This is a genomic window from Cupriavidus sp. C1SS-2L (assembly GCF_057073735.1).
This window is the reverse complement of the sequence record NZ_CP172710.1, coordinates 1-57671: the sequence shown is the minus strand read 5'-3', so window position 1 is coordinate 57671 and position 57671 is coordinate 1. Positions and strand designations below refer to the sequence as shown.

The 57671-nt window shown below is 62.1% G+C and carries 41 protein-coding genes and 6 pseudogenes (1 of these 47 running past the window's edge); 25 read left to right on the top strand and 22 right to left on the bottom strand.

Annotated features, from left to right (window positions below; genetic code table 11):
• Nucleotides 1-177 carry the beginning of an aromatic ring-hydroxylating dioxygenase subunit alpha gene (locus ACIGJG_RS30920; protein ID WP_483674221.1) on the bottom strand. The gene continues 1140 nt to the left of window position 1, outside the view, so the window shows 177 of its 1317 coding nt (coding positions 1-177); it begins with the start codon at nt 175-177; the stop codon falls past the left edge of the window.
• 433 nt (nt 178-610) lie between these two features.
• A complete protein-coding gene (locus tag ACIGJG_RS30915) occupies nt 611-1219 on the bottom strand; it encodes a nitroreductase (protein ID WP_483674219.1) in 609 nt (202 codons plus the stop codon).
• A gap of 84 nt (nt 1220-1303) precedes the next feature.
• Here ACIGJG_RS30915 and ACIGJG_RS30910 point away from each other — a divergent pair, with 84 nt between their 5' ends.
• Nucleotides 1304-2161: a helix-turn-helix domain-containing protein gene (locus tag ACIGJG_RS30910; RefSeq protein WP_181184574.1), complete on the top strand. Its 858-nt coding sequence runs from the start codon at nt 1304-1306 to the stop codon at nt 2159-2161.
• Nucleotides 2162-2194: 33 nt separating this feature from the next.
• On the opposite strand, the gene ACIGJG_RS30905 is transcribed toward ACIGJG_RS30910, so the two are convergent.
• From ACIGJG_RS30905 to ACIGJG_RS30895, 3 genes and pseudogenes are all read right to left on the bottom strand, one after another.
• Nucleotides 2195-2941, bottom strand: a complete 747-nt coding sequence (locus ACIGJG_RS30905) for an MFS transporter (RefSeq protein WP_483674218.1) — start codon at nt 2939-2941, stop codon at nt 2195-2197.
• Nucleotides 2942-3189: 248 nt separating this feature from the next.
• A pseudogene (locus ACIGJG_RS30900) lies at nt 3190-3816 on the bottom strand (FMN-dependent NADH-azoreductase).
• A gap of 171 nt (nt 3817-3987) precedes the next feature.
• Nucleotides 3988-4629, bottom strand: a complete 642-nt coding sequence (locus ACIGJG_RS30895) for a pyridoxamine 5'-phosphate oxidase family protein (protein WP_483674216.1) — start codon at nt 4627-4629, stop codon at nt 3988-3990.
• On the opposite strand from ACIGJG_RS30895, the pseudogene ACIGJG_RS30890 reads away from it, so the two are divergent.
• The 3 genes and pseudogenes from ACIGJG_RS30890 (at nt 4516) to ACIGJG_RS30880 (ending at nt 7935) form a co-directional block, all read left to right on the top strand.
• Nucleotides 4516-5466: pseudogene (locus ACIGJG_RS30890) on the top strand (porin). The gene ACIGJG_RS30895 and the pseudogene ACIGJG_RS30890 sit on opposite strands and share 114 nt — an antisense overlap.
• Before the next feature lie 216 nt (nt 5467-5682).
• A complete protein-coding gene (locus ACIGJG_RS30885; RefSeq protein WP_483674215.1) occupies nt 5683-6456 on the top strand; it encodes a gamma-glutamyl-gamma-aminobutyrate hydrolase family protein in 774 nt (257 codons plus the stop codon).
• A gap of 96 nt (nt 6457-6552) precedes the next feature.
• Entirely contained in the window at nt 6553-7935 is a 1383-nt protein-coding gene (locus ACIGJG_RS30880; protein WP_220632174.1) for an aromatic acid/H+ symport family MFS transporter, read from the top strand.
• An 11-nt stretch (nt 7936-7946) separates the two neighbouring features.
• On the opposite strand, the pseudogene ACIGJG_RS30875 reads toward ACIGJG_RS30880, so the two are convergent.
• A pseudogene (locus ACIGJG_RS30875) lies at nt 7947-8628 on the bottom strand (IS5 family transposase); the annotation flags it as partial.
• A gap of 81 nt (nt 8629-8709) precedes the next feature.
• Here ACIGJG_RS30875 and ACIGJG_RS30870 point away from each other — a divergent pair.
• Nucleotides 8710-9127 (top strand): annotated as a pseudogene (locus ACIGJG_RS30870) (Tn3 family transposase); the annotation flags it as partial.
• Nucleotides 9128-9234: 107 nt separating this feature from the next.
• Here the strand turns inward: ACIGJG_RS30870 and ACIGJG_RS30865 are convergent.
• On the bottom strand, nt 9235-10215 hold the full coding sequence (locus ACIGJG_RS30865; protein WP_140953236.1) for a LysR family transcriptional regulator: 981 nt from the start codon (nt 10213-10215) through the stop codon (nt 9235-9237).
• A 112-nt stretch (nt 10216-10327) separates the two neighbouring features.
• On the opposite strand from ACIGJG_RS30865, the gene ACIGJG_RS30860 reads away from it, so the two are divergent.
• From ACIGJG_RS30860 to ACIGJG_RS30850, 3 genes are all read left to right on the top strand, one after another.
• Nucleotides 10328-10876, top strand: a complete 549-nt coding sequence (locus ACIGJG_RS30860; RefSeq protein ID WP_140953235.1) for a 4-hydroxylaminobenzoate lyase — start codon at nt 10328-10330, stop codon at nt 10874-10876.
• A gap of 3 nt (nt 10877-10879) precedes the next feature.
• Entirely contained in the window at nt 10880-11590 is a 711-nt protein-coding gene (locus ACIGJG_RS30855) for a nitroreductase (RefSeq protein ID WP_220632175.1), read from the top strand.
• A 231-nt stretch (nt 11591-11821) separates the two neighbouring features.
• Nucleotides 11822-12376: an oxygenase MpaB family protein gene (locus ACIGJG_RS30850; protein ID WP_425333018.1), complete on the top strand. Its 555-nt coding sequence runs from the start codon at nt 11822-11824 to the stop codon at nt 12374-12376.
• 608 nt (nt 12377-12984) lie between these two features.
• Here the strand turns inward: ACIGJG_RS30850 and ACIGJG_RS30845 are convergent.
• The 4 genes from ACIGJG_RS30845 to ACIGJG_RS30830 form a co-directional block, all read right to left on the bottom strand.
• Nucleotides 12985-13494, bottom strand: a complete 510-nt coding sequence (locus ACIGJG_RS30845; RefSeq protein WP_140953319.1) for an acetone carboxylase subunit gamma — start codon at nt 13492-13494, stop codon at nt 12985-12987.
• Nucleotides 13495-13517: 23 nt separating this feature from the next.
• Nucleotides 13518-15842 carry a hydantoinase B/oxoprolinase family protein gene (locus ACIGJG_RS30840; protein WP_140953318.1) on the bottom strand — a complete coding sequence of 775 codons (2325 nt, stop codon included), beginning with the start codon at nt 15840-15842 and terminating at the stop codon, nt 13518-13520.
• Nucleotides 15843-15853: 11 nt separating this feature from the next.
• Nucleotides 15854-17998 carry a hydantoinase/oxoprolinase family protein gene (locus tag ACIGJG_RS30835; RefSeq protein ID WP_011295929.1) on the bottom strand — a complete coding sequence of 715 codons (2145 nt, stop codon included), beginning with the start codon at nt 17996-17998 and terminating at the stop codon, nt 15854-15856.
• Nucleotides 17999-18399: 401 nt separating this feature from the next.
• A complete protein-coding gene (locus tag ACIGJG_RS30830; RefSeq protein WP_373460988.1) occupies nt 18400-18849 on the bottom strand; it encodes a lecithin retinol acyltransferase family protein in 450 nt (149 codons plus the stop codon).
• 342 nt (nt 18850-19191) lie between these two features.
• Between ACIGJG_RS30830 and ACIGJG_RS30825 the strand changes: the two genes are divergently transcribed.
• Nucleotides 19192-21183: a sigma-54-dependent Fis family transcriptional regulator gene (locus ACIGJG_RS30825; protein ID WP_220632176.1), complete on the top strand. Its 1992-nt coding sequence runs from the start codon at nt 19192-19194 to the stop codon at nt 21181-21183.
• A 401-nt stretch (nt 21184-21584) separates the two neighbouring features.
• Here the strand turns inward: ACIGJG_RS30825 and ACIGJG_RS30820 are convergent, their stop codons facing one another.
• The 4 genes from ACIGJG_RS30820 to ACIGJG_RS30805 form a co-directional block, all read right to left on the bottom strand.
• A complete protein-coding gene (locus ACIGJG_RS30820; protein WP_337902986.1) occupies nt 21585-22571 on the bottom strand; it encodes a CapA family protein in 987 nt (328 codons plus the stop codon).
• 26 nt (nt 22572-22597) lie between these two features.
• The gene (locus tag ACIGJG_RS30815) at nt 22598-23041 is read right to left on the bottom strand and encodes a hypothetical protein (RefSeq protein ID WP_483674213.1); all 444 of its coding nucleotides are present in this window, start codon (nt 23039-23041) and stop codon (nt 22598-22600) included.
• A gap of 66 nt (nt 23042-23107) precedes the next feature.
• Nucleotides 23108-23377, bottom strand: coding sequence for a helix-turn-helix domain-containing protein (locus ACIGJG_RS30810; protein WP_011295924.1), 270 nt, complete (start codon nt 23375-23377; stop codon nt 23108-23110).
• 294 nt (nt 23378-23671) lie between these two features.
• Complete coding sequence (locus ACIGJG_RS30805) at nt 23672-27091, bottom strand: adenylate/guanylate cyclase domain-containing protein (protein ID WP_483674211.1); 3420 nt, start codon at nt 27089-27091, stop codon at nt 23672-23674.
• A 709-nt stretch (nt 27092-27800) separates the two neighbouring features.
• Here ACIGJG_RS30805 and ACIGJG_RS30800 point away from each other — a divergent pair.
• On the top strand, nt 27801-29651 hold the full coding sequence (locus ACIGJG_RS30800; RefSeq protein ID WP_220632178.1) for a phage integrase family protein: 1851 nt from the start codon (nt 27801-27803) through the stop codon (nt 29649-29651).
• Between the two features lie 2446 nt (nt 29652-32097).
• Here ACIGJG_RS30800 and ACIGJG_RS30795 read toward each other — a convergent pair.
• Together ACIGJG_RS30795 and ACIGJG_RS30790 are read right to left on the bottom strand one after the other, a co-directional pair.
• The gene (locus tag ACIGJG_RS30795; protein ID WP_220632179.1) at nt 32098-33069 is read right to left on the bottom strand and encodes a ParB/RepB/Spo0J family partition protein; all 972 of its coding nucleotides are present in this window, start codon (nt 33067-33069) and stop codon (nt 32098-32100) included.
• Entirely contained in the window at nt 33066-34277 is a 1212-nt protein-coding gene (locus ACIGJG_RS30790; RefSeq protein WP_011295919.1) for a ParA family protein, read from the bottom strand. The genes ACIGJG_RS30795 and ACIGJG_RS30790 overlap by 4 nt, the downstream gene beginning before the upstream one ends.
• A 1179-nt stretch (nt 34278-35456) precedes the next feature.
• Here ACIGJG_RS30790 and ACIGJG_RS30785 point away from each other — a divergent pair.
• The 7 genes and pseudogenes from ACIGJG_RS30785 to ACIGJG_RS30755 all read left to right on the top strand — a co-directional run bounded on the left by ACIGJG_RS30785 (nt 35457) and on the right by ACIGJG_RS30755 (nt 42624).
• The gene (locus tag ACIGJG_RS30785; RefSeq protein ID WP_483674210.1) at nt 35457-36854 is read left to right on the top strand and encodes a replication initiation protein; all 1398 of its coding nucleotides are present in this window, start codon (nt 35457-35459) and stop codon (nt 36852-36854) included.
• Between the two features lie 475 nt (nt 36855-37329).
• Nucleotides 37330-37859 (top strand): annotated as a pseudogene (gene istA, locus ACIGJG_RS30780) (IS21 family transposase); the annotation flags it as partial.
• 504 nt (nt 37860-38363) lie between these two features.
• Complete coding sequence (locus tag ACIGJG_RS30775; protein WP_483674209.1) at nt 38364-39290, top strand: tyrosine-type recombinase/integrase; 927 nt, start codon at nt 38364-38366, stop codon at nt 39288-39290.
• On the top strand, nt 39287-41314 hold the full coding sequence (locus ACIGJG_RS30770) for an ATPase, T2SS/T4P/T4SS family (RefSeq protein WP_483674207.1): 2028 nt from the start codon (nt 39287-39289) through the stop codon (nt 41312-41314). Before ACIGJG_RS30775 ends, ACIGJG_RS30770 begins: the two co-directional genes overlap by 4 nt.
• A gap of 245 nt (nt 41315-41559) precedes the next feature.
• Nucleotides 41560-41826, top strand: coding sequence for a DEAD/DEAH box helicase family protein (locus tag ACIGJG_RS30765; RefSeq protein WP_483674206.1), 267 nt, complete (start codon nt 41560-41562; stop codon nt 41824-41826).
• 166 nt (nt 41827-41992) lie between these two features.
• The gene (locus tag ACIGJG_RS30760) at nt 41993-42298 is read left to right on the top strand and encodes a hypothetical protein (protein ID WP_483674351.1); all 306 of its coding nucleotides are present in this window, start codon (nt 41993-41995) and stop codon (nt 42296-42298) included.
• The gene (locus ACIGJG_RS30755) at nt 42205-42624 is read left to right on the top strand and encodes a hypothetical protein (protein ID WP_483674375.1); all 420 of its coding nucleotides are present in this window, start codon (nt 42205-42207) and stop codon (nt 42622-42624) included. The genes ACIGJG_RS30760 and ACIGJG_RS30755 overlap by 94 nt, the downstream gene beginning before the upstream one ends.
• A 212-nt stretch (nt 42625-42836) precedes the next feature.
• On the opposite strand, the gene ACIGJG_RS30750 is transcribed toward ACIGJG_RS30755, so the two are convergent.
• Nucleotides 42837-43523 carry a metallophosphoesterase family protein gene (locus ACIGJG_RS30750; protein WP_011295911.1) on the bottom strand — a complete coding sequence of 229 codons (687 nt, stop codon included), beginning with the start codon at nt 43521-43523 and terminating at the stop codon, nt 42837-42839.
• Between the two features lie 657 nt (nt 43524-44180).
• Between ACIGJG_RS30750 and ACIGJG_RS30745 the strand changes: the two genes are divergently transcribed.
• From ACIGJG_RS30745 to ACIGJG_RS30730, 4 genes are all read left to right on the top strand, one after another.
• Complete coding sequence (locus tag ACIGJG_RS30745) at nt 44181-45656, top strand: HNH endonuclease (RefSeq protein ID WP_483674204.1); 1476 nt, start codon at nt 44181-44183, stop codon at nt 45654-45656.
• Nucleotides 45649-47805 (top strand): phage integrase family protein, encoded by a 2157-nt coding sequence (locus ACIGJG_RS30740; RefSeq protein ID WP_483674203.1) that lies wholly within the window; start codon nt 45649-45651, stop codon nt 47803-47805. Before ACIGJG_RS30745 ends, ACIGJG_RS30740 begins: the two co-directional genes overlap by 8 nt.
• Nucleotides 47802-49124, top strand: coding sequence for a hypothetical protein (locus ACIGJG_RS30735; RefSeq protein ID WP_483674201.1), 1323 nt, complete (start codon nt 47802-47804; stop codon nt 49122-49124). The genes ACIGJG_RS30740 and ACIGJG_RS30735 overlap by 4 nt, the downstream gene beginning before the upstream one ends.
• A 99-nt stretch (nt 49125-49223) precedes the next feature.
• Nucleotides 49224-49955, top strand: coding sequence for a DUF5677 domain-containing protein (locus ACIGJG_RS30730; RefSeq protein WP_483674200.1), 732 nt, complete (start codon nt 49224-49226; stop codon nt 49953-49955).
• 45 nt (nt 49956-50000) lie between these two features.
• Here ACIGJG_RS30730 and ACIGJG_RS30725 read toward each other — a convergent pair whose 3' ends face one another.
• Nucleotides 50001-51239 (bottom strand): type II toxin-antitoxin system HipA family toxin, encoded by a 1239-nt coding sequence (locus ACIGJG_RS30725; protein ID WP_483674199.1) that lies wholly within the window; start codon nt 51237-51239, stop codon nt 50001-50003.
• Entirely contained in the window at nt 51236-51583 is a 348-nt protein-coding gene (locus tag ACIGJG_RS30720; protein WP_049796611.1) for a helix-turn-helix domain-containing protein, read from the bottom strand. Before ACIGJG_RS30720 ends, ACIGJG_RS30725 begins: the two co-directional genes overlap by 4 nt.
• A gap of 480 nt (nt 51584-52063) precedes the next feature.
• Between ACIGJG_RS30720 and ACIGJG_RS30715 the strand changes: the two genes are divergently transcribed.
• Both ACIGJG_RS30715 and ACIGJG_RS30710 read left to right on the top strand, forming a co-directional pair.
• The gene (locus ACIGJG_RS30715) at nt 52064-52399 is read left to right on the top strand and encodes a serine hydrolase family protein (RefSeq protein ID WP_258234696.1); all 336 of its coding nucleotides are present in this window, start codon (nt 52064-52066) and stop codon (nt 52397-52399) included.
• Between the two features lie 196 nt (nt 52400-52595).
• Nucleotides 52596-52724, top strand: a pseudogene (locus ACIGJG_RS30710) (IS30 family transposase); the annotation flags it as partial.
• 122 nt (nt 52725-52846) lie between these two features.
• Here ACIGJG_RS30710 and ACIGJG_RS30705 read toward each other — a convergent pair.
• On the bottom strand, nt 52847-53719 hold the full coding sequence (locus tag ACIGJG_RS30705; RefSeq protein ID WP_011295903.1) for a LysR family transcriptional regulator: 873 nt from the start codon (nt 53717-53719) through the stop codon (nt 52847-52849).
• 176 nt (nt 53720-53895) lie between these two features.
• Between ACIGJG_RS30705 and ACIGJG_RS30700 the strand changes: the two genes are divergently transcribed.
• Entirely contained in the window at nt 53896-54882 is a 987-nt protein-coding gene (locus ACIGJG_RS30700) for an NAD(P)H-quinone oxidoreductase (protein WP_011295902.1), read from the top strand.
• A gap of 760 nt (nt 54883-55642) precedes the next feature.
• On the opposite strand, the gene ACIGJG_RS30695 is transcribed toward ACIGJG_RS30700, so the two are convergent.
• The gene (locus ACIGJG_RS30695) at nt 55643-55900 is read right to left on the bottom strand and encodes a hypothetical protein (RefSeq protein ID WP_011295901.1); all 258 of its coding nucleotides are present in this window, start codon (nt 55898-55900) and stop codon (nt 55643-55645) included.
• A 410-nt stretch (nt 55901-56310) separates the two neighbouring features.
• Here ACIGJG_RS30695 and ACIGJG_RS30690 point away from each other — a divergent pair, with 410 nt between their 5' ends.
• Complete coding sequence (locus ACIGJG_RS30690) at nt 56311-57420, top strand: CapA family protein (RefSeq protein ID WP_235679886.1); 1110 nt, start codon at nt 56311-56313, stop codon at nt 57418-57420.
• The last annotated feature ends 251 nt before the right edge of the window (nt 57421-57671 follow it).

The following is a 57671-nucleotide window of genomic DNA, read 5'->3' as shown; positions in this document are numbered from 1 at the left end:
GTGTTCGTCACGGAACACCACGAAGTCTTGGCCCATCAGGCGCACCGCGCGCACCGGGCGCTCGCCCTCGAATTCGTCGACCAGTGCGACGGGCTGCCAGTACTGGCGCAGCAGGCGTCCGGCCGGGGCGTCGGGGCCGACGCGTGTGATGAAGTCGTTCTGTTCCCTGGACATCATGATGGGGCCTCTCCTGTTCTAAGGGCGTTGTGAATCTGGCAGCCTGCGTGGCGCACGCTTCGTTGTATGCAGCGATACTAATCACTGCATACAATAAAAACAAGAACCAGTTTTCATCATGAGGGTTCAGTCGCGTTTCAGGACAGAAAACAGGCTACGAGACTACGAATTAACCATTTGATTTTTAAAGTTTTTAAACGAACAAACGGTACATGAAAACATTGCATAGGTGTTTACCCGATTACAGTAAAGCTTGGCGACATTGCATGCCAATCATAGAATCGATGTACATTGTTGCGTACACATTGCATGCAACGCCTAAGAGCCTCCTCGCAACCGGTGTTGCAGGCGGCTGATGAAACGGGGGAACGGAAATGTCAGAAGCCGGCGAACGTCGCGAAGCGCGATACGTCGATGCGCAGCTGGCGCACCCTCAGCTCCGGCGCATCGGGATCGCTGTAGCCGAGCGCCATGCCGCACACCACCATTTCGGTCGCGGGGATGCGCAATGCCTCGCGAGCACGCGGTGATATCTGGCAATGGACACTTGCGGACAGGTATCGAGCCCGCAGGCTCTGGCGGCCAACATGATGTTTTGGAGGAACATGCCGTAGTCGAGCCAGCTGCCCTGTTCCAGCCGCCTATCGATCGTGAAGACCATGCCGACGGGCGCGTCGAAGAAGCGGCAATTGCGGGCGCTCTGCCGCTGCCGGCCCTGCGCGTCGTCCCGGGTGATGTTCAGGGCCTCGTAAAACAGGGCCCCGAACGCCCGCTTGCGCGCGGCGAAGGGCTCGGCATCCTCGGGCGGGTAGTAGCGGTATTCCTCGGCATGGGCATCCGCCTCATGCCAGAAAGCATGCTCGAGCGCGGCGGCGATTTCCTGTTTCACGGCACCGGCAAGTACGTGGAGGTTCCACGGCTGCAGGTTGGCGCCGCTGGGCGCCGCGCTCGCGCACCGGAGGATTTCACGCACGGTGGCTTCGGGCATCGGCGTCGGCAGGAACCGCCGCACCGCCATGCGGGCCTGCATGGCTTCAAGCACGGCCTTGTGGTCTGAGGAATGCATGGATCTAGCTCAAGAGTCGAAGTTGGAATTGCAGGAATGCAGGAAAGCAGGAGACGGAACATGGTAAAAATCGTCACCAATGCGCATCAGAGCCGTACCGCCACGGTCTGGGCCGGCACTGAGGTCGAGGTGATCGAATATGGCGAGTTGCAGGACGTCGCGCGGCCGATCGGCTCCCAACGCGTGAGCCTGCGCGCCGCGTTGCGCGAGACCGGCGGGCGCATCGAGGCGCGCCACAAGCCGGCGCAGCCGCTGGCCGACGGCTATCGGGGCAACGATCACCTGAGCCTGATCGAACGCGGCGGCGAAGCCTATGGCCATACGCCGTTCATCCGAGGCTTCCGCTGCGTGGCCATCCACTTCGACGACGCGCTGCTGCACGACGCATGCGAAGCCGCCGATTGCACCGACCGCTTCCATTCGCGCCTGATGTTCGAGAACAAGCCGATCTGGGCCATTGCTGACCGCCTTGCATTGGAATGCGTGACGCCGCGCATCGGCCAGCGGCTCTGCTGCGAGAGCCTGGTCGGCATGCTTGCGGTCGAACTTGCCAGGCTGGGCACCCGCGTGCCGCCGCGGGCGCTCAAGGGCGGGCTTGCGCCGTTCCGGCTGCGCCGCATTCTCGAATACATCGAGACGCATCTCGGCGACGACATCGCCATCGCGGAACTCGCCGCGCTGGCCGAAGTCAGCCTGCCGCATTTCATGCGGGCGTTTCGCGTTTCCACCGGGCAGGCGCCGCTGCGCTTCATCATGCAGCGGCGCGTCGTCCGTGCCACCGCGTTGCTGCTTGACACCCATGTGCCGCTGATCAAGATCGCGCACGACTGCGGCTTTGCCGACCAGGCCCATATGACCACCTGCTTCCGCCGAATTGCCAGCAACACGCCCGCGCGCATGCGGCGCGAACACGCCTGAGTCCCACGCAACGCAGTCGTCCGCCGGGCGGCATCAGGCCGGCTCCTGCGCGAGCCGCGCGCCGATCATCCGGGGCCGGTCTGCGCCCATTCCGGTGACGGCCGATGCCGCCCCGATGGCGCCATACAGCCAGAGCACCTCGGTCCAGCCGCCCGAACGCGCGTGCAGCAGCCCGGCAGCGGCGGGGCCGAGCGCGGCGATCGCGTAGCCGATCCCCTGCGACATGCCCGACAGCTGCGCCGCGACTGACGCATTGCCCGAGCGCATGCCGATCGTCGTGAGGCCAAGCGTGAGCAGGCTGCCCTGTATCACCCCCAGCGGGACGATCGCCACAACGAGGGCCGGTTCCGGCACAACCATGCACGCGGCCACCGCAGCGGGGCACAGCAGCGAAGCCGCGGCAATCGCCGCGCGGTGGTCGCTGACGCGCCCGGCCCAGGTCGACACCGCCATGGCAACCGGTGCCTGCACGATGATCGACAGGCCCGCCAGCGCGCCGGCCTGCCCCGGATCGAGGCCGCGCGACTGCAGCATCGACGGCATCCAGCCGAACACGATGTAGCCCATTGACGATTGCAGCCCCATGAACAGCGTCACATGCCACGCCAGCGGCACGCGCCAGATCCCGGCCGGGGCGGCGGTCGTCGCGGCCCACGCCGTTGCGGGATCCTGGATACGGAACACGGCGCGGGACATCGGCACCGCGGCAATCGCAGGCACCGCCCAGGCCGCCAGTGCCATGCGCCAGCCCCCGGACCGGCCAGCAGCGCGGTCAGTCAAGACCCGAGTGCCGCACCGGCGGACAGCGCCATCGAATACACCCCGGTCAGCAGAGCATTGGCCAGCGGCAGGCTGCGCAACAAAATGCCGCACCCAGGCTCGCTGCCGTGCAAACACCCAGGGGGCCATGGCACCCAATACCGAGAAGCAGGCCGATGGCAACGCCGTCAGGAATGCCACCTCCCATGGCGGCATGGCAGCATCGAACTGGACGCGCTGCAGCACCGCCCGCCCCGAGGCGCTCGTCATCACAGCGTGCGCGCGATGGCCGCCGCGTGCGTCAGTGCCTGCTCGCGGGCTGTCGGCATCGCCGGGGCATCGGGATGCGTGGGGCCGAAAGCAATGGTCTGGATGTCGTTGATGCCGATCATGCGCAGCCAGTCCTCGAAATAGGACTTCTGGTGGTCGAAGCTGGCGAGCGGCGAGCCCTGCGCATAGTCGAACGAGCTGGCGTACACCGCGATGGCGCGGCGGCCTGACACCAGCCCTTCGTAACCGCGCTCAGGAGTCCACTTGAACGTCAGGCCCGGCTGGGTAATGACGTCGATGTAGTGCTTGAGCCGGTAGGGCAGGCTCCAGTTCCACATCGGCGTGCTGAAGAGCAGCACGTCGTAGTCGAGCAGGCGCGCGGCTTCGCGCTTCACGGTTTCCCAAGCCGCCGCCTAGGCCGCAGTGTGCTCGCGCCGCGCGAAGATCGCATATTTCGCATTCAGCACGTCCTCTCGCATTTCGGGGAGCTGCAGGTCCCACAGGTCCAGCACATCCACGTGCGCATTGGGGCGGGTGGCCGTATAAGTTTCAAGCAATGCTTCCGCGACCAGCCGGGACTGGCTGTTTTCCCGCGGCGAGCAGGCGATATGGAGAATCCTGGTCACACTGGCTTCCTTTTGTCCATTTGAATGGCCGACGGTTGGCGTCGCCCGCGATGGCATCTATACGGTCACCGTCAGCGAGGTCGAGATGGCCGGCCGCGATATCCGCATTGACGTCCTGCGGCGTGCGGAATCCGGCGCGCGCGGCAAAGTCAGTGACATAGCCGGGCGTGCTCACCGATTATGCAACCGCCGGGCCGGCCGACTCGGCAGCGCCACTGTGGCGAGCGGAATCTCTCCGGCCCAGTAATGCCGCCGGTACAGCGCCTCGCCGCCGAAGATCGCAAGTCCGTCGCCCGGCGGCCCGGCGCGCCGCTTGGCCGAGCCCTCCTCGATGCGCATGCGGACCATGATGATGCTGTGCACTTCACCCTCCGACGGCTGCTTCACCTCGTCCCAGCGCCCGGAAAAGTAGCGTGACAGGAAATACTCGAGCTGCTCCCGGCGCGCCGCGGGCTCGGCAACGGGTTCAGGCCGGCCGAACACCATCGCCGAGCGGTAGTTGAGCGTGTGTGCCGACGCCAGCCGCGACAGCACGTAGCCATCGAGCAGCGTGAAATTGACGCAAACCGGTACGCCCTGCGACACATGCCTGAGCATGCGGCTGCCCGCGGAACCGTGCCAGTAGAGATGGTCGCCATGGCGCCATACCATCGTCGGCGTGGCGAACGGCTGGCCATCGATGTGGTACGACACCGCGCCATGGAGCGTGGCGTCAATGATCTCGTGGATCGCCTGCTTCTCGTTCGAGCCCCGGCCGCCGAACAGGCGAACGCGCGAGCGGTCGGTAATGGGATAGCTGGTGGTCTCGTTCATGTTGATGTCTACCTTTCTGTGGCGCTGGCGCCGTGCTGCTTCCATGCACCCCATGCTCGCCCACGATTGGTCCGGGCTAAAGGCCTGTCGGCCCCATACGGCAAGGTCACGCTCGGGCGCCAGTACACGACACTGTTCGACCTGAATGCCAGCCACTCCCCTACCACCTATGCAACGCAGTGCGAACCGGTGGTCTTCATGCTCGGCACGTCGCTGCGCGAAGACAACATGGTCAAGTACACCGGCAGTTTCGGACCGATCACGACGGAAGCCCACAGGGCATTCGGCGAACAGCCCGGCAGCATCGCCGGCGGTGCCGGCTGGGGTGCCGGCGCGAGCTACCGCAGCCGCAGCCTGGGCTTGCAGGTCGCCTATGATTAGGTCGACGGCACGCGGACTCCCGCCGGATACCCGAAAGCGCAGAAGGTAGCGGTGTCCGGACGCTACGACTTCGGTCCCGCATCGCTCTTCGCCGGCTACCGGTTCGGCAAGAACAATTCCACGGCGGCACGCACCGTCGGCGCCGACAACTTCTGGTGGCTCGGCGGCGTCTACCGCGCTGGCGCCACATCGCTGACGCTCTCGTACTACTACGACGACCAGCGCACCTGCCGGCCGGCTGCCGGTATGCGCGCCGATTCGGCCAATCCGCGCCAATGGCTGTTCGTTGTCGACCATGAGCTGTCGAAGCGAACGGATGTCTACCTGGCCGCGGCCTATGCGCGCCATGTCGCACTGAACTTCGATACCTACAAGGGCCCGGCGGCTTCCCATGTCGCGGCGGAAGGAGCGAGTTCGCAGTTCGGCGCCGCCGTCGGCATCAGGCACCGATTCTGAGCCACAGGCCATGCGTCGAATGCGCACCCGCTGCCGGGCGCTCTTTTTGCCGCCACCACCTCCCGGCGGTTTTTTTTCACTATCGTGTTTTGCATGCAGTTATCAACGATAACTCGGATAAATGTGCCTATAAATCACTTTAGATTGATGTTTCTTGCCATGATTGCATGCAGCCATCTAATATCCGCATGCAATAAACCAGACAACGCCAACAACATGTCGTCACCCCCATCCTCAACGTGTTCTCCTGATGTGCCCGTGGTCGGCATCGTCTGCGACCGGTTTTTCGTGGGTGACCACGATCTGCACAGCGTCAAGGAGAGCTACCGCCGCGCGTTGAGCGAGGTCTCGCTGGTTGCCCCGATCTTCATTCCCGCCACCGAGGACATCACCGATGTGAGCCCGTACCTTGTCGTGTTGTCGGGCCTGCTGTTTCCCGGCGGCGCTTCGAACGTGGCGCCGGCACTGTATGGCGCAGAGGAGCCCGCGAACATTCTTGTCGACCCTGCGCGCGACCACGTGGCCATGCAGCTGCTTCGGGGGGCCGTATCGCGCGGGATGCCGGTCCTTGCCATCTGCCGAGGCTTCCAGGAAATGAATGTGGCTTTCGGCGGCACGCTGCACCCTGACATCTACAAGGCTGGCCACGCCGACGACCATCGCGAGGATCCAGCGGAGGCGCTGGACGCCCGCTACCGCTACAAGCACGCGATCGCGCTGGCGTCCGACGGCCTGCTCAGGGACTGGCTGCGAACCGAAACCGCGGTGGTCAATTCACTGCATACGCAGGGCATCCGCACGATCGGCGAGGGCCTTGCCGTAGAAGCCACGCACGCCGACGGGCTGGTCGAGGCGATCCGCGTGAACAGCGCGGACTTTGCCATCGGCGTCCAGTGGCATCCGGAAGTCTCCGCGCGCAACGACCGCCTGTCGCAGGCGCTGTTTACGCGATTCGGCGACGCCTGCCGGCGCTACGCGCGGCACAGATAAAACAACGCGGCTCGAAAGCCGCGACACCTTGCAGCGGCGCTTCGCGAGTCTAGGCGGAGCGCGCTGCGCATACCCCTGCCTCACCCGGAGAGAGACATGCATTCACCAAGCCCCCAACAGGCCGGCAGCTTCACCGGCACGGTCGACGTCCAGACGCTGATCGACAACCGTCCGCTCAGCGCATACCAATGGTTGATCCTTGTCCTCTGTTTCCTGATCGTTGCCATCGACGGCTTCGACACGGCCGCCATGGGCTATGTAGCGCCGGCGCTCGTGCAGGACTGGGGCATCGACAAGTCCACGCTCGGGCCCGTGATGAGCGCCGCGCTGTTCGGCCTCGCATTCGGCGCGATCTTCGCCGGGCCGATGGCCGACAATGTCGGCCGGAAGAAGGTACTGGTGCTGTCTGTGTTCTTTTTTGGCGCATGCAGCCTTGCGACAGCCTTCGCGCCGACACTGTCCTGGCTGACCGCACTGCGTTTCCTGACCGGCCTAGGCCTTGGTGCAGCGATGCCCAATGCCGTCACGCTGATGTCCGAGTACGCACCGGCAAGGCAGCGTGCCGTGCTGGTGAACACGATGTTCTGCGGCTTTCCCCTCGGATCAGCGGCGGGCGGCTTCTTCGCGGCGGCGATCATTCCGCAGTTCGGCTGGCACAGCGTGCTGGTGGTCGGTGGCGTCGTGCCGCTGGCGCTGGCAGTCGTGCTGACAGGCACCCTGCCTGAATCGATCCGCTACATGGTAGTGCGGCAATACCCGGCGGACGGCATCCGCGCGGTGCTGCGCCGCGTGACCGACGCCGACGTTGCCGGCGCGGACCGCTTCACGATCCACGAAGCCGCACCCGCCACACGTTCGGCCGTTGCGACGGTGCTGGCGCCGGGCTATCGGTTCGGGTCGGTCATGCTGTGGCTGACGTACTTCATGGGACTCGTCATCTTTTACCTGCTCACCAGCTGGATGCCGACGCTGATGAAAGACGCCGGGTTTTCGCTCCAGCGCGCGTCCTTCCTGACGGCACTCTTTCCGCTAGGCGGCGGCATCGGCACGATTGCGGCAGGTTGGCTCATGGACCGCATGAACCCGAACAAGGTGATTGCAGCGATGTACGCACTGGCTGGTGTGCTGATCTACGCCGTGGGGCATGGCAGCCTGGCCGACCAGGTCTTGCTCGGCCTGATGATCTTTCTGGCCGGTACGGTCATGAACGGAGCCCAGGCATCGATGCCGACGCTGGCCGCCGGCTTCTACCCCACGCGGGGCCGCGCCACGGGCGTCGCCTGGATGCTTGGCATCGGCCGTTTCGGTGGCATCAGCGGCGCGCTGCTCGGCGCGGAACTGCTGCACCTCGGTCTAGGTTTGGAAGCCATCTTCACAATACTGACCGTGCCCGCCTTTGTTGCAACCGTAGCGCTCGTGGCGAAACAGCTGAGCACACGACGAGCCACGGCGACGAAGGACATCGTTCCTTCGCATTAGTACATCTCGTCAACGAAATCCATGGCCACCAGGCCATGGCGGTTGTCGCTCAGGGTATGACCCATGTAGCGAAGCTAGCTGGCTGTCTTGCCCTTGCGGTAGAGCTCGGCATCGGGACCGGTCTTGGAGTTGTGCGTCTCGTTGCTGCGCTTGCGCCCCTTGAAATTGCCGCCGTCGTTGTCGTCCTTGTCTCCGCCATCCTTGCGCACGAAGCTCTTGTGGCCTGCCCACGCCTGAATCAGCGTGCCGTCCACGCTGAAGTGCTCACCCGACAGCCAATTCTTCTTCTGCGCGATGGCCAGCACCTCGTTGAAAGAATTGGATCACTGCATCATGCTTCGTCAGCCGTTCGCGGTTCTTGGTGAAAACCGTGGGCACCCAAACTGGATCGTCCATCGACAGCCCGATGCACCAGCGAAACAGCAGGTTGTACTGCGTCTGCTCCATGAGCTGACGTTCGGAGCGAATGCTGTAGAGCACCTGCAGCAGCATGGCTCGCAGCAGCTTGCCGGCGCGATGCTGGGCTGGCCACCCTTGATATCGGGCCCGTACATATGCGCAAACAGCCTGTCCATCTTCAGCAGCGCCTGGTTGGCCATAGTGCGGATCGAACGCAGTGGGTGCGCCTTCGGTACGAAATCATCCAGCCTCCGCATGGTGAACAAGCTCCGTGAAGATGTCTGCGCCGCGCATAAATGTAGGATTCGATGGGATCCAAAGTGCGAGTTCGAAGTGGGACAGACCGCCGCATTGGGAATGGAAATCCCAATGGAAATCCCTCCGCGTACCATCCTCCGCCGGCTGGGCTCTGAGAGCACGAAGAAAAAGCTTTACGGAACTGGGCCGCGTTATCCGCACGCTGATCTTGCAGCAGTTCAATAACTTCTCGCAGTGGTTGATGTTTGGCGGCGACGGCGTCATCGCCGAAAATCTGCGGCACGAACAGCGCAAGGTAATCAAGTACAACCAGCTGGTCGCCAACATGGTCATCCTTCACAACGTTCAGTGGATGTCGCGCAAGCTCAAGGAATTGCACGGGTGCGGGCATCCGGTGACTGCAGAAGTTCTCAAGGCGTTGTCTTCTTACCGGCGCGAGCACATCAACCGATTCGGCGATTAGCTGCTCGACCTGCAACGACGCGTGCCGCCACTCGATCCATCGATCGATTTCATATTCAAACCAGCGGCTTAGCGAAGATGTGGCGGATTTTTTTTTCGAATCCCGACCAACCCTTTAAGACCGCATCTTGGCCGGAGGCGAAGTCGCCCCTCCAGCCAAGGGGGCGCATGCCATGACTACTACTCGAGCGCCTCTTCCACGGCTTGAGCGATCTTCGCGATCATCTCGCGAAGCCAGGAGTGACCGGCGTCGTAGTCGTCGCGTTCATGCCAAACCGCACGCATGGTCTCAATTCCTGCTTGGTACGGCGGATGACGGCAAATCAGGTCGCCGCTCTTGGTGAGAGCCACTGCCAGCGAAGCCGGCACAATCGACATCATGTGCGTATCACGAAGCAGCGCTGGAATGGCGAGCGAGTGCGGAACGGTAACCCTCAACCGCGACATCGCCTTCGACTCAAGCAGCGCCTTCTCTAACGCACGCCGGTCGAACATCTCCGACTGCCGCGCGAGGCCGCGCTCAACGATGAACCCCCCTACCGCGCCTTCTTCCTGCCCGCCGACGGATAGGGTGACAAGGGGGTACTTTGCCAGATCTCGGATGGTGAGCTTCCGTCGGGAAGCAGGATGTCGCTTGCACATCAAGATTGACTCTCGCTGGGACATCAGCGCTCGGGAGTTCAGGCGGGGCGGAACCTGGGAAAAGATACCGATGGCAAGGTCGATGCGTCCCAGGTCGATCTGCTCGGCCAAGTCCAGCCGCGTGGAAGGTCGGATGACGAGGTCCACGCCTGGGGCAGCCTTTTGCAACTCGCGGGACAAAGGCGCAACGATCACTTCCGTGACGTGATCATTCGCCGCGATGACAAAGCGCCGTTTTGATGTCTGCGGGGAAAACAGCTCCACGCCTAGCGCGTCCTCGATGCGACGCAGTGAGTCCAGCAGCGCTGGCGCCATCGCCGTGGCACGGCCGGTCGGCACCATGCCCTTCCCCATGCGCATGAAAAGCTCGTCGCCGACAAGCTCGCGCAGCCTGCGGAGCGCATGGCTAACCGCCGATTGCGTGAGATTGAGGCGCTTGCCCGCCAGTATCAAGTTGCGCTCCTCGTAGACTGCCTCGAACACCTTCAAGAGGTTCAGGTCCGTGCGGCCGATGCTCATGATGTTGCCCCTAGATTGAATAGCATGCATTATGCAATTGCAAAGACATCAATTCCATTCAACTCATGGTTCGCGCATGATGACATCCAGCCGTTTGACAGGAATCGACACCATGACGACCAAAACCCTTATCCAGGATCGAGAAGCGCTGATCGGGCGCTGCATCCCATTCCTTGAGGAAGTGAAGGACCTGACTACCAGCACTGCGGTCGAGCGCTGGTTGAACGAGAAGTACGGCCCTGACAGCGAGCTCTACCAGACCCTGGCCTGCCTGGTCAGGAAGGGCGTGGAGAACGGCTGGGCAGCGAACGTCGAGATCGAAGGCCCAGCGTACCGCCGCAGCCGCATCGCCGAGCCCTGCGAGCGCACGCTTCACTTCAGCATCACAGCTGTGTATATGGATAGCACCGGCAACAGGCAAGGCCACCCTGACCATCGATTCCGCGGGCAATACCATGGGCATCCCTATGGCGAGTTCAACATGGTCATTCCGCTAAATCCCGGCGCCGCGCTGAACGGACCGAATGGCTGGTGCTTCGGTGGCTGGACCGCCCCGGCGCCAGGCAGTCATCACTATCCGGAAGCGAAGGGTGGCGCTGTGATCGCGCTGTTTTTCCTGCCCGCTGGTCGGATTTCGTACCACGACGTCCCGCAGGAGTAAGCCATGGTAGAAGCGCCAATTGAATGGTCGCAGGAAACGGTCACCAGATGCATTGCCGACGTCGTGAGCGCCCGGCGGGCCATCCGTGCCTTCAGGCCTGAGCCGCTGCGCCGGGAAGACGTAGAGGACATTCTGGAAGCAGCCGCGACCGCGCCGAGCGGGGCCAACACCCAGCCGTGGCGGGTATATGTGGTTAGCGGCGCGATCAAGGATGAATTGGCCAATGCCCTGGTCGCTGCCTCCCGCGCCGGAACTGCACCCGCCCCGGCCCATTTCCCTGAGCCATTGCCGGACGTGTTCCGCGCGAGACTGATCGATTTCGGGGCACGCTACTACGCCTCGCTCGGCATTGATCGCAACGACCACCTGGCGCGCGCGCGGCAGACCGAACAGAACTTCTCATTCTTCGGCGCACCCGTGGGCCTCATCATCAGCATCGACCGCAGATTGAAGCCGCACAGCTGGATCGACATCGGCTTGTTCGCTCAGAACCTGATGATCGCCGCGAAAGCGCGCGGCATCGACACATGCCCGCAGGTTTCCTTCGCGCCGTTCCATGACGTGCTTGCCCCGCATCTGCACATGCCACCGGAAGAAGTAACCGCCTTCGGTATGGCCATGGGATACGGGGACCCGGAAGCCAAGGTCAATAAGATGAGAATGCCACGGGAGCGCGTGCAAGACTTCGCGAGGCTCTTCGGATTTCCGGCTTGAAACTCACGGCAAATGCTCCACCGGATGTTGCCGGAGCCGGCAAACCCTTGTGCCAGGCGATCACTTCTTTTTCGTGCCGATCGTTTTGTCACGCGGGCCTCGCAATTCCTCATGCGGCGCCCATGGAATCCATGCTTTCTTGCGAGGCACGGGGATATGGAAGCGATTCTGTCGAGACACTGTTCGCCAATCGAGGCGCTGCGGCGCCGCATCGAGTGAAAGATCTGGTCGGTGACGCGCACGTCCACGGGCCACCCCATCGATCTCTCGACACCTCACGGCGATCCCGGCCTGTTCGGTCCGGCCGCCGCCTGCTGGCAGGTGCGCGACGACTTTCCGGCGATGCTGGTCGGTGGCATCCGTGCGCTGATGCTTCAGGCGTTGCATCCGCTGGCATTGGCCGGTGTGCCGGAACAGTCGATCTATCGGCAGGACATGCGCGGCCGCTTGGCGCGCATCGCCCAGTTCGTAGCCTGCACCACTTACGGCAGCGTCCGCGATGCCAACGGATTGATCGGGCATGTGAACGGCATTCACCGGGGTATTGCCGGCGTCAGTGCAGATGGACATCCCTACACCGCCACGGACCCGACCCTGCTTCGATGGGTGCATGTGGCCGAGGTTTCGAGCTTTCTCGATGCCCACCTGCGTTACGTGAACCCGCCGCTGGCGCGTGCAGACCAGGATCGATATCTGGCGGAGACGGCCACGGTCGCGATTGCTGGGCGCGACAGACGTGCCGGAGATGCGGGCAGGGCTGAAAGCTTGCATCCAGGAACAGCGTGACGAACTCGCCACGCTTTACAGACGGGGTCTGAATGAGCGGGTGATCGCGGCGCGCAAGCACTAAAGAAAGGCAAGCGACAGATGACGATCAACAGACCGGAGTACGCACCACCCCAAAAGCTTGAGCGCAGCACGCAAGGGGAAACCCACCCTTTCTTTCATCTCCGTGCGTGACGAAACCTACCATGGACCGTTGTTGATCGACGCCGACAAATCCGAACGCTTGTTCGCGGAATTGCGTGGGAGCGGTTGGCTGTCGTTCACCTGAGGCTCGCAAACAGCGAAGCCTCGCGATGCAATGGCCTCTCTGACTCGAATCAGCCAATCCGTGCGTGCGTTGCACTCGGTTTCCGTCGCTTCTTTTGATCTTCATGAGCGGGCTGTGCGGACCAGCATATGCGCGAGGTTGGTGTTCATGCTGCCTTCCGTTGCCGTCGTTAGTGATTCGATTTCGGACTGGTTGGTGAGCTAGGGAAGCAAGCACGACGATACAGCTCGCCTTTGCTCGCGCTGCCTCATAGGGCGCCCACTTCTTCATACACCTTACTGAGTCCCAGCTCGCCCGTTCTCAGAGGGCAGGCTCGCCTGCCCTCCGATTCAGGCGACGCTTAATCCGACGCTCGCTCCGGCACCGGGAGATTCACCCACTCCTTGTAGAAGGCCTCGATGTCGGGCTCGAAGTCGTGGATCACGGGATACCACGGGGTAGGCGCTTCGACGTCGTGCATGGTGCCGCACGATGGGCAGTAGTATTCGCGATACACCTGCCACTGGGTGTCGGGGGCCATCAGCTTCGGATACACCTCGGTCATTGCCTCCTCGGTGTCTCGCACGTAGATCGAAGCATGCAGCTTCCAGTTCTCGCGGTAATCACAGAACTCGTGACCGCAGTCGCACTTGACTACCCACTTCTTGCTCTTGACCGACTGCACGATAAACATGTGCGGGCTGAGCGGTAGCACGATGCGGTCAGGAAAGTTCACCTTGGCCTGCAAGGCTGACAGGTACTGCGCGAACCGGCTCTCGTCCTTGGGCATCGAGAGCATGCGGAAGGTGGTCTCCCAATCGAGGGAACCATCGACGAGGTGGGCGACCTGTTCATTGGTATAGGTTGACATGTTTCAACTCCTGGATGCGGTGATTACTCTTCGACCTGAACGACGGTGGTGACATCGGGCAGCAGGGAGAGGTCCATGCGGTGCTTGGCGCCGTAAGATGGCACGCCCAGCTCTTCTTCACGCACCTGCCAGTCGGGGGGCAGGCTCCAGAATTCCTTGAACTCCCGCGTGAACTTCTCAGACAGGGCAAAGCTGGTGGCGAACATGTGCTGCACCTGGACGGACGCGTGCTTGTTGAGAATGCGTTCGCGCTCTTCCTTCATCCATTCCCGTGTCGGCAGCGCCCGGGCCAGGCGTTCCTTGCGAACTTCGGCACGGCGTGCTTGGGTCTTGGCAGCATCCACGGTAAAGACGCCCTTATCGTCTTGGGTGAAGACAGCCCCATATACCTTCTGCGCGTAGGCCGGCAGCAGGAACTTCTGGTTCAGGTCCGCTTCGATGGCTTCCGGGTCCCGGTCGAGAGGGTCGCCAAAGCCCGGGCCACCGCGCAGGTAGTTCAGGTACAGGTCATGGTTGGCGTAGCAGTCCTCCGTCGTGATGCACTGCTTGTCGCGCTTGACCTCGGCGGTGGCATCGATGTGGCGCTCGAAGTCGGGGTTGCCAGGGTCGATGTCGCCGCCGAGCGGCAGGGAGTCGCCGATGGCGATGCGCTGGTCCAGGCCGGTCTTGTGCGCCTCAAAGCGATAGCCGGTCGCGGACGGATAGCCGCCCATCATGCCCCAGTCGCTGTTCATGAAGCCGTTGCCCATGAAGAACATGGTCCAGTCCTGGGCGTTCCACACCATGCGCAGCGTCTCGAACCCGCAACCGCCGCGGTACTTGCCGTAGCCGCCGGAATTAGCCTTGACGTTGCGGCCAAGGTAGAGCAGCGGCTCGGCCATCTCCCAGATTTCGATGTCGCCCATATCGCCTTCCGGATTCCAGATGGCAGCAGCGTGGTTGAGACCATCCTTTACGGCGCAGGCGCCGGTGCCACAGGAACTGGCCTCGAAGCTGTTGACGGCATGGATCTCTCCGTCCTGGTTGATGCCGCCGCCCTGCAGCCAGTTGGAGGTGTTGGCGTTGCCAGCGTTGACCTCTTCCAGATAGCCGCGGCTGAAGTAGGACTGCGACAGGCCGCGCCACAGCGCCGCCCAGCCCGAGACCAGGAAGTGCCAGGCATAGGCATGGCCGGTGCGGCGGTCATCGGGGTTGCACCACGTGCCCTTTGGCAAGCGGAACTCGGTAGCGAAATACGCCCCGTCGTTGATACGCTGGGTCGGCACAAGGGTCTGGCACATCATCACCCAGATTCCGGAAGTGAAGGCGACCTGGTGGGCGTTGAAGGTATGCCAGCCCCAGCGGCTCGCGCCCTCAAAGTCGAGGCGCCACTTGCCGTCCGACTTGATGGTCATCTCCACCGGCGAATGCATGATGGAGTCGAGCTTGGCGAAGGCGTTGGAGACCTGCACGTCGTCATGCTTGTAGGGCACGTCGACAAAGGAAACCTTGCGGTACTTGCCAGGCAGGGTCATCGCCTTGATGCGGCTCTGCAGTCCGCGGCGGCCTTCTTCGATGACCTCATAGGCGAACTTCTCGTAGGCCTCGAGGCCGTCGGCACGAATCACTTCTTCGACCAGTTCGCGGATCATGTGGCAGCCAGCGATCCGGGTTTTCTCATCGAGGATCCAGTATTTCGGCGTGCGCACCGAGCGCTGCGACTCGTGCAGCCAGTCGCGCAGCGGCTCGTCGTTCACGCCGGTCTTGCGGCAGGTGATCATGTAGCCGTCGCCAAAGCGCTGCGTCTGCCCGGTTGACATCGAGCCCGGCGTTACCGAGCCGGTGTCGATGACGTGGGTGACGCCGCCTACCCAGCCGATCAGCTTCCCCTCCCAGAAGATCGGCACGATGGTGGCGATGTCGCAGGGGTGCACGTTGCCGATGGAGCAGTCGTTGTTGGTGAACATGTCACCGGGATTGATGCCGGGGTTGGCCTCCCAGTTGTTCTCGATCATGTACTTGATCGCCGCCCCCATGGTGCCGACGTGGATGATGATGCCGGTCGAGGTCAGCACGCAGTCACCCACAGCGTTGTAGAGCGTGAAGCAGAGTTCGCCTTCCTGCTCGACGATGGGGCTGGCGGCAATTTTCTTCGCGGTTTCGCGGGCATGCACCAAGCCGCCGCGCAGCTTGGAGAACAGCTTCTCATAGCCGATCGGGTCGCTGTCGCGGAACTCCAGTTTGTCGAGGCCGTTGTAGTGGCCGGACGCCTGAGTGCGAGCGATGATCGCGTCGCGGAGCTCCTTGAGGGTCTTGCCGTTCTGCAGCAGATTGCCCAGGCCCACTTCCTTGTTGCTCATCATATTCATGGCTTGTCTCCTTACTTCACTTCCTTGAGGTGGAACAGGCGATGCTTGTCGACCGTTGTCTCGAAACCATCCGGCACGACGAAGGTGGTGGCATCGGATTCGATGATGGCGGGGCCCACGATGTGGTTGCCGGCCTTGAGCGCCTCCATCTTCCACAGTGCGGCATCCACCCACTTCTTGTGGCGATAGAAGGGGCGGGTGCCGAGATAGGCTTCCTTGGGCGGCAATGGGCCCGCATCCGGGTCTTCCGGCAGTACCGGCTTCTGGGTAACGACGGTGCCGCGCAGGATCGCGCCGGTGATCGAGAAGCCCAGTTCCGGCGAGCGCGCGGAACTGGCGTACACCCGGCCATAGGTGGTCTCGAAGGCCTCGACGATCTTGTCCCAGTCGGCTGCGGTGGCAGCACTGGTCACCGGCGATACGATTTCAAGGTCGTTCAGTTGGCCCATGTACTGCATCTTGTAGCCGGGGATCAGCAGCACGTCTTCGGGCTTGTAGCCGTTGAGGACAAACTCGTCGATAACCTTGATGGCCAATTCGGACCAGGCTTCCTGCAAGGTCTTGCAGGCGGCAGCCTTATCGCCGTCCGGCGCGAGTTGTGCGACACCGACGTCGACCGACTTGTCATAGCGATATTCGAAGTCGGCGCAGGCACAGCCGAAGGCCGAGAAGCCAGCCGCCCAGGCGGGCACGACCACGTCCTTGAAACCTACCCCCTCCGTATAACCGTAGGTATGCACGGGGCCGGCGCCACCATAGGAGAAGCACGTGAACTCCGCCGGGTTGTAGCCCTTGGCGCTGATATTGGCGCGCAGGTATTCGGACAGCGTCAGGTCCAGCAACTCGATGACGCCGGCCGCGGCATCTTCCACCGACAGGCCGAGCGGATCGGCGATCTGCGCCTTGATATGCTGGCGGGCGCGTTCCACATCGAGCTTGATGGCGCCACCGAGAAAGTTGTCCGGATTCAGGTAGCCCAGCACCACGTGGCAGTCGGAAACCGAAACGGTGTCGAGACCGCTTTCCGGCCAGCAGGTGCCGACGCGATAGCCAGCAGAGTCCGGGCCAAGCTTGATGGACTTGCTGTAGGGATCCAAACGCACGAAGCTGCCGGCGCCCGCGCCGACCGAGTCCATGGCTACCAGGGGCAGCGAGAGGACCAGACGAGCCATGTCCGGGTCAGACTTGATGGCGAAGTTGCCCTTGGTGATCAACGCCACGTCGAAGCTGGTGCCGCCAATATCGGAGCACGCGATGTTCTCGTCTCCCAGGGCCTCACCGAGCAGCTTAGAGCCGATCACGCCGCCAATTGGGCCGGAGACAATGGTTCGTGCGAGTTCCTTGGCTTTCCAGCTGATGGTGCCGCCATGGGTCGCCATCACGCGCAGATCGAACTTGGCTCCGTGCTTCCTGAAGCGGTCGCTGACCTTCTTCAGCGTCTGGCGCGACGGCTCTGCGCCATAGGCCTCCAGGATGGTGGTGTTCATCCGGTGGCTTTCCTTGCGCGACGGATAGTAGTCCACCGAGGCGAAGACGGGAATATCTGCCTTCAGCCTCTTCAGTTCCTCACGCACGATGTCCCGGGCGCGTTGCTCGCTCGATTCGTTCTTGTGGGATTGCAGCAGGCAAATGACGATGGCTTGCGAGCCGGCCTCCACCAGTTCGCGGGTGGACTGGCGGACTTCGTCTTCCCGCAGCGGGATGACTACCTTCCCTTGCACGTCGGTGCGCTCGGTGACACCACGGGTGCGTGAAACGGGCACCAGGGGCTCATCGTAGCGATGCGTATTCAGGTGAATGCGGTCTTCCAGGGCATAACCCAAGTAGCTCTGCAGCGCGCGCCCCATCGAATGGATCTGCTCGAAGCCTCGATTGCAAATCAGGCCAACATCAAGGCCTTTGCGCATAAGAATGCGATTGAGCATGGCCGTACCGGAATAGACGCAGGTCACCAGTTCCGGATAAACGTCATCCACTGTCCGGTCCCAGTGTGCGAGCGCATCTTCGGACGAGTTATAGATGGCAAGGGATTCATCGCCGGGATTGCTTTGCGCCTTGCCGACCACGAAACGGCCATCCGAGCGCACGAAGAATGTGTCGGTCATCGTGCCACCGGCATCGATGCCCATCACCTGTACGGTGGACTGCGGTTGCATATTGCCTCCTGTCATTGGTGTCGTCGTAGTGGGATCTCCCCACGGCCAATGCATGGCAAGGCTCATGCCAAGGTGGCCCAGATCCAGCCAGAAAGGCTGGCTATGTGAAGGAAATCAATGAGTTGAAAGCACTGTTTGGTTGCACCGCTAGTCGCATGGTGTCCTGACTCGGTGTCCGGATATTCGACGACTGCGCACGCGGGTGTCTGGGAATCGGACGCCTACTGGCGGGCTTGCGCTATCGATGCGGTATTGGTGGGCTGGCGAAGAACGCGTCGATGCCCGAGCGGTGCTCCGCGACCTCGCCAAGGCTCTGGCCTTAGCTGTCAACGACGTGATCCGGTAATCCGTAGGGCATGCCGTTCACAATCGCCTTTCACTACGAGGCGAACGAACGGTGGTCATCGTAGGTGAAACTGTTGTTGGGAAATTTTTCGTCTGATGGATGGTTGCATCAAAGGCGCCATCATGAGCCACCCGATCGCTTTGACCGCCACGCCGACTACATCAATCAGGAACTTCCAACCATCGATCTGATCACTGCGGCTCTCGCCATACAGACACCACATACAGAAGTGCTCGCAATTGTTGGCGAACAGCTGGTATCGGTCCTCGCCGAGTCGCGAGTAGGCGCGGCGAACCGCTTCGGGGCCCTCGAACCTGGCGTCCGGGCTTTGCCTGACCCAGACGGCGTGCCCATGTGCAAACTCAGCGAGCGTGACCTCCTGCACTGGGCCTCGATGCAGCGACCGCGACAGTCCTGCGTAATGCACTACCCTCCCGTCTCCCGCATAAACACCGTGATGCGTATAGCCAAATCGCTCGGCAACGAGATGGCTACCGATGGTCATGCCCACTTTCGCGATTGGTTCGCCAACCTGGCGTCCTGACCTCGTTGCATCTTTCATGGCCATCACCGCGTTCCGCTGTCCCTCGTACAGCCGGACCGCATACGGCGTGCCACCACCGCAAGGAAGAGGGATTCCCAGAGGGCTGCGCCCTCTTCGATCCTGCACGTCCGACACCCGCGCTTTGCCTGTTCGAATTCCGGTCAGTCAAAATTCGGTGTCCGATTTCCGGACACCCTGCCTTGCCATTGTTGCAGAGCACAAATTACTGATTTAAAAGAGATTTGTTGACTTGGCTGTGGCATGGGGCTACGGTTACTCGAGCCAATAAACCCTGACCATCCCATGCCGTTTTCACGTTGCGGCACCTTGATTCCCCGCATCGGCGATGAACCTCTCGTCGCCTCGGCTTGGGAGCGTTTTGTGCAAGACCCGTCTCTAGATGTGGCGGGCGTGCGCAGCGTCGTCCTGGCGTCGTGGCAGCGGAGTCGTTCTGAGGCCGTCGATCCTGCCAGGCACTCCGCACCGGGGGCGGCGTCCGATCGCATTCGCCGGTTGCAGCGTCAGAACCGGGACTTTTGCGATGCCGCGCGTCCGGCTCTCGAGGGCTTGCGCGATGTCCTGCAGGAGTGCGGGACGCTGATCATGCTTTGTGACGCAGGCGGTACCATTTTGCGCATCGACGGAGGGAGCGGAGTCCGCAGCGCAGGTGAAGGGATCAACCTGGCCGCCGGCGGCTGCTGGAATGAAGAAGTCATCGGCACCAATGCCATCGGTACCGCGATCGCGACCCGAACCCCAGTTCAGATCCATGCCAACGAGCATTTCTGCCTAGACGTCAAGCGCTGGACCTGTGCAGCGGCGCCGATCATTGATCCTCTCAGTGGCGCCTTGCTGGGCGTGGTGGACGTCTCTGGTGTCAAGGAAACACTTCATGGCCACACACTGGGTCTTGTGCTGGCAGCGGCCAAGCAGATAGAGGGGGAATTGGCTCGCCGCGACGGTGCTCTGCATGAGCGCCTGCTCACGAAAGCCATTGACAGTTTTATCCGTTACGCCAACGACTACGTTGTACTCGTCGACGCCCGGGGACGGGTTATTCGCGCCAACGGGAATGCGCCTCTCGCGCTCGAGATGCATGGCGTGAACTTGCCGAAGGGAATCGGCACTCAGCTACCAGGCCTCAATCTGGCACTCCCGGATATAGACCGGACCTGCCAACGCCCACAGTGGTTATGCCCCGAATGGCTACATCCGGTAAAGGATCATGAAGGTACGCTTGGCACGATGCTTGTGATACCGCTCACGGCAAGCCAGAACCGACCCGCCATATCCTTGCCGGCGGCTTGGACACCATCGGCTGAGAGCGATGCGTTCGGCGACATTATTGGTCAGAGTGAGATATTGCAAGCCACCAAGGCCCGCGCCCGCCGCCTCGCGCCGCTCGATCTGCCTGTGCTGCTTCTGGGCGAGACCGGAGCCGGTAAGGAGCTCTTCGCCCGAGCGCTACATCAGGCCAGTCATCGCAGTCTGGGGCCATTTGTTGCCGTCAATTGTGGGGCCCTGAGCCGGGAACTCCTGGCCAGCGAACTTTTTGGGTATGTCGATGGCGCCTTTACTGGGGCGCGTCGTGGTGGCCTTCCCGGCAAGTTCGAGCAAGCGGAGGGCGGCACACTGTTCCTGGATGAAATTGGCGAGATGCCATTAGATATGCAGCCGCACATGCTACGCGTGTTGCAGGATGGCGTTGTGGTGCGACTCGGCGATACCCGCGAGCGTCGCGTCTCGGTGCGTGTCATTGCGGCCACCAACCGTGATATGCGGGCCGAGATCACAGCCAGACGTTTCCGCGAAGACCTGTACCATCGCCTCTGTGCAGTCACGCTGGAACTGCCCGCGCTGCGCGACCGGCCTGGCGACATCGATGCAATCGTCCAGCATCTCAACAACAAACTTGCGCGCAAGTATGGCTGTGGCCCCAAGCAACTGGATCCGGCTGTGCACCAGGCCCTTTTGAGCTATCGTTGGCCGGGGAACATTCGTGAACTCCAGAATGCCTTCGAAGTTATGTTTGCGCTCTGTGAAGGCGATACGATCGACAGCTCGCAACTGCCTCCGGCCATCGCATCGATGGTGAACAACCCTCTCTCCATCCCGCCCTCGAAGTCGATGGCCTTCTCGGCCGGGAGCCTTGAGGAAATGGAACGACAAGCAATTCTTAGCGCGATTGCGGATTCCCACGGGAACATTTCCATGGCTGCTCGGACGCTAGGAATTTCGAGGAGCACGCTCTACGTTAAGCTAGCCGGGATGCGCGACCGAACCGCCAATTCGTAAAGCCGCGCGACGATTGCGGGGGGGTCCTGCTTCACCGAGCGACGTGAACGCGTGCGCTATCCGGGCATCGTTGTGCCCTCCCATATCCGGGGGTGTAGCGATTCGCTGCCCGCCTCGTCCTCGCCTTGGCTGCGGCGCAAGAAGAGGCAAAAGCGCGCTTTGCTTTGCAAAGCAGGCGATGGGGCTGCTTGCTGACGAGCGAGGCCAATGCATGCGGATTTACATCGTCACCGTTGCCACGTACCAGTCGGCACCCCGGCGTACGGCGCCAGTACCGTATCGCCGGCCAGTAGCGCAGTGCCGTTGTTACTGTTCGGCGTATCGCGCGCGCACCGCCCTGTCGCAGTTCGCTGGTCTGAAGCCGGGCGGAGATTCGATCGAGCGCGCCAATCTCGTGCACCTTACCTTGGTGCCGTGCATTTCGTCTTTATCCCTTTCCCCCCATGCCAGCATAAATGGGGCTGGGGCGATACAGGGCGAGGGATACCCTCGGAGTCGGTCCTCGTCAGATAGAGTTGCCAACCGCGGACACCATTGCGACTCGCTTCCAGCCGGAGCAACCAGCCGGTTGTGTTATCTGCATCTTTGAATCCGTCAAAGACGAAGTTCCCCAGGCTATAGAAAATGGGGCGTCCCTTGTATTGCTCAATGTCCTGTGTAACGTGCGGATGCCCGCCAATAACAGCATTGGCACCTGCGTCGATCATCGCATGCGCGAGCCGCCGCTGGCGTGCACTGGCATGATGCTCATGCTCGATCCCCCAATGCATAAACGGTATGACCAAGTCGGCATGATGGACGCTTCTTGCATTCTCGATATCGGCGATCACCTGTTCATCTTCGCTCCAAGCCAGCCCGGGCGTGTCGCCATCGGCCTCAAAGCTCCGCGGGAAAATTTCGTTGTAGCCAAGGAGCGCAATCCTGAGACCGTTGCGCTGGATTAGAAGCGGGGTATGTGCCGCCACCATGTTTCGGCCTCCTCCGAAGAAGGAAACCTCGTGCGCGGCGAGTAGATCGAGCATCTCCGAGAAGGCGGCGCGACCAAAATCGCCAGTGTGGTTGTTGGCGATTGAGAGCGCAGTGAAATGTCCCTTCAGTACCTGGACCGTACGTGGATCGGCGCGAAAGGTAAATGGCTTACGTTCCGGGCGGCCGCCGGAGGCAACTACACACTCGAGATTGCCAATTCGGATATCCGCGGCATCCAGGATTCGCGCGAAGTGCATAAAGGGATCCCGCCCGGCCTTGATCACATCCCCCGGAATTCCGTCCAGCATGATGTCACCGACAAACGCGAGTGAAACGATTGGGGCGGCTGCCTTCTCGCCTGCAACCCCCTCGTCGAGGACACCGATGCAAAGGAACGCCGCGAATAGGATTCGTGCTATGGCACTCCCCCCCGTGTCGCGCTGCACTATGCCGCTCCCATCAGCCTGCACCGATATTGCAGCTCTCTTCCAAGGACAGGCGAATAGAGATGATTGCTACCCGTGAAAGAGCCGGTCGAGTCGGATTTGGAAGGCACCGCAGGTGCGACGTATTTCGCCTCATGCAGCAGGATGACCCGATCAAAATCCTGGTAGTACGTATAGAGCTTGATGTAAGCGATGGGCGCCGCTCCGACCATGACTGCCTTGAAGCGAAAGTATCCGTCTATGTCGACGGACTTGACCGAATAGGGATCGGTGGTCGGCTTGAAGTCGAATATTTTCGGGTCGCCGCCTCCTTGGCTGATCTCGCAACGAAGTAGAGGCGTGCTCGCGTTCGCCAGGGCAATATGGCACATGCCCGGTATCAGCAACGCGATGGCACTTGCCGCCCGGAACTGGCGAACCTTGAGGGAATTGGGCTCGTGCATGGGTCGGGCCTCGATCACATAATGTTCTCGTACCGTGCAAGGCATGTTACCTGTGCATAGGTTCGCTTAGGAAGACGGTTCCCAGCGCTCGTCCCCCTTCTTTGCCGCATAGGTTGCAGCCTGCTCGAGCCAAGGCGCATGCGCCTTGGGCACAACCAGCATCGTCAACCCCAATCCCTCCAACACCCGCAGCGCGTGCTCTAAGCTCACGCCCTTGCCATTCTCCAATTTGGACAGCATGCCCACCGAAACGGAGCAAAGCCGGGCCGCCTGATCAATCGGCGTTGCCGCCTCGGCGCGCGTCGCGCGAATGCGATCGCCCAGTTGCTGGATCATGCGAATGGTGGCCCGGGAAGGTGGCGTCGGATCAGGGAGGGACGCGGCATGAACGTGTGTTTCCGTGAAGCGAAAGAAGCGGAACGCCGCGCTCTTTTCGCGAAATTTCGTGATCGTGAAATTATACGATCCTGCAGGACGACCGCAAATTGGATGGGCCCGCGCCCGGGGGCCAAAAAGGGCGTTCCCTTCGCCTCCGCCCGACAGCGCGCTGGCCCGTGGCCCCGACGGCCTCGCGTCGCATCACGCCTTGGGCGCGTGGCGGTGGCGCGTCGTTTCCGATGGCCACATTCCTTACGACAGGTTGTCAAGCAGCGCTCTGGCCTGACACAGGTCCGCGGTATCGCCCCCTTCTGACATCGCGTCCGCGATTTCGCCCAGCATGTCCCTGGCCGCGCCGTCCTGCCCTTGGCGGTGCCAAAGCCGGGCGAGGCTGAGAGCGCTTTGCAAGGCAAGCGCGGGGGCCGCTTGCTGACGGGCGAGCTGGATGGCTGTCTCGAAGCAAGCCTGCGCAGCGGGCTCCCGGGCAGAGGAATGGGCAGGCTCACCTGACATTGCCAACTGCAACTCGCCCCGCAAGCGATACAGCGTCGCGGCATCGAAGCACTCGCCGGTGTCGTACACCAGCGCCAGCGCTTCGTCCAGCACGCGCAGCCCGGATTCTGGCTGCCCGGCTGCGCCATAGGCATCGGCGAGTAGTCCCAAGAGGGATGGCCGGCCCAGCGCGGCCCCGGTGGCCTGGTGGTCGCGCAGCCCCTGCTGAATCAGGGCGATGCCCGCTTCGATGCTTCCCTGCCGGGCGAGCGCCCACCCGCGCAGGATCGTCGCCCACGCGAGGTAGTGCGGGAATCCCTGCTCGCGCGACAGCGCCAGCGCGGCATTGGCGTACTCCAGCGTCGCGTCGCGCTGACCGAGGCGCTGATGCAGCTCGGCCGCGAAGATCAGGCTCAGGGCGAGGGCAAAAGGATCAGAAGCCTGCCGGGCCAGCGCCAGCGCCTCCTCGCAGCGGACCTGGGCCTGGTGCGGATATCCGAGGTACCAGAGGATCCAGCCCAGCGTGCTGCGCACGTGGACCGCCGGGTTGCGCGCATAACGCAGGAAATGCCCGTACGACGGGCGGTCAGGACGGTGCAAGGCCAGCGACTGTTCCATATGGGCACGGGCCGCCTCGACTTGGCCCAACCGGAACACGGTCGCCCCCAGCACGCGATGCGCCTCGGCGAGTTGTTCCGGGTCTTGCGCTTCTTGTGCGAGGCCAAGCAGGCGCTCACCCAACGCTTGGGCCGTGTGGAGTTGGGCCCGCAGCAGGTAGAAGGACCACAGTCCGAGCTGCGCCGAAAAGAATTGTGGCGTATCCCCGCCTTGTTCGCTCAGGGCGAGGGCCCGCGTGTAGGTCGCCTCGACTTCCGGTGCGGCATAGCCGCGCGCGGCCATCCACGCCGGCCCGAGGCTGAGCAGTAGCGTGAGTTCCTCACGCTGGCGCTCCGGCGATTCCGGCAGCGTTTTCACCAGCTCGAGGGCCGCACGCAGATGCCCTATCGCTTCGAGTTGCGCGGAACGTTGCATGGCCTGCTCGCCCGCCCGCTGCAGGTATTCGACCGCTTTCGGCACGTTGCCGCTCTGGCTGTAGTGGTGGGCGAGTTCGCTGCAGTACTCAGTGAGCCGATCCGGGAACAGGGTTTCGATGGCCCGCGCCGTGCGCTCGTGTAAGCGGCTGCGCTGTCCGGAGAGCAGCGAGTTGCCGGCCACCTCTTGCGTCAGGGCGTGCTTGAACGCGTACTCCACCTCGGGGAAGGAGGGCCGCTCATAGATGAAGTCGCCCGCCCGGAGGTCCACCAGCAGTGGCTGCAGCGTGTCGTCGAGCTGCCCCGTGACATGGCGGACGAGGCTCGCCGGGAAGTCCGTGCCGATCACCGCCAGCGTCTGCAGCAGTTCCTTCTGCGGGATCGGCAAGCGGTCGATCCGTGCCGCCAGCACCCCCTGCACGGTCGTCGGCATATGCAGCGTGAGCGGCGGCTTGTCGATCCGGTAGTTGCCCGGCCGGCCGAGCAAGGTGTGTTCCTCGGCTAGGGTCTGGACTACTTCCTCCATGAAGAACGGGTTCCCCTCGGTCTTGGACAGAACCAATTGCTTGAGCGGCACCAGCGAGGCATCGTCGCCCAGCAGAGCTGATAGCAGCCCTTCGGCTTCGGCCTGCCCCAGCGGTTCGAGTTGCAACTGGGTATAGCAAGGAATGCGGCACCAGTCATGCCGGTACTCGGGCCGATAATTGACGAGCAGCAGGATGCGGGCGCTCGGCACCGCTTCCATGAGGACATTGAGGAAGGCTTCGGTTTCACTGTCGAGCCATTGCAGATCTTCGAACAGCACCATCAGGGTCTGATTCTGGCTCTCGCGCACCAGCAGCCGGGTGATCGCGTCAAAGGTACGCTGGCGCCGGATCGTTGGATCCATCGTCAGCAACGCTGAACCCGGTTCGCTGAAGCCCAGCAGGTACAGCAGGTAGGGCAGATGGTCTTCCAGCGCGCGATCCAGGATTAGCAGCCGGCCGGTGGCCTTCTCGCGATAGCGGCGCTCATCATCCTGCGCCGTGATCTGAAAGTAGTTGCGCAGCAGGTCGATCAGTGGCAAGTAGGGGAAGGCCTTCCCGTGCGACACCGAGAAGGTCTCGAGCACCAGGCACCCTTGCTGCGCGCGTGCCTTGAACTCGTGGAATAGGCGCGATTTTCCCACGCCGGCTTCGCCCCCCACGCCGACGATCTGCCCCCGCCCGGTGTTGGCCAGGGCCAGCGCCTGCCCGAGGCGCTCGAGTTCGGCCCCGCGCCCGACAAAGCGGGCCAGGCCCCGGTGCGCACCCACCTGCAGGCGCGTGCGCAGCGCCCCAAGGCCGAGCACCTCGTACACCGCGAGAGGTTCGCGCAACCCCTTGATCTGGGTCCGGCCCAGGGCCTTGAACTCGAAATAGCCCTCGGCCAACCGATAGGTCGATTCGCTGACCAGGATGGAGGAAGGCGTCGCGACGCCTTCCATGCGCGCGGCAATGTGCATCGTGTGGCCGACCGGGTCGTAGTCGGTGCGCAAGTCGTCCTTGCGGATCGAGCGCACCACCACTTCGCCGGTATGCACGCCGACGCGGATCTGCAGCGGAATGCCCTGCTCCAGGCGCACCTTGTCGCTATGCGCGCGCATGGCCTGCTGCATCCGCAGGGCGGCAAAGAGCGCGCGCAGCGCATGGTCCTCATGGGCGATCGGCGCGCCGAACAGCGCCAGGATCCCGTCGCCGAGCGATTTGGCGACGTACCCCTCGTAGTGGTGGACGGCTTCCATCATCAGCGCCACCACCGGATCGATCAAGCTGCGCGCCTCCTCCGGGTCCAGGTCCTGGATCAACGCGGTCGAGCCGGCCATGTCCGCAAACAAGGCGGTGATCGTTTTGCGCTCACCGTCGGCGTCGGTGCCCTTGGCTTCCATGGTGGCCCGCTCGGCACGGATGCGCTCGGCCAAGTGTGGGGGCGTGTAGACGACGGGCGCAGGTAGCGGTGGCGCCGGGGCGGAAGCCGGGTTCGCGAGCAGCACGCCGCATGCTCCGCAGAATTTCGCGTCGGCGCTGGATGCGTGGCCGCACTGCGGGCAGATCTGCGCAAGCTTTTGCCCACACGTTTCGCAGAACCGGGTGCCTGCGGGATTCTCCGCCTGGCAATTGGTGCAGCGCATATTGTCCCCTGCCGGCCTTGGCCGCCCACGCCCCCATTACAGGCGCAATCCCGGCTCGTGGCAAGCCATCGGCGCGCACGCCGCGCGCGCCGCCGGTCGTGCGCCGTGCGGGATCGGTTCGCCTGCCTTGCGGCCGGCCACATCGCTTTGCGCCCGAGCGGTGCCGCGGCGCTGGCTGCAGACGCGATCGAGCGTCGACGCGTGCCTTCGTCCAATCGAGGTCCTGCACTTGGCGTCGTTCCCCGCCGCGGTCCCTTTTCTCGCCGGCGCCGCCGTCGGTGGAATTCGGCCGCGCTGCGCGCCACGCCGGAAGGCGGATCGCGAACGCCGCGGCGAAGGCGCGGGCGCGGTCGCGCCGGCCTGCCGGCTCAGGTGCGCGAAACCAGCCGGCGTTCCTTTACCTGATAACTGCTATTATCAGGTTTGAATTTTTTCGTACTATACGAGGTTTCGCTGACTTCACTTAGGGTGGGAGGCCGTTGGAGGAGGTGCCGGGAACGGCGCTAACGGCGAGAGGAAGAAACGTCTGGATCGCTAAATCCGGGGAATTTCAGCGCCGGAACAATCGAAGTTTAGCGAGAAAAGTCCCCCGCTGCCAGTGCTGCGGAGGTGCACAGTTATCTCTTTGCGGCTCCCCCGCCATCCCGTCCATCGGGTTAGCTTAAATGTTATCAGGTAAGACGCCGACGCCTTTCCTCGGCGCATATTTATGGCCCAACACAACCACGTCGCCGCCACCATCCCGCGCTATACCCGCGCGGATTTTACCGCGCTGCGCTTCCGGCTCAACCGCATCCCGGTCGCGGACATCCTGACGCGCGTCTACGATGAAGACGCGTTGGAGGCCGTCGGGATCGAGACGCCGGCGCAATTGGAAGCCAGGCTCGATGCGATGCGCGACCATCTGGTCGAGCGCGTCTGCCTGAGCAATCCCTATTTGTCGGCGAGCCTGGCAGACGCGCGCCGCTTCAATCGTTGGCCCAAGAGCGCCATCGACTACCTGGTGCGGGCCGCGGACCAGGATGCTTCCCAGCCTCGACCCGAAGACCCGGTCTCGGCCTGGCTGCGCCCCATCGTATTCCGGGCGTTGCGGCAAGAGGGAATCCAGACCCTCGCACAACTGCACGGCTATATCGCACTGCGCGGCCGGCGCTGGTATCTGCCGGTGCCCCGGCTTGGGGCGGGCAAGGCACGGGCGATCGAGCACTGGCTGCAGACCCATGCCGCGACGCTGGGTCCGCTCCAGGTCGACGACACGCCCCCGACTGGCGCGGTCGAACTGGGCGCCGATCCCGCCTGGTTGGTGCCACTGGAGCAGGTCCGACGGATCGCCCCAGCGCTCGACGGCCATAGTGGCCGCAACCGAGCGCCCGGCTTTTGCCTCATTGCCGCGCGCAATGACTTGGAGGCCATTCACGCTTATCTGTCCCGGTTCCGGGACCGGGGCAAGACGGCGCGCGCCTATCAGAAGGAACTGGAGCGCTTCCTGCTCTGGTGTGTCAGCGTGCGTCGCACCGCGCTGTCCAGCGTGGGCGCCGACGACTGCGAGCGCTATAAGGACTTCCTGGCGCAGCCAGATCCGTCCTGGATCGGCCCTAAGGCAACACGCACATCGGCGCGCTGGCGGCCCTTCGCTAGCGCCCTCAAGCCGGAATCCCAACGCTACGCAGTGTTGGTGTTACGGGGGTTTTTTGCCTGGCTGGTTGGCGTGCGCTATCTGGGCGGAAACCCGTGGCTGCTGGTTTCGGATCCGCTGACCGTCCGGCGCGAAGTACCGATCGCCGTCGAGAAGGCCTTGCCAGGGCCGCTCTGGGATGCGCTCGTGCGGCCCGAGGGCATCCTAGACCAACTCTGCGCCAAGTCGCCGTCCGTGCCTGTGTCCGCGCCGCTGACCGCGAAGGATGCCGAGGCCCCGTGGGCGCAGTATCGCCTGGCGCGCGCGGTTGTCCTGCTGCTGGGATGCAGCGGGGCCCGCCGCGAGGAGGCCGCGCGCGCAATGCGCTGCCATCTTCAGCCGGTCCCCGAACAGGCTGGCGTGCCGGCCGGACTGTGGGAACTGGCGCTTCTGGGCAAACGCAACAAGTGGCGGACCGTGTTCCTTCCGCCACGGGTCATCGGGGCATTGCGGGCGCACTGGATCGACCGAGGGCACGATTTCGAACAGGCCGATCAGGCGCTGGCATTACTCTCACCGGTAGTGGTGCCGTCCACACGTACAGCCCAAGTTAAGCATCTCAGCCTGACGGAGGGTGCGCAGCTTCTTACCGGCAAGGGCTTCTCGCCGGATGGCCTGTATCAGCTGTTGACGACCACCCTGCTGCGCATCGCTGACGACGCCACGTTGGTCTTGAACGAGGCTGAGCGTGAAATACTACGTCAATCCGCGCCCCACACGTTACGGCATACGTTTGCCACGCATGCGGTGGCCAACGAGATGCCCACGGACGTTCTCCAACGGCTGTTGGGTCATGCCTCGCTGCAAACGACCTCGCTGTATGTTCGCGCCGAACGCGCGCGCGGGCTCGCCGCCGTAGCGAAGATGTACTCGGAACCCCAGTAGGGACCAGCGAATAGCGTCCAGACACCGGCGGCACCTCGGCCATGTATGCCGGTGTCTGGACGTTGCGTACATCGCGCGGGTAATCTGTCCCAAGTTGGGACGCCCAGGACGATCCAAATACGGGATCGCACCCCCTGAGTACGATCTCGCGGCTGACCTTGTTGGCACCCGCAGGACATAGTGAGACGCGCGGGGATGGGGTTAAGCGGGCGGACCGTGGCCGTCGCCGGCCGTGTTCCTGAAGACATGCTCTTTGCCACGGGCAGCGTAAAACTGTCCCGAGTTGGGACAGATCGTCATTGGCATCTCATGCGGGTGGCCGCAACCACGTCGTGCGGCAGTGTGTTCCAACTGGGGACTGGGCCCCTACATCAGCAGCTGCGATAGTCCGCATCCGTAGCGTGTTGGCGCTTGCCAGTTGGATACCAGCCGCGTGTAGAACTGGCCGGGCCGGAAGCCGGCTTTTGCTACTGCCCCAAGTTGGGACAGTACTTTCTCAACGCTACGTATAAATAAACGCAGGCATGCGATGCCGGACAGATGCGAGCTGCGTGTGTCGGCGTACTTAGGGAGTGTCAGGCAGGACGGGATTGCCGTTGGCCTTGCGCCGGCTTTGATGGGAGCGATCACCGCGTAGACCGGTCCCGCCGCAATCACACCGGGAATCGATGCGGTGGCCGGCGATTGGACTGTCCCAACTTGGGACACCTCGCATACTGGACGGTGGTCGTTCGCCTGGCTTAGCGCTCCCGAGCAACGGATCTAGCGTTAGGCAAAACGGACTACCGCCCTTACCCAGGAGTGACGGGCACGGGACGAGCGACTCGATGACCTGGGACCGGTGTGGCCGCCGGTGAATGGGATATTCATCGGCGTGCCGGCGTTCCCGCTCCACGACAGAGAGCGCGTGCGCTGACTATGACCGTAGGCGGCGCGGAGTCGGACGCGGGATTCGACGCGAGTATTCGAACTCGGAACGGTTTTTCCTGGTAGACATCGTCTGGATCGGAGCCACGTGCGAACCGTGACGGCCCGGATGCTGCGCCGCCTCGTTACTTTCAACCTGCCTCTTGAACGTGCAAGGCGTCGCCTACCTGCGGCCCGCGCGGCAGCGGACCTGCGTTGAAATTTCCGACGACCTTCGCCGTTCATCCTAGGCATTCCCGCGCTGCTGGCTTCTTCGAATGGAGGCCGGCTCGCAAAAGATCGGGGTCATGCGCCTGGGAACCGCGGTCCCACGGTCGGACAGTTTTGGAGAAGGATAGTGGGCTGCTGTCATTCGCGAACGCGTGGTCACGGCGTGACCGCGCGCTTCGCGCTTTCGACCTGCCCTGACGCGCGAAGCCCGCTGCCGGCCGCTGGCGCAAATCCGGCCTCCGCCGGCCTTACGTAAAGACGTCCCTTGGGCAAAGGATGGTTGTCGGGTGTCCCAACTTGGGACACCGGGCGGAGAAGCCGCTGGCTGCCCCTCTGCCAAGGCGTGCCGCTACGTGTCAGTGCGCCCCCCACTTTCCTCTGCCTAGTGGCATGGGTTGCGAAAGACGTACGCGGTAGGACCGCAGTGAGGCTTCCAATGGGCCTACGTCATGTCGCTCCGGTATTGCGCCCCTCCGCAATCGCCAAGCCGCCCGTGCGACCACGATCGTGTCACGGATCGCGTCTCTCAGTCCGGCTGTCCCAAATTGGGACATGCTGTCCCTCGCGGACATCGTGCGATGCGTACGAACACGGTCGCCATGTGCCCCCGCGACCTTAGCCCGTCGCGCTGAGAAGCGTCCTGGGTACATCCTCAGACTTGCAGACCGCTCCCACAGTCCTCCGGCGGCCCAGCACTCTGTCCCGGCGCGGCGGGACCATATCCGTCCTCGTGGTCACTTGCGGCAACAACAGTCCCACGTTGGGATAGGCCACCGCGCCGTCTCGATGGCTTGACGTGTGAATGGCTGACTCCACGCGGGCGCTGACACGCATGCGCTTGGGTCTTGCACCTTGGGTCGCGACCTGTCCCGACTCTAGACAGTCCACCGGCAATCTCTTCGGAGCGCCGCTGCCATTGCCGAATGCCTAGAACCGGTAGCGGGGCCCGCGTGGCCGCCCCGAGCAAAGGGTGACGTCCCAACTTGGGACACTAGACTGATGTATTGATCAGCGGTCCAAAATCATCGCCCCCATTCGGCCATCCACACGCCGAAAGCCGTGACCCTGATCGAGACGGACCTGGCCTGTATGGGCGACTGTCTCAACTTGGGACAGATCAAACACCCCATCTGCTCGCACTGAGCACGCTGTCCGCTCCCTTGCACCTTATCGAACGGCTCGCGCAGCACGCAACCGGGAGACCACGACTTCACCACGTAGGCCGATGCAAATAAAAAGCCCGCCGTGTTGGGCGGGCTCTAGCGGTGTCTGACGACGCGACAGACGCACATCGAGACTCGGACTCAAATTACTTCGGCTGGTGGTGGAACGTCTCGCTGATCAACTGGCGGATTTGCGTCTCCAGCGCCTCGCTCAAGGCGGCCGACTTGATCTTAATGGTGAAGCCGTTGGCATCCTTGGTAATCGAGCCGGCATGCTCCTTACCGGAAAAGAACTTGTCAATACTGCGCTCGCTCGCAGAGCTCGGCGTGTTGGCGCGCTGCGTCGCCAGCGCCTTGATCGCACTGGCTGCCTTGCCTTGGTCCATCTTGCCTGTCGCCACCAGCGGCCAGATTTCCTTGGCCGCTGCATCGCCCGCCTCGCCGTACTTACGGATCGTCATGACCATTGCTTCGGCTGCCGTTCCGCCGAGCAGGGAAGGCTGCAGTTCGAGATCGCGGATCACGTAATCCGGGAGTTGCGCAAAGCTCAGGAATCGGTAAAGACCGCTTCGGGATAGTCCAAGCGCTTCCGCCAAGCGCGAGCGCGACGGGAACTCCTTTTCCGTCTGCCGAATGGATAGCGCGATCTCGTAGTCGGCAAGATCATCGCGGCTGACATTCTCCACCAGCGCGAGCACTGCCATATCGGCGTCAGTGGGCTCAGCAACCACGGCTTTAATCGTCTCCGCGCCGAGCATCTTATGGGCGCGCCAGCGACGTTCGCCGGCCACAATCTGATAGCCCGATTCTGCGCGGCGCACCACGATCGGCTGCATCAACCCAACTTCTCGAATCGACTCGGCCAGGTCAGACAGCTTGGAATCGTTGAAGACGCGCCGCGGTTGCCATGGGTTCGGGACGATCTCAGCGACCGCCAGTTGCGAGGCGACCCCGGCGGATTCAAGCTCCTGCACGCGCATCTGTGCCACGGCCAATGCGCCCGCCAGTCCAGGCGCAGTTTGCGTACGTTCGTTGCGCTTGATCTCGTCCTTCTGAATAGCCGATGTCTTCCGAATACCAGCCGTCTTCGCCAATAGCTGTTCTCGCATATTGCTCATTGCGCGCTCCTCCATTTTTCTGCGTAGATTTCGTCCAACCATCGGCAATAGTCCACAATCGGCTGGCGCACGCGCTGCAGCGATTTAGCAGCGCTATGCGTACTGCTCACGTCGAATACCGTTGAGAAAGCCAAGGCCCCCGTGCTCATCACAGAACTGGCGGGCACTTCGATGGAATGCAGCCAGCTCTCATAGGCGCTTTGCGCCCACGCGCGAACAATCGGTGCAGACGATGTACGCCCATAGTCCACTCGCGACAGCAGCAATGACACGAAGTCGTACTTCTTGTCCGCTTCATATTTGATGAAGCTCTTGGAGACATCCGAGAACAGGCGCCAGAACGACAGCGAACTGATGAAATCCAGGTTCTCCGGGACCATCGGCATGACCATGGCATCCGCCGCCAGCAGCGCATTCAAGTTCATGTAGGAGAGCGACGGCGACGTATCCATGAGGATGTAGTCGTAGTGCTTGCGTAGCGGCTCCAGTCCCTCCCTGAGAACGGTCCAGAAGCGAAAGCCTGGCTTGATCTTCTGCATGGCAGGCAAATGGAATTCCGCGCCGATCAATTCGGTGTGGGCGGGAATGAGATCCAGACCGTCCCAGTACGTCGATTGCACTCGCGACTGCAAGCCCCCCTCGATCTGCTGATCGTAGATATACGGCAGAACGGAATCTTCAGGCGAGACGTCCTTCTCGGCGTACAGCCCACACAGCTCAGAGAGCGACGCCTGCGGATCCAAATCCACCACCAACACTTTTCTTCCGCGCAGCGTCAGTCCCTGTGCGAGGCACATCGTGGTCGTGGTCTTGGCCGAACCGCCCTTCAGTTGGGCCGTAATGATGATTTTCCCTTCGGGCTCGCGCGTGCCGGTCACCAGCGGCGTCTGATAAATGTCCGACACCTTCTGCACCCACGTGCGCGCCTCCTGCAAGGTGAAGGTCCGGGTGCGGCCAGTGCCCGCGGCAGTGCCTGGTGGCAATTCCCCATCGCCCTTGGTCGCCAGGTATTGCACCTGGGAATGTGAGATGTTGCACATCTCCGCAATCTCCCCGGTTTTGAAGATGGGGGCGGTTTTTCTGGGACGCGGCGCAAGGATCGTCTCACGCAGTTCATCCGTGAAAATGGTGACCTTTTCCGCGAACTGGGATATCTGCTCAAGCGGGACAGTCCGATCGACTGCAGGAAGTTGGCTCGTTTTCACCATTCTGAGGTTTTTTCGCAAAATTCTGGAAAGCTCAGAATACAGGAAACGCTTGAGCAACGGCGTATAAATCGCTGATTTTCAAACAAAGTTTCTCCAAAAACCACAGATTTGCCTAATTTTTAGGCAGATTTTGGATGTCTCTGCGCGTCACATCTTGCCGCGCCAGCATGTGCTTCGTATTCTGGGAGAAGAGATGCCCGCAACGCTTGGCACAAATGACCTTACCTGGGCGCATGTAGGAGGACGCGGACCGGTTCAAGGTGAGGTCATTTGTGCCAAGCTGCAGAATCACCGCGTCGGTCCTCGTCGCCATTCGCAGCACAATGCACCTCACCTTTATCCCTGCCAGCCCAGCTGTTGTACAGGCGTTCGGGCCCGCGATTTTGCACAATCCACCTCACCTTCAATAGGAGCCGTCCGGGAAGAGTTGCAACGCGTGCGGTTCATTCGGCCCTAGGAAACGCCATCGCTGTGGAGGACGCACAATAAACCTCACCATCCAGACTCGAATTGGCTCGAAGGTGAGGTCCTTTGTGCAAATGGACCTTGTCAAGAGCCGATGAAGGTCCTGCTCGCTCCGACCCTGCACAAATAACCTCACCTTGAGGTAGCCCTTCTTGCCAAAGCGTTGGTCGTCTGCAGCTCACCCTTACTCGCGGACACGCAGAAATGGGTACGGAAGTTTGAATAGAGAAAGTCGCAACGCCAGATACGCCTCTAGCGCCCGTTGGTTGGATGTTTTTTTGAAGTAAACCACCTAACCTACCAACAGGAAAAACAAAGTCATTTAAAATCAAACGCTTGGCCGAGGAAAGGTGAGGTGGGTTGTGTCAAAGGTGCGGTTCTATGTGCTGCAAAGGTGTGGTGTATTGGGCAAGCAGGGTGAGGTCCATTGAGCGACAAGGTGAGGTGCATTGTGCAAGCACCGCGAAGGTGAGATGTATTGTGCGCCACTTGTGGATAAGTCGGTTTCGTCTAGGCGGCGCCATGGCAAAACCACCGCTGGGGACGACACGGGGTGAGGTTTGTTGTGCGTCGGGTGAGGTTTGTTGTGCATGACGGTCCAGCAGCGTCCACCAGCGCGGGTATCTTGCAGCATGGTGAGGTTTGTTGTGTTGACAGGACCTCACCATCACATGCTAGAGTCGCCGAAGCAAAAAAACGAGCGGGACGACGAGTATGGGGACGGACAACCCGGTGGAGGTCAGCGCGAGGACGACGCCTCGCCAAATGGCGCTGGCATTGTTCGAGGACATGTTCGACCTCGGGATGCCTATCAACGAGGCCAACCGCGAAATCGGTTATCAGCGAAATAATTTCTTCACCGAAATCGTCAACATGGGGTTGGCGGCGCGACGGTTTTTGGATGCTGCGTATTTCATCGTTGCCCAGGACCCGGATATTCCTGACCAATACGATGTCGAGCTGAACTACTTCAAGTGGTTGATGCGCTATGACAGTCGTAACCTCAAGCATCTGCGAACCATCGCGGACGAAGCGCAGAACGCGAAGATTCGGGTCACCAATACGCCGTCAGACCGTGAGCCCGATGAGAACGATATCTGGATTCAGGTCCAACTGATCGGCATGGTGGCGATGCACCGTGGTCGCGTGCGCTTCGATGTGCATCACAGCCTGATTCCCCATATCAGAGATCCCCGCAAATCTCACTGGCTCAGCCTTCGCATCTCTACGGCTTTCACGCGCAGTCTTGCACGAGCGATCTATGACAAGGTTTTGCCAAGTGTGCCCAACGGGCGTACGGACTGGATCAAGCTCGAGGAAATGCGTACCTGGCCGGGAAAGATGGGCGCGAATGCCAGCATCTTCAAATACTTCAAGCGCGACTGGTTGGAGCCGGCAGTCCGGGAAATCAATGAGATCTCGGACGTCGAGCTCAGCTATGAGACCAAGACCGAGTCGACGTCCTCCAAGAAAGTCGACCGTATTCGCTTTCTGCTCAAGCGCAAGGACACAGCCGACGCCGTCATGGCAAGCCTGTCTGATGCCAGCCAAATCTATAAAATTCTCAAGGAAGAGTTCAACCTCTCCACGCGGCAGTTCGGCGAGATCTCCGAAAACCGCGAAACCTGGAACGACGATCGCATTCTGCAGGCGATCGAGTACACGCGCTTCAAGCTCAATCGCGGGCAGATCAAGAAGAGTCCCGCTGGCTATTTGATGAAGGCCTTGCGCGACAACTGGCGGATGTCAGATGCCGAACGGACGATGGTGCAGGTCCAGACCAAGCTGCTTGTCGAGGAAGAGCAGAAGGAAGCAGCGAAGGTGGCTGTCAAGACCAGTGTGGAGCGCAGTGTCGCCTCGCGTGACGACGAGACCCGCGCTCGCATGAACGAAGAATCGCGGCAGGGCCGCGAGCACTTCGGTGCGGCCGATACCAAAGCGCGACAGGACTTTATCCGCGCATGGTTGGCATCGCGCGAGGGCAAGCTTGTATTGAAGCGGATGAAGCTGGAGGCCTCATCCGTATCCGAAGACGTGATCTTGGCCAACTCGGAGTTGGCATGGTATTTGGGCCAATTCGTGTTTGGGAGAATGGCCACCTCGCGGGCCTGATGGCTGCAGATTTCGTTGCCGTTGATCACGCCGGCGCGCAACAATCCAGTGCGCAACTTTCAGTCCCCACGGCGCTAGTAGCGCGTCTCGGCGTTTCGCCGCCGCAGCCGTCATCTGCGGCTGTCATCAAGCGCCGCGGTGCAGGTAGCGAAGCCTGCCATGATGCCTCTAATCAATCTTGTGACTACGACAGTCTTATCGTTCTTCGCGGCGCGCGCACAGCGATCTCGAGTGGGTCCCCGTCCTCTGACTGATGGATGAAGACGGTGGCCCCGAAATTGGCGTTTCTTCAGACCCGATCGCGGCACCGGTGTTACATCATGTGGTGCGCCTCAAGGCATAGTGATTGACTGGACCCTGATAGATGTGGCTCAGCTCAGTGATCAACACCGAGCTGTTAGCGCCGATGTAAAAATGACCCACCCCGCCGAAGTAAAGCTGACCCACCTGGTGGAGTATGGCGGCTTTGCCGCCGATGCTGACACAGGAGCAAGCAGTGGAAATCAGGGTATTGGCGAAACGAGGTACGGGAGTGAGGGAGATGGCCCGGCAAACCGGGCTGTCGCGCAACACGGTGCGGCGCTATTTGCGCGAGGAACAAGCCTGCCCGTACACGCCGCGTGAACCCAGGGCGACGAAGCTTGAACCGTACCACGCGTACTTGCTGGGGCGAATCGAGGCGGCACGCCCGCGCTGGCTTCCCGCCACCGTGTTGCTGCGCGAGTTACGTGAGCGGGGCTACGACGGCGGCATCAGCCAGCTCAAGGTATTCCTGGCGCCGTACAAGCGCACGGAGCCCGAGCCTCTGGTGCGTTTCGAGACAGCGCCGGGCAAGCAGATGCAGGCCGACTTCACGGTCATTCGGCGCGGGCGCGAGCCGCTGCTGGCGCTGGTGGCGACGCTGGGCTACAGCCGTGCAAGCTTTGTGCGTTTCACGCCGGCGAGGATGCCACAACGCTGTGCACCTGCTTGGAGGAGGCACTGTTCTTCTTTGGCGGAGTGCCGGCGTAATCGGCAGCTGCCGATTACGCCGGTAATCGCGAGGAGCCAGTAATGTGACGCAGCGTTGAGGGCCCGGAGACGTTCACTCTGGGCAAGGCTTTTCCTGCGGATTTGGCAGGTGTAACACCTAGGCGGGGATTCCCCCCCGATCTCAGGGAAGACACCATGTCAGACCATGCATGTCCGCAGCACATCGCGTTAGTTGCACAGCTGAAGCAGCTTCTCATGGACGCCGGCTATTGCGTCAACGCGATCAACCGTCAGTCCGCCGTTGCGCGGAACTTCCTCCACTACCTTAAGTAGCGAGGCGTTGCGATATCCGCCGTGCAGCCGGCCCATGTGGCGATGTACCTGCGCTGCGAGCTCCGCCGCTACGAGCGGCGCCACGGGCGAACACCACGGTCCCTCAAACACTGGCGTGCGTCGCACACTGCCGGCATTCACCAGCTATTGAGGATGGCAACGGGCAAGTGGCCACCTGCTCCCCAAGCAGGTAGCGCATCCGAGGTGATCAGCCAGAAGCTATGCGCCGAGTTCGAGCGATGGCTCGATGATGTGCGAGGCTTGGCTTCCGACACCATTCACGATTTGGTCGCGGAAGCACGGCGGTTCATGCATTGGTATCTCGAACGTGCGGTGTCGGTGGACGATCTGGGGCGACTGACGATCGCCGATATCGATGCATACATGCAGGCGCGATCCGGATCGCTAAGGCGGATCTCGCGCAAATCGCTGGCGCAGCGGTTGCGCTGCCTCATGCGCTTTGCGCACGCCTCTGGGAGAACCTCGCGCGACTTATCCGCATGTGTGGTGGCGCCCACGCTCTACGCGTATGAGTCGATACCGTCGACGTTGTCGCAGCACCAGATCGACGCCGTCATGCGGATCTGCCATGCAGATCACTCGCCCAAGGGGCTGCGCGACCACGCGATCGTCTTGCTGCTCATCAATTACGGGCTGCACGCGGGAGAGATTGCACGCTTGCGGCTGGACGACATCGACTGGCGGCGCGATCGCTTACACGTCCGCCATTCCAAGACCGACTCGCAATCGGTCTTGCCATTGCTACCGGCGGTGGGAGCCGCGTTGCTGGCATACCTGCGTCGCGGCCGACCTGCAACGAATGTGAGAGAGGTCTTCATCCGAGCACATGCCCCATATCGTGGCTTTGCCAACGGCTCGAGCCTGTACACGCCACTGCGCAGGCGGCTCGACGCTGCAGGTGTGCAAACCAATGGCAAGCGCGGACCGCATGCCTTCCGGCACGCGCGTGCCATCAGCCTATTGCGCGGCGGGGTGCCGCCCAAGGTGATTGGGGACGTGCTGGGGCACCGCTCGTCAAGTTCGGTGTTGCCGTACCTGAAGCTCGCTGTCGATGAACTGCGCGACGTCTCCCTGGAGATCAGCGAACTCCTGACCCAGGGGGCGCAATGAACACGTGGCTCGAAGATGAAGGCGACGCGATCGAGCGTCACGTACATCACCTGGGGCTGCGCAGTCGCGATACGGCCAAGGTCTACCGTTGTGTTCTGCGCGGGTTCCAGCGTTTCGTGCGGCAACGTGGCGATGCCGCAGTCAGCACCTCTACGATGCAGGGATGGCTGCTGGAGCGCGCGCGGCACTCGCCTGTCCACATGGTGCTGCACCGGGCTGCGCCGGGAGGTGCAGGCGACCGACCGGCAAGCGGAGGTCATTGGATACGTGAAGGAGGCCGTCGTCGAGAAGGCCTCCGATATCCACCTAGGGTACATGACGACGTTGGATACATCGAGTATCGGCTGGACGGTGATCTGTATGAGTTCAATCAACTGTCCGGCCAACACGTCCGCGACTTGATGTCGTCGATCTACCACTCGATGTGCGACGTGGCAGACGAGACGTTCAAGCCTTCACGCAGTCAGGACGCCAGGCTTAGCTCCGCCTTTGTCAAACCGATGGGACTGTACGGCGCCCGAGTCAGCACTAGGCCGACCGATCGGGGCATGATGATGGTGATCCGGCTTTTGTACAGAAGCCGAAACGAAGCCAACTCGGTCGCTGCGCTCCGCTTCTTTCCTGAACAGATCGAGGATCTCCAGACGATGAGACGCTCCCGCTATGGGATCAACATCGTGTCTGGGGCTACTGGCTCCGGCAAGTCGCTCACCCTTTCCGTGATCATGGGGGAAACGGTGGAAGAAGGCCGGCAGCGGATGGCCACAACGGGCCAACAGGGGTCCCGTGGCCGACCGAAGGGGATTCGCGTCATTACCATCGAGGATCCGCCGGAGTACTCGCCGGAAGGGGTATTGGCCACCCCGCTTAACGCTGACGGTCCCACCGAAGAACAGATCTCCCGGGCCTGGTCGACTGGTATCTCGGATCTGCTGCGCAAGGATCCCGACGTGCTGATGATCGGGGAGACAAGAGACCAGGCCTCAGCCGCCGCGGCGTATCGCGCTGCATTGACTGGGCATGTGGCTTGGACAACGCTGCACACGAGCGACGCCACGTCCGTACCCCAGCGCTTGATCGATCTAGGACTGGATCGAACCTTGATCCTAGACCCGATGCTCTCAACCGGCTTCGTGAATCAGTCACTTACGAAGCTGGTGTGCCCGCATTGTGCGCTGAAGTATGCGGAGCATAAGCACAAGTTGTCAGACGAGCTAAATGCACGCATTGAACGATTCTGCGATCCGACGGGAATTAAGCTGCGTGGACCGGGCTGCTTGAGATGCCGTTACGGCACGATGGATCGGGTTCTGATTGCCGAAACGGTCGTGCCGACTAGCGAGTTCATGGAGATCTACCGTGACGCGGGCAAGATTGCAGCCAGGAAGTACTGGGTGAACGAGATGGGCGGACTGACCAAATGCCAAGCGCTGATCCGGCGGATCAACGCCGGTGAGGTGGATCCACGAGACGGCGAGGCGGATGTGTCGCCGCTCAAGATTTCACTTGCCCTGAACCGCAATGCCGGCCATGCGGCGTTCGTCATGATCGAGGAGCCGGAAAATCACCTTTCCCATACCAGTCTGACCACGCTTCTCTCGCGGATCGAGTCGCTCACCGGTGACCATCAGCAGCTCTTCATCAGCACGCACAGCACCTTCGTGCTGAATCGCCTCGGTCTGGATGCCAGCCTGCTCCTAACGAGCGGTAAAGCTTCGAAAACTACGTCGCTGGCTCCTGACACTGTGTCGTACTTCCAGCGCCTGCCTGGCTATGACACGCTGCGCATGGCCCTAGCCAAGAAGATCGTACTTGTGGAAGGGCCTTCTGACGAAATCGTCTTCGAGCCCTTCTTCAAGGACATGTTCGGGAAGCGCCCCATGGATCTCGGTATCGACGTGATCAGCATGCGGCGATTGTCCTTGGCTCGCTGCCTTGAGTTTTGTGCCGCGTTAGACAAGTCAGTCGCCGCCATGCGAGCCAATGATGGCATGGACCCGGGCCGAGCTTCGAACTGGCGTTGATGAGTGGCTCTGCGCAGGAAAGCGTGAACTATTCATTGGGCAAGTGGCGCATGGCCGCACCCTGGAGCCGCAACTCGTCCACCACAATGGCGAGTCGACTCTGCGCAGCTTGCTCGGCCTCACGGCGGCCGCGGATCTCCACAAATGGATGAATCGGGAGAGGACTGAAACCGCGTTCCGGATTGCGAGCGCTGCGACCACGCTTACGCCTCCCGACTACATGCGCGCCGCCGCCACGTTCATCCATGGCTAACCTGCTCACCCTGGCTGTTGCCGGCTCGCGCAAGACTCAAGGCATCGTCGATCATTGCGCGGGGCTTTCTTCAGAGCGTCGCGCGCTCGTGCAGACCTTTACCCAGGCGAATCAGGAAGAACTGCGACGCCGACTGGGTCAGCGAGCCGGCGATCACCTGGGCATCGAGGTGATGGGATGGTTCACCTTCCTGTTACAGCATTTTGCCTTTTCTCCCGTTCAAGTTTCCTGGCAAGCGGGTTCTAGGATTCAGCTTTGAAGGGCGACCGCACAGGCACGCGACAGGCTTGTCGCGATTTCTCGATGTTCATGGCGCAGCGTATGCATGTGAACTGGGGCGGCTTTCGAGCGAACTCGTAGGCGCAAGCGAAGGCGCTTTGCTGAAACGCCTGGAGAGTTTGTACGACGAGATACTAATAGACGAAGTGCAAGACCTGAGCGCTCATGATTGGGAGATTGTAGACGCGCTGCTGCACTCGTCTATTCACATCCGGATGGTTGGAGATATCCGTCAATCGGTCTTGGCAACGAACCCGCGCAGCACTAAGAACAAACAGTATGCCTATGCAGAAGCAGTCAAGTGGCTCCGTGAGCGAGAACAACTGGGAAGGCTGACCATTAGGGAGAGTGTCGAGACATGGCGATGCCATCCGAAAATTGCTGCATCTCCGACACGATTTTCGACGCGAGCTGGGCGTTCCCTTCGACCGTCTCTCGCAACGATGCGATGACGGATCACGACGGCGTATTCCTTCTAACGAAGAAGCACGTGAGGGACTATGTAGAACGATTCGCGCCACAGTGCCTACGAAGCATGGCTGGCTCAGGCAAGGAGTTCAATCTGGATTTCATGAACTTCAAGGTCGCGAAGGGCTCAACATTTGAGCGTGTGCTTATCGTGCCGACGGCAGGTATTACCGACTTCGTGCGTAAGGGATCAAGCTTGGAGCCAGTACCAGCAGCGAGCTTTTACGTGGCCGTTACTCGAGCTGCACAAAGTGTGGCCATGGTCATTGACAATGCGGGTGCATCTACGTTGCCGTATTGGACACCCTAACCGGCTTGGTAGCTGTCATGCCTCTCAAAATGCCATTGACTGAGGGATTCGTTGGTCCATGCTACTTGGGGACTACGGGGGGCGAAGAATGATCGGCGCATTGTCACCGACAAGATTGCATAGCGGACCTTTTCTCGAACGGGACAGTTTTGAAACGCGGGGCCTTCCGTTTGTCCGCTCTGTCGGTCGGCTATCGGCTTGGGTGCCGCCCGTCAAGCCGAGACCCCGGTCACCCATTCGCCCGCGAGCGTGGAAACTGCGCATGCGCCTAGACCGACGATGCGACACGAACCACTGCCAGGGTAAATAACCGACTCGTGATGATGACCATGGAATGCGCGGGTCACGCCCATGACGTCAATCAGCGAGTCAATCGCATCGAAACCATGCGGGTGACACGCTGGAGCCTCATGGCTCACCAAGACGTCCGCTCGCTGATTCCACAGCGCGTGGTACGTCTGCGGGAAGATGGTGCTGCGATGACGCCGCGGCAAACCATCCCGCCAGTAATTCCCTTTTCCGCATTGGGCAAGATAGTCGGACTCGCTCACGATGCGCGGTGCTTCGGGTGGCATCCATACCTGACCACGAAAAATGCCCCCCAGCCCCGCGATCCGGACGCCTGCGATCGTGACGACACGGCCATCGAGATTGCGGTCAGCCAAGCCTGAGCCGAATAGATTGTCGTAGTCGGTATCACTATCGGTATCATGATTGCCGGGAATCCACCACACTTCCGTCAATTGCAGAATACTGGCGAGCTCCTCATCCAGCGGACGCTTGGCTTGGATGTCGCCGACGAGCACCACGGCTTCCGGACGATACCGCTGGACACTTTCGATCAGCGGGCCGAACTCGCCATGCGGGTCTCCGCAGAAAAATACGTTGCTTCTAGGCATCTTGCGCGTCCGTGGGCTATTTGCGTTTGGGGGAAAAACAGGCGCCTCGGTGACGACCACCGTCGACGGAAGCTCCTTAACGCGGCCCCAGGTTTTGCGCATACCCCGTGTCCGTTGAGCTGCCAGAGCGGTCAACTTGCCGCGGCGTAGCCAGGCTGTCCCGATGCCGGCGCCAATCGCTCGCAGGGCTTCTTCGGACTCAAACGATTAAGGCGTCGCAGTAGTCATGCCCTATAAACAGTGCGAATCGACCATAACGCTCATTTTATAGTGCAGATCGATCGTACCGGTGAGGCGATTGCGACATTATCGATCACCACGATGAGAGTCATTGCGGGTGAGCGGACATTCCCGCGGCATTGGCTGTGGTGAAGGATGACCCGATGTACCCATCAACTTTGAGAATCCAGCCCACGAACTTTGGGACAAAACCCACGAACTGTGAGACGTGACAGCCAAGCCGGTTGTTACGTGACAACGCGGCGACGTGGTTTGGCCAGAAAACGCATTTTCACGGTGCATGATAACCGTACTTATCATGTACAGTTGAAATGACTTAAACATCACATAAACGTTTGGCGCACGGCCACCCTGTAATGTGACGAATCGAGCAAAGGCCGCGCCGGCATTGGGCTGGCGGGTGACGCGCCATCGTCCATGACCACCCGCAAGCCACCCAACCTCTCGGCCGTCGCGGCGCGCGCGGCAAAGCTAAGCGCCCCCGCCGTTCGACGTGCCGCCCGGCAATTCCTTCAAGCCGATCGCACCCCGCCCGAGGGGCTTGGGCCGTCGCTGCGCCAAGATGTCTGGATCGACCTGGGCGACGGCCACGGCCCCCAGGCCTTTCCACCCAAGGTCATCCTCGCCCTCGCGACCCGCGGCGCTCTGCCTGAGCGTCAGGGCTACGCCAGCGGCGGCATCTGGCGCACGCAGCTGGAGAAACTGGGCTTTCCGGTGCTGGCGAAGGGCAAGCGCCCAGCCCGCGGTCAATCGTGCCAGGGCCATGAACAGTCGACAGAAGCAGCGGGTGGGGTTCGCGGGGCGCGCGCGCAACCTCTGCCACACGCGAGGGCGCGGCGGGCATTGACGCGCGACCACGTCGTGGCGGCGGCCTTGGCGTGCGCCGCGCGCCCGCCAGCGCTCAAGCCAGACACCTACGACGTCTGGGTCGATGGGAAGCCGTACCCGTTTTGGTCGCTCTACCGCGCGGCGATGAAACTGTCCGGCGGCGAAATGCGCAAATCGCATGGCCCTTTGCGAGGCAATCAGCCCGAACATGACCGGATCCGCGAACTGCGCTTTGATGTCCTGCCGCACGGTATTACCCCCGTGCCGCGGGCTGCCGGCGCGCCAAAACCTTCATACGAGCTGATCACCGTGGCGGCGTTGCGGCAGGCCGCGGCGTGCATCGAGCGCGCGCCCGAGTATCGCGCCGCTCATAGGGGACGGTCGGTGGATCTCTGGGTGGAAGGCAATGGCCCGTATCCGGTCAAGGCGATGTGCCAGCTCGTCTGGCATTGTCTGGGATTCGGTTGGCACGAACACTGGACGAAGGGTGGCACCACCAGCCGGACCAACGCGCATCTTGAACGCCTGCGTGGGGTTCAGATCCTCCCCAAGGGCGACGCACCGGACTCTGACGGCGGCCGGGCCCGCGCCATCCTCGACGATCTGCAGTCAATCGAGAAAAGCAAGGTCAGCGAGACGACCCGTAAGCGACTGGTCGACGCGCGTTTGGGGCAGGGCCACTATCGGCGCGAACTGGAAGAACATTGGGGAGCGTCATGCGCGGTGACCGGCGTCAGCCAACGCGAAGCACTCCGCGCAAGCCATATCGTTCCATGGCGGGGCAGCGACAACAAGACGCGCCTGGACCCACACAACGGGCTGCTCCTGCTGGCGACGCTCGATTGCCTGTTTGATAAATGGCTGATCAGCTTTGACTCGGACGGGCAACTGCTGGTGGGCCCCATTCCTCCCGACGAACAGAGAAAACTCGGACTGAATCCGAAAACGATGCGCTTGCGCGCCGACGGCGCCCTCCACCTGACCCACGAGCGCCTCGCCTTCCTCGAACGCCATCGCAGCAAGTTCCACGAGCTTCATGGCCGGAAGGATCGATTCAATGCGTGACACCAGCCAGCCTACGGCACCGGTCGCCGACGACTTGCCCGTCCCCAAGCGCCGCCGGCGGCGCTCCGTCACCCGACGGCAACTGCACCGCGGCCATTTCGGCTTCCTGCGCGCCATCATCCAGGGCCTGCACGCGCGCCCGATGTGGGAGCGCTACCTGATGGACGAAGGTGAGATCGAATCCGAGGCCGCGTTAGCCGCGGCGACCGTCAAGGGGGAGGAGGGCGCCGGCGAGAACCTGGGCCCCGAGGCGCGGGCCGCTGCCCGCTTTGCCGGGCACCCCAAGGTGCGCCGCGTCACCGCCTGGCTGAAGGCGGAAATGTCAGCCGCCGCCGGCCGCGCCCAACGCCATGGCATGACCACCTTGGTACGCCAGGATTTTCGGCAGATCGGCCGCCCCGGATTGGGCCTGCCGTCGCTGGAGAAGTTCGCCGCCGAGGCTGGGCTTGACGGCTTTAGCGAGAGCGAGCAGCTTGCCGCCTACGAGGAGAAGTTTGGCAAGGCACTCGAGCGCGAGAAAAAGCGCGCTTCGCTGATGCGGCGCCAGCTCGAAGCCATCGATTGGCTCGAGGCGAAGTACGCGCAGCCAGTGCTGATCGAGGACACCTGCCGGGCGTGGTTGGCCGATCCGCTGGCCACCCGTCTGGAGGCCGCCGGTGTCGACACGCTCGGGGACCTGCCTGACCGCATCAACGGCCTGGGAGCAGGGTGGTCGCGCAGCATTGCGGCCATCGGCGCCGGTAAGGCGCGGGCGATCGAAACCTTCCTGCGGACCCATGCCGAGACACTGGGGCGCACGATCGGCGCTCACGTGGCCGTCCCGCGGCGCCAGCGCTACGCGCACGAGCTCGCGCGCGTCGTGCCGCACAGCACCGTCGGGCTGGTGCCGCTGGACAAGCTGGTGGTGCCCGCCGAACTGAACGGCAGCGCCGGCGCCTACCGGCTGCCGCAGGCACGCTGCCTGATCCGCGCACACACCGACTTTGAGGCGATCCTGTCCTGGTTGCGTGCCAAACCCGGGCTCGCCCCCGAGACGGTGGCCAAGATGCGCGGGCAACGCCGGGATGTCTCGACTGTGCCGGGACCGCTGGACTGGCTCAACTACCTCTCCAATACCCAGCGCGCTTACCGCAAAGAGGCGGAGCGGTTCCTGCTGTGGGCGATTCAGGTCCGCCGCAAACCCCTGTCGTCGATGGATACCGACGATTGCATCGCCTACCGGGATTTCCTCGCGGCGCCGCCGGCCGACTGGTGCGCGCCGCGGACCCGGGAGCGCTGGAGCCCGTTGTGGCGACCATTCGAGGGACCTCTCGGCGCCACGGCGCAGACCTACGCGATCGGCGTGCTCGCCAACCTCTACCGGTTCCTGAACGACAAGAACTACCTGTCCGGGAACCCTTGGCAGGGCATTCACGTGCCCCGGAGCGCCAAGCCGAAGTTGGACGTCGGGCGCAGCCTGACCGAGGAGCAGTGGAGCTATGTCGCCGGCCGCCTGGCCACGCTGCCCGCGTCCTCGGCCAACCAGCGCCTGCAGTTCGCGCTGCCGCTGCTTTACGTCACGGGCCTGCGCCTGTCCGAAGTGGTCTCTTTGAAGACCGACGACCTGGAGTGGGTGAGTCTGCCCAGCCCGGGAACGAGCGAACGGGAGGAGGGCTGGTGGCTGACGGTGACGGGGAAGGGCAACAAGCTACGGCGTGTGCCAGTGCCCGATAACGCGATCAGCGCCCTCGGCGATTACCTGGTGACCCGCGGCTACGCGCGGGGTCCCGAACGGGTGCCGGGTGTCGCGCTGCTGGGTCTGGCCATTGACCAGACCGAACGCTCGCCATTTGGCGCTGGCCGCAACCCGGTCGAAGTCGACACCAGCGCTGCCGTGGCCGCCAACACCCTGTACCGCCAGATCAAGGCCTTCTTCACTGGCTGCGCGTTAGCGCTCGAGCCGACCGACGCGCGCGGGGCCGAGCGGCTGGCAGCCGCCAGCACCCACTGGCTGCGCCACACCCATATCTCGCACGCGCTGGCGGCCGGGGCTCCGCTTGAGATCGTGCAGCAAAACGCCGGCCACGCATCGCTCGACACCACCACGCGTTACGTCACCACCGAGCAGGCTCGACGAATGGCGGCGATGAAAAAATTTTGGAGGCAATGAAGAAAATGAACGTCGACAATCTTGCTACCCCGTCCACGCCAGCGAGCGGGGACGCCTTGACTAGTGCTCTGACCGTGGCAGCTGCTCAACTGAGGTACGCCGGGGCACCACAAGTTCACAACTCTCTTTTGGAGGCGCTTGATTCCACAGACGTTATCGCGAGTGCCCACGCCGCTTTGGCACTCCATCGCCTAGCCGAAGGGCTCGATGCACGAGTGCGAGAGGACCGTCGCTTTCCACCCGGTGACCGGTTCATTCGGACCGACAATGGTTCGGTCAATTTCACGTTTCGACTTGGCAGGACTTTGCTTGTGGAAGCGGCGCGACGGGGATCTGCCTCAGATGCAATCGATTGGGCCCTGCGGGTGCTCCACACCAATTCGGCAACTGGTCTTACGATTTGCCCAGTCTGGGGCATATCCATCGACGCTCCAATTGACCTTTGCTCGAAACTCAGGCTTGTGCCACTTGACCGCCTTCCCCAAAGCCGCCAGTTGCAATGGCTCCAACATGAGCAAGTCGCTGGGGGGAACGGATTAATCTCGTCGACGCTGGCGTGGCAGGAGATCAAAGCCGCACTGGTCCTGCCGCGTCGAATCGAGGGAGTTATCCATTCTGGGGCGGGAGCCGACGAGCAACACAAAGCGACCGCAAGGGAGTTCCAGCGCGTAGAGGATCTTTTCCAAGACGCGACATTGGCATTGGCCGCGGTAGGGCCCCAGGCCGTGATCCCAGTCGCAAAATGGTTCACATTCGACGACCCGGACCTCGAATTGGCGGCAGGCGGAGGCCATCGTCTCACAAGGTTTCATGAAATCCTGCCTCGACGCTTTCCTGACGTGCGGAGGATATTCGATGCCGGCCTCGCGCAGCAGGTGGTCGGAGACTTTCTTTCGTTGGACATCAACGGAAAGGCGCGGAAGACGATCCGCACTGCGCTATCAAGATTGCTGCAATCCATGACGCGTCACAATGCCGGAGATGCGGCCGTCGAGTTATCGATTGCGCTGGAGGCACTGTGTGGCGACGAGTCTTCGACGTCCGAGATGACGCACAAGGTCACCGTGAGAGCCGTCCGATACCTTGGGGGTGATGCAACGCTGAGAAAGCGTAATTTCGCCCTGATCAAGAAGATCTACACCATCAGGTCCAAGCTTGTTCACGGTGCATCAGTGCCAACGGGACCCCACGATGTGGGCAACGAAAAGCTTACAACGGAGGAGTTACTCGCTGAAGCGACCGCCAAGTGTGCGGCTCTGATCCGGAAAATGCTGGCTGGGCGATGTCTCCCCAATTGGCAAGATGTCGACATTTTGTAAACCAACCGCCACGGGACGGACACCGCATAGAGGCGGCTGCCACGTACATTAAGACTGGAGACATCACCGATGGTGCAAGCAATAGACGCAGAGACGTCGTTGGATGACCTCGACAGTTGGCTGGTGCTGGCCAGCGACACGCATGACGCGCTCGCCTCCGCAGCCAAGATCTATGTCGCCCGCACGGAGGTCCCCGGGACCCTCAATTGGTCGCCGCAGGCCGTCGCTGTGCGCCTGTTGCTCCGAACCTGCGGCACCATGAAGGCAGTCTTCCAGCTCACCCAGCAGGGCATGGTGATAGAAGGGCGCTCTTTGACACGGAGCCTGATCGAGAACTCCTTTGCGGCCGCCGCGCTGGTCGACAATCCGACCGACTATGTCCAACGTCTGAAGGTGGATTCCGAGCGCAGCCGCCGGAATCAAGCGGAATTTATCGTCAAACACATGCCCGGAAGCGGCGGAGATCACGCAGGACTGCGCCGAGCGATCAACGCCATCGACAAGTCGGCCGAACTGATCAGCCCGAAGAAGCCGGCACTTCGCGGCTCACTGTCGGCTCAGTATCTCGGCTACCAGCGACTATCCGACGATTCCGCCCACGTCACCGCGCGTTCACTCGAGCACCATGTCTCGCGCGAGAATGGCGCCTGGCAATACCGCCGCGAGCCCGGAACGCCTGCGGAAAAGGCTTCCACGCTGCATTTCGCAGTGTTGGCAGCCCTCGGTGTGGGCATTGGCGTCTCAGAGGTCGTGGGCGCCTCTAAGTGCGATGCGGAATTCGCACAGCTCGCCGACCGCTTCGCGTGCATGCCACCCGTCGCGACGATCTAAGATTGCGCTCGACTTACCGATCTTTCGGTAGCGACGTAATCGCGCCTACCTTCCACGTTCGGTGCGCCGTCGGGTCGGCAACGGCGGTAACTCCGAATCACGCACTATGAAGCGCTCAAGCTCTCGGATGTCTCGTTCGCAAACGCCGGACTCGAAAAAGACCTCGCGCCAGCCCGACACGGTCTCCACAATCTTCTCGACTTCGGCGTGTGCCTCGGCAGGCGTGAGCATGAAGCGGCTGGCTTGCGAGAGGGCGTTTGCGAGCGTCGGATCCGTTCCGTGGTCGCCGACGATCAGTTGCTGATACGGAATCCCCTGCAGCTGCGGCTGGACGTCATAGACCGGCGATAGCCGCCAGTTTTCCCCGCCGTGATGCAGGAAGGCGTGATTCTTGGCGTGGTCGTCGGTGTTCTCGATCAGGATGTTCAAGACCATGCGCCGGAACATCTGGAGACAGTCCTCAAGCGGCTCAGGTGAGTAGCGGCGCGCTACCTCCGCGATGTCCGCGTAGGACATTTGTTCCTCCGGGATCCCTTCGGCAAGCAGCAACGTGCGCGCGCTCGCGAAGTGAATGCGGCCGCCGCCGCCCGGCTCCCGGTCAAAGCGCTTGACCAACAACGTGTTCTGGCGGCCCAACTGGACAAGCCGAGACTCGGGCGCGTCGATGCCGCAGGCCTGCGCCAGCACGAGTGAGGCATGCTCAATCGCGCAGAAGTCCACCTCATCGCCTTCGGCGGCGAACTTGGCGATCCACGAGCTGCCGTCATCATCAATAATCGCCTTCGGACGGGCGCCGCCGGCGGTGCCGCCCGGGCGCAGCAACTGGCGAAGACGATCATCGATAGGCAACTGCAGTTCGACGGCGCGCGCAGCTTCGATCAGGCCTGGCAAGTCACCGCGGTGAAATACGGGAGGATGGTTGACCTCGTAGGAATCCGCCGTCGAGGCGAACCCAAGCGCGCCAATCCGATCCTCGCCAGCCAAGGCCAGGTAGTCGATCGATGCGCGCCGACGCGGATTGAAAGCCCGATCGATAACGCGCCGGCCCCAGCGGTCCGGTCCTGCATCTTCGAAGACCGGATGCAGCTCCAAGCCGGACGGCGCTGCATACTGGCCATTCCGGAGGGGCAAGTCGGGCGAGAGGGCGATAGCGTCTTTACGTCGCAGATAGTCCGGCGCATAAGAGAACAGGCACTGCCTACCACCGATCAGCTCCAGGCGCCCGCAGAGCACAGGTTCATGGCTGTGAGGCTGGTAGAGCCAGACGTACAGGTGGCCGGTCATGATTTTTTCCACTGGGACTGCGACGATTTGGTGGCCGCAGGCCGTTGAATACGGGTGATCTCAAGGTCGAGCGCGACCTCATCCGCGGCAGGATTCGCCACCTCCGGAAGCCATTTGAGACGGCCGACCAGCCATAGGGCCATTGCATAGACCGCGATCGACACTGTCGGGTCGCCTTGCTCCATCTTCCGTAGTGTCGGGACGGAGACCTGCATCCGCTCGGCGAACGCTGCCATGGTCTCTTTGCGCCGCTTGCGCGCAAGTCGCAGATTTTGGCCGAGCTGAATCAGCGACCGGCTAACCGGGCCTGGCAGGGTTGAAACAGCGCTGGCTTTTCTGGGCATGATGCAAACAATAATAGCCCAGTCTAAGTCAAACAGAACGTATTATTTGCTTTTTTAAAATTCGATACGCCCGATGCGCCACTTTTACAGGGGCACCTTTAACCATTGTATGTCTCGGGACAAGAGGTCCCTCGCTTAGGGATTCGTTTCAGGTCCCAGACGCTTGCACATCTCGTCGGCTTTGGGGTAATCGGCCTTTCCGTGAAAATTGATACGGTTAACGGGGCAATGTTCCGCTATATCAATGACTTGCGAAGATCCCCAGGGCGGTTTTTCCTATGCCGTAAGTCGTTGGCGGCATTGGAGATTTCGCTTCTCAGCGTATCAATCTGCACCGAAAGCACGATGACCCCGACCAGCATCTGGCGCTGGACGAACCTCTGACCATCGAGCAGCCGACGTCGACCTGATCAAGCATTCGCCATCCCGCCTTCCGGTCGGTGCCACACTCGCACGCGGTGAGATGCTCCGCTGGCCTTGATGGCATCGGAGAATCGATCGGCCTCTGCATTGTCGCGCTCTATTGCCGGCGGGAAGTCAGCGTTCGTCGCGAAAATGAACGAGAAGGCCAGCGCGCTTGGCATGCATCACACCCGCTTTCAGGATCCGACGGGACTGTCGCCACACAAAGTATCTAGCGCGCGCGACCTTCTGAGAATGGCAGACGCCGCTTCGCACTACCCGTTGATTCGCAAGTTCACCACGCTTTCAAACCACCGCGTCGAAGTGGCTCGGCGTTCGCTGCGCTATCGCAATACCCTGTATGCCGACGCGGAGAGGGCAGTCGTAGTAGTGGGAACGGGTTCTTCCATTTGATGAGAGAGCTAGCATCGCCGCAGCTCACCTAGCTTCTCCAGGTATTGGGGCGTAACGTCGCCCGTTACGTATCGGCCATCAAAACATGACGTCCCGAGCCCTTTGAGGGCCGGATTAAGATCGGTTACCGATCTACTGCGGCATCAACCGGTCGATGCAACATCTAGAATCTGTGTGAGCAGTGGAGGTGTTGCAAATGAAGCAGAGGCCGAGGATCTATTATTCCGAGACGCAGAAGGCACTCATGTGGGATCGCTGGCGCAAGGGAGATACGATTCATGAGATCGCCAGGTTATTTGATCGCGGGCACTCTTCAGTCCAGAGGCACCCGTCCTGCGGACGACCGCTCATTCGGTCGGCTCGGCCGTCCAAGGCCTAGGATGTGTTCTTCAGAAATTCCTGGCAACTTGGTATTTTTGTGGCTGCCAATACCCCGCCCCCAAGTGCTCAGCGGCTGCCCTCGAATTCCGCCACAATGGCGTCGATCATCGCCCGCACCCTGGCGGTGTGGCGCAGATCCTGATGTGTGACCAGCCATACCTCGTAGGGCTGTGCACGCTCGCGTTTGGGCCAGATCCGCACCAGTCCGTCGCGCTCGGCCAGGTGCACCGGCACTTCGCCGATGGCAATGCCGGCCCGGATCGTGGCGCGCAGCATCAGGCTAGAGTTGACCGCCGACACGAGCCGGCCTGTGTGGGTCGGCTCACCCACCAGCGTTGGAAGGCGGCTGCCGCTGGTGTGGGGCTGGTAGATGACGAGGTCGTGCCCGGCGAAGCCGGTGCCGACGGCCGGTTCGCCGTGCCGCTTCAGGTATGTCCTCGATGCGTACAGTCCCACTGTCCAGCGGGCCAGCAGTCGGGCCGCCAGGTCGGGGTTGTCGGGCTTGATCGTGCGCACCGCGATATCCGCCTCGCGCCGGGCCAGGTTCATCATCTGGGTGGACGTGTTGAGCAGCACCCGCACGTCCGGGTGCTCGGCGTGCAACCGCTCGATGGCCGGGATCAGGAACGCCAGCGCCAGCGTGTCGGTGGTGGTCACGCGCACCTCGCCTTCCAGACGGGTATCGATGCCCTGCGCCTGCCGAGCCAGTTCGTGGGCCGACTGCTCCATCTTCTCGGCGGACCTGAGCGCGTTCTCGCCCGCGCTGGTCAGCACATATCCATCGGAGGTGCGCAGGAACAGCGTGGCGCCCAGCGCGTGCTCTAGTGCGGCGATACGCCGGCCCACGGTGGCCTGGTCCATGTTGACTACCTTGGCAGCGCGGCGCAGAGTGCGCTCGCGCTGCACGGCGAGGAATACCCGTGTGTCGTTCCAGTTCATGTCGGATCGATCCTTGGGAGGAGGCAAATAAGGTGATGCAAAAATGCATTGCTGAACGCGAATATATCAGCATGACTGCATCACGGCGCCGACCTACATTTAGGCCATGGCACAGAAACCGGGCCGCGTATCGCCGAACTCCCCATCAGTCTCCGGCCCATCCAAAGGACATTCCCATGAAAGCCATCGACTTCGAGGACTTCGGCGAGGCCGACGTTCTGCAACTGCGTGATCTGCCCGTGCCAGAAATGCGCCCGCAGGATCTGCTGGTGCGCACCCACGCCGCCGGCGTGAACCGCGCCGACATCATCCACCGCCGCGGCGGCTATGGGCGCGCAAGCTTTGGCGATTCCACGGTGATGGGCCTGGAGATCGCCGGCGAGGTGATCGCTGCCGGCGCAGCGGTGGCCGGCTTTGCGACTGGCGACCGCGTAATGGGCATCGTGGGCGGCGGCGCCTATGCCGAGGTGGCGCGCATCGACTACCGGCAGGCCATGCGCATCCCCGACGGGCTTGACTACGTGCACGCCGCCGCGATTCCAGAGGTGTTTGTCACGGCGCACGAGGCGCTGCTGCACCTTGGTCGTCTGCAGGCTGGCGACAAGGTTCTGATCCACGCGGGCGCGAGCGGCGTGGGCTCGGCCGCTGTGCAATTAGCGCGTGCGGCGGGCGCGCGGGTCTTCGCCACGGCCAATAGCGGCAAGCTGCCGCGCGTTCGCGGCTTCGGCGCGGACGTGCTGATCGACTACAAGGCCGAGGATTTCGGCGAGGTGGTAAAGCGCGAAACCGGTGGCAAAGGCGTGGATGTGATCGTTGATTTCATCGGCGGTTCCTACCTGGAACGAAACGTCCTGTCGCTGGCCAATGGCGGCCGGCTGGTGCAGGTCGGCCTGCTTGGCGGCGCAGAAGGTGCCAATCTGCCACTGGAGCGGCTGCTTTACGGCCATCTGCAGATCATCGGCACGGTGATGAAATCGCGTACGCCGGAGGTCAAGCGGCAGATGGTCGCGCGCTTCGCGCAGCGCTGGCTGCCGGGCTTTACCGAGAGCGGACTGGTGCCGGTGGTGGACAGCGTGTACCCGCTGGCTCAGGCCGCCGAAGCGCACCGGCGCATGGAGTCGAACCAAAGCGTGGGTAAGATAATCCTGTCGACCGGTGCATAGTTGGATCACTACGTTGCCGGCAGGCGGAATACGACAGTGGATTTAGCCCGCTCGCTCAGACCGCCTGGCCAACTGGCGCTTGCGGACCGGGCCAGGCATGGTTTCCCTCGGCGGCCCGCGCGCCCGCAGTCGACGCGAGCGCATGCCCATCTTGTAAGCAATCCTTGCTTCCAAGATGGTCGAGGCAGTTGTGGGTGAAGAAAGGCATTCAGGTAGCGGAGGGGCGTTTGAATGTCCGTATGAGACTGCGGCTTAAAGTCCGTTGATGGCCGGGTGGGGCCCGACGCGGAGCACAACCGAGCGTTCCTTCTGGACCGGTGGGCGTAGGGCAGGAGATGGCTGAAGACTGCCACCGGCTTGCCATTGCGTTTGGGATGCAATCGGCCGTGCGTAGAGGCGTCCACCTAGTGCTGTCGAGGGGCGTGGGGGACTCAACGCACCCGCTCGTCGTTCCCCGCAAGCGGGTACTTTGTTGGGGGCGGCAACTGTGATTGCTGCGTGGGCGGGCTTACTTCTGAGCGATCGGGCGCTTCAGCGACGGATCAGACACGGGGAAGGGCATATTGACCTGCAGCGTGAAATCGCCACCTTTGCCTGTATCCGCGCTATACACGACAACTAGGGAGGTGACGGTCTGCTTGATGTTCAGCGTCGTGGTCCGCGGACTCTGACCAGCCTTGGCCTCAACACGCTGCTGATCGTCGCCCCTATAGGTCGCCAAACCCGGGTTGAACTTCGGCGCTGTCGCCGTGATATCGAGCTACTCACCGGCCTTCGCATCGAACACGTACAGCACCGGCGTCGCGTCCTTGGTGCTTGCGATCTTCCCATGGATAGCTGCACCGCGCGGCACCGTCGGGAAGCCCGTCGTCAGCCTGTTGCCGGTCTGCGTGGCCGATAAGGTCTGGTTTTGCGCCGCCGTTGTGGCTGGCCGGTTCGGCGCCGATGATGACGCCGTAGCGGACGAGGCTGTCGGGATGAAATCCACCTCTGGCAGCCCGGCGTGAGCGGTCTTCATAAGGGTAGATCATGGCCAACTGGTCGCGGGTCATAACCATGTATTCGTGGCGAAGCTCAAAGTAGCTGACCGACTTCGTGAATGTCCCTTGGGCTGGATTCGAGATCCATTTGTTTGGCTCGCCGGTATGCCCCCTAAGCAAAACACTTCCATCACTTTGCACGGATCCGGTGTAAGCGAGACCATTGCCTCGGTCCACCACCTCCAGCCCGGCCAAGGAAACTGTAGATTAACGGTGTGCATCACACGATACCTGCAACGGCAACCTGCGCAACGTTCAGCAGTTACGCCGGCCGCTATCCCCCTGAGTTCAATTTGCTGGGGCGCGACGGGACTGTAGTCCGGCATGGCTACCGAGGGATATCCTGTGCCTGAGAACTGGGGCAAGAGATGCCCGGACGGAGCCAAAAATGAGCACGATTCGGTTGTTCCTTTGCGGTGATGTGATGACCGGGCGCGGCATCGACCAGATTCTGCCGTCGCCCGGCCAGCCAGGGCTGCATGAGTCGTTCGTCCGCTCGGCCCTCGACTACGTCGAGCTCGCCGAACGCCGTAGTGGGGCGATTGCACGGCCGGTACCGCCCGGATATATCTGGGGGGAGGCACTGTCCGAACTGGAGCGTCACCAGCCAGACGTAGGCATTGTCAATCTGGAAACCGCGGTTACCAGCAGCGATGACGCCTGGCCTGGCAAGGCTGTTCACTACCGAATGCATCCCGCAAATGTCATCTGTCTCGGCGCGGCAGGCGTGGATTGTGCGGTGCTGGCGAACAATCACGTGCTGGACTGGGGGCGGGCGGGACTGGCACAAACACTGGCATCACTGCGGGCGGCCGGGATCGCCGTTGCCGGGGCAGGGTGCGATTCGCGAGAGGCTGCACTACCGGCCGTGCTCCCAGTTCCCCATGGTGGACGCATTCTGGTTTTTGCCTTCGCCATGACGAGTGCCGGCACACCGTCCAACTGGGAAGCCACCGGCAACCGGTCAGGCGTTGCGCTGTTGCACGACTGCTCCGCGGCGAGCGTCGAGCGCCTTCGCGACCGGATCAGCGTGGAGCGCCGCAGCGGTGATGTGGTCGTCATGTCGATCCACTGGGGGCCGAACTGGGGCTACGAGGTGGATGCGGAGCGGCGCCGTTTCGCGCGAGCCCTGATCGACCAAGCCAGCGTGGACGTCGTGCATGGCCATTCGTCGCACCACCCGATGGCCATCGAGCTGCATGGAGGCAAGCCGATCCTCTACGGCTGTGGGGATTTCATCAACGATTACGAAGGAATCAGCGGCTACGAAACCTATCGTCCCGACCTCGCGCTGATGTATTTCGTGACGCTCGATCCCACTGGTGGCGGCCCGGTCCAACTCAGGCTGGTGGCTCTCATGCGCAAGCAGTTCCGTTTAGGCTATGCACCGGAATCAGACCTGGACTGGTTGCTGGCCATGCTGAGGCGGGAAGGGCGTTCGTCCGGGACCCACGCTGTACGCGCTGGTGAGCATGAGCTGCGGGTTTCGGCGGATTGAGACGCCACGCCGGCTTGCACTACTCTCTGCAATAGCACGGACACGACGGATGCTTGTTCGATGGGCTGAGCGGCCGATTAGTGAGGCCGATAACTCTCAGCTTTCAACGGCGAACGTCCCTGACGCAGTCCCAAGCCGCCGCTCGACCATGAATCCTGAAGGTCGGCTCCTGGCCGTCTTTGCCTGGCTACCCACCGCCAAGGTGCGGCTGTCTCAGACCGAGGGTGTGTGAAAACGTCTCGATCACCTAG

Excerpts from the sequence above, each read along its gene's own strand:
- ACIGJG_RS30910 (WP_181184574.1), top strand. The coding sequence starts at position 1,304 with ATGGTAAAAATCGTCACCAATGCGCATCAGAGCCGTACCGCCACGGTC.
- ACIGJG_RS30895 (WP_483674216.1), bottom strand. The coding sequence starts at position 4,629 with ATGAACGAGACCACCAGCTATCCCATTACCGACCGCTCGCGCGTTCGC.
- ACIGJG_RS30885 (WP_483674215.1), top strand. The coding sequence starts at position 5,683 with ATGTCGTCACCCCCATCCTCAACGTGTTCTCCTGATGTGCCCGTGGTC.
- ACIGJG_RS30880 (WP_220632174.1), top strand. The coding sequence starts at position 6,553 with ATGCATTCACCAAGCCCCCAACAGGCCGGCAGCTTCACCGGCACGGTC.
- ACIGJG_RS30865 (WP_140953236.1), bottom strand. The coding sequence starts at position 10,215 with ATGAGCATCGGCCGCACGGACCTGAACCTCTTGAAGGTGTTCGAGGCA.
- ACIGJG_RS30860 (WP_140953235.1), top strand. The coding sequence starts at position 10,328 with ATGACGACCAAAACCCTTATCCAGGATCGAGAAGCGCTGATCGGGCGC.
- ACIGJG_RS30855 (WP_220632175.1), top strand. The coding sequence starts at position 10,880 with ATGGTAGAAGCGCCAATTGAATGGTCGCAGGAAACGGTCACCAGATGC.
- ACIGJG_RS30845 (WP_140953319.1), bottom strand. The coding sequence starts at position 13,494 with ATGTCAACCTATACCAATGAACAGGTCGCCCACCTCGTCGATGGTTCC.
- ACIGJG_RS30840 (WP_140953318.1), bottom strand. The coding sequence starts at position 15,842 with ATGAATATGATGAGCAACAAGGAAGTGGGCCTGGGCAATCTGCTGCAG.
- ACIGJG_RS30835 (WP_011295929.1), bottom strand. The coding sequence starts at position 17,998 with ATGCAACCGCAGTCCACCGTACAGGTGATGGGCATCGATGCCGGTGGC.
- ACIGJG_RS30830 (WP_373460988.1), bottom strand. The coding sequence starts at position 18,849 with ATGACCATCGGTAGCCATCTCGTTGCCGAGCGATTTGGCTATACGCAT.
- ACIGJG_RS30825 (WP_220632176.1), top strand. The coding sequence starts at position 19,192 with ATGCCGTTTTCACGTTGCGGCACCTTGATTCCCCGCATCGGCGATGAA.
- ACIGJG_RS30815 (WP_483674213.1), bottom strand. The coding sequence starts at position 23,041 with ATGCACGAGCCCAATTCCCTCAAGGTTCGCCAGTTCCGGGCGGCAAGT.
- ACIGJG_RS30810 (WP_011295924.1), bottom strand. The coding sequence starts at position 23,377 with ATGATCCAGCAACTGGGCGATCGCATTCGCGCGACGCGCGCCGAGGCG.
- ACIGJG_RS30805 (WP_483674211.1), bottom strand. The coding sequence starts at position 27,091 with ATGCGCTGCACCAATTGCCAGGCGGAGAATCCCGCAGGCACCCGGTTC.
- ACIGJG_RS30800 (WP_220632178.1), top strand. The coding sequence starts at position 27,801 with ATGGCCCAACACAACCACGTCGCCGCCACCATCCCGCGCTATACCCGC.
- ACIGJG_RS30795 (WP_220632179.1), bottom strand. The coding sequence starts at position 33,069 with ATGAGCAATATGCGAGAACAGCTATTGGCGAAGACGGCTGGTATTCGG.
- ACIGJG_RS30790 (WP_011295919.1), bottom strand. The coding sequence starts at position 34,277 with ATGGTGAAAACGAGCCAACTTCCTGCAGTCGATCGGACTGTCCCGCTT.
- ACIGJG_RS30785 (WP_483674210.1), top strand. The coding sequence starts at position 35,457 with ATGGGGACGGACAACCCGGTGGAGGTCAGCGCGAGGACGACGCCTCGC.
- ACIGJG_RS30770 (WP_483674207.1), top strand. The coding sequence starts at position 39,287 with ATGAACACGTGGCTCGAAGATGAAGGCGACGCGATCGAGCGTCACGTA.
- ACIGJG_RS30765 (WP_483674206.1), top strand. The coding sequence starts at position 41,560 with ATGGCTAACCTGCTCACCCTGGCTGTTGCCGGCTCGCGCAAGACTCAA.
- ACIGJG_RS30755 (WP_483674375.1), top strand. The coding sequence starts at position 42,205 with ATGGCGATGCCATCCGAAAATTGCTGCATCTCCGACACGATTTTCGAC.
- ACIGJG_RS30750 (WP_011295911.1), bottom strand. The coding sequence starts at position 43,523 with ATGCCTAGAAGCAACGTATTTTTCTGCGGAGACCCGCATGGCGAGTTC.
- ACIGJG_RS30745 (WP_483674204.1), top strand. The coding sequence starts at position 44,181 with ATGACCACCCGCAAGCCACCCAACCTCTCGGCCGTCGCGGCGCGCGCG.
- ACIGJG_RS30740 (WP_483674203.1), top strand. The coding sequence starts at position 45,649 with ATGCGTGACACCAGCCAGCCTACGGCACCGGTCGCCGACGACTTGCCC.
- ACIGJG_RS30735 (WP_483674201.1), top strand. The coding sequence starts at position 47,802 with ATGAAGAAAATGAACGTCGACAATCTTGCTACCCCGTCCACGCCAGCG.
- ACIGJG_RS30725 (WP_483674199.1), bottom strand. The coding sequence starts at position 51,239 with ATGACCGGCCACCTGTACGTCTGGCTCTACCAGCCTCACAGCCATGAA.
- ACIGJG_RS30720 (WP_049796611.1), bottom strand. The coding sequence starts at position 51,583 with ATGCCCAGAAAAGCCAGCGCTGTTTCAACCCTGCCAGGCCCGGTTAGC.
- ACIGJG_RS30715 (WP_258234696.1), top strand. The coding sequence starts at position 52,064 with ATGGCATCGGAGAATCGATCGGCCTCTGCATTGTCGCGCTCTATTGCC.
- ACIGJG_RS30705 (WP_011295903.1), bottom strand. The coding sequence starts at position 53,719 with ATGAACTGGAACGACACACGGGTATTCCTCGCCGTGCAGCGCGAGCGC.
- ACIGJG_RS30700 (WP_011295902.1), top strand. The coding sequence starts at position 53,896 with ATGAAAGCCATCGACTTCGAGGACTTCGGCGAGGCCGACGTTCTGCAA.
- ACIGJG_RS30695 (WP_011295901.1), bottom strand. The coding sequence starts at position 55,900 with ATGAAGACCGCTCACGCCGGGCTGCCAGAGGTGGATTTCATCCCGACA.
- ACIGJG_RS30690 (WP_235679886.1), top strand. The coding sequence starts at position 56,311 with ATGAGCACGATTCGGTTGTTCCTTTGCGGTGATGTGATGACCGGGCGC.